The sequence below is a fragment of the Halomonas sp. ISL-56 genome, from assembly GCF_018612805.1.
Lineage (GTDB): Bacteria > Pseudomonadota > Gammaproteobacteria > Pseudomonadales > Halomonadaceae > Vreelandella.
The window spans coordinates 1-56,360 of the sequence record NZ_JAGGRO010000023.1 but is presented as its reverse complement, the minus strand read 5'-3'; the positions used below and the strand labels follow the sequence as shown (position 1 = coordinate 56,360).

Below are 56,360 nucleotides of genomic sequence, written 5' to 3'. Positions count from 1 at the left end.
CCATACTGATCAGTTTCAGCATTATTATTATTACCTTGCTGAGTAATTAATGAAGTACGCATATCGGCTCGATTAAATCCGTTCATCCCTGAGCGAATGCTTTCTTGGCTATTAAAAGTTGGGTTCGATCCTGCGTTAGCACTGTTGTTGATAGTAGAATCTTGGTAGTCGCGAGCTTGAGCTGAGAAGCTAAGAGCAAGAGCGATGGCGGCAGCGATAGTAGTGATTTGAGTTTTCATGGTGTTTACCCTTTTTTGGATCTACTTGCTTTGGTATTAACTGAGAAGCTGGATGCGACTCAGTAGGTATCGATAGCGACCGGTCGTGCATTGCCCGAGTAGTTTTGTTGTTCGACGCTAATGCTGCGTTGGCCACTGCCCGATTGTGAAATTGATATATCTCCGCTAATACCTAATTGGTGGATATCAGCTCTAAAGGAAGAATTGTTACCCTGTTGTGAAATATTGGCAGCGTTATCATTACCTACCTGCCAAATTACGCCAACATTGTTTCCATTGCTCTGTGTAATATTTGCTTGATTATTATTGCCACGTTGATTGATATGCGAAAAATTAGCGAATTGATAACGTGAAGAACGTGATTGGGTTACATTAGCTTGATTGTTATAACCTTGTTGTTGAATAATACTAACGTTTCCCTGTAATACCGAGTTATCGACTTGTGCTGCATATTGAGCAACTCGTGAACCTTCTTCTAAATTTGTTGAAAAGGAACCGTTAGCTTCGGCTGTCGTTGTTGCTATCATCATAAAAACGACTGCCACAATAGAATAGTGCCAGTTTTTATTTTCTTTACACTTTGTAATTTTGTAGCCGAGTGAAGTTTGCATCTCTTGTCCCTTTGAAACTAATTGTATCTTTTTGTTTCATTGGTTGAGTTTGGACTAATTAGAAATATTTTCTATCGTATTTTTTCTTAATAATTAGTTTATATATTTAATGATTAATGCTTCATAGCTGATTATTTTTTTGATTTCTTATTAACTATATTTTTAATACTATTATTTATTATGAATAAAAAAGCTGCTCATTGAGCAGCTTTAATTAATGTTGCTAATACTTTTAATTTTTTTATAAAAGTAAATTTAAAGCATTGGTATCGAGGCGTTAAGGTATTCGCTTAAAATAGTATCTTGAATGTTTGCATCTGGTGCCAGATTCCACAGTTGGTTTTCAATACCTCTTGCAATGAGGTGAATTACAGAAGATTCAATCGCTGACATGACCGCTAACTGAACCGGTTCATTCGTGGTAAGTCCTACTTCAGCCTCTAGTAAGCGACGGAAGTCGATGAAACGATAGACTCCTGCTCGCATCTCTTTAGAGTAAATTGTTTTTGTAGTGGTTACGTTAGCTAATACCTCCCCGGTAGATATCTCAACCGCACGTAAATTGACGGTTACCTGATCAACCTGGTACTGACCTGAGGCGCCAATACCGAAATATTCAGCGCCAGCTCCCCCTGTGCGAACGTTGGATTCATAAGCGATTATGCCGCCTTCCAACATCACTGAGGCTGCACGAAGTGACGGCAGTGTATCGGGCTGGCCGAAGCGTTCGAACTCAGCGCGGATAATGCGTCTCTCGGTAAGCAGGTTTTGTAAACCCACACGCTCAAGGGGTATAAACCAGCCAGAATCTGCCAGTGCACCGGTCAGCATTGCTGCGGCACCTTGAGTGACAGCGGTCGAGAACGTGCTGGCGGGCGCCGGGCGATATTGGCCAGTTTGATCGCGGAAGTCATAAACTGAAACAAAAATGCGTCCAGCCGGTGGCGGTAAAGAGACGAGGTCTTGATAAGTTGCGCCCCTTGGAGTGAGCGTTGGTTGCGCACCTTCTAAGTTTTCAGACGTCGCGACCATTCCTGCACAGCCAGAGAGTATACTGGCTAGCATTATTGATATAATAATTTTCATGATGTTCCCCTGACAAAACAGGTTGTGTTTGCTTTTTTAAATTTCTTCTTTAACTAACTTTTAAGGGTTAAATAGGCCACCCACGCTGATCTCTGTAACGTCACCGGTTATCTTATCAACAACGCGTACGACTAGCTGGCCACTATTATCACTAACAACGACCCCGAACTCATCACTATCGAAACTTCCCTCACTAACCTCACCGCGACTAACGTCTGAAATCAGCTGGGAAATAAGCCTGCTCTCCAAGTTTTGTAATAAGCGTTCAGTTGAAGAAAGACTTTGAAAACTACGTGTATTAGGATCTTTATTTGTATCTTGAGCCTGCGCTTTGCCTAGTAAATAGCTACCCACAAAGGGATCGCCGCCGAAAGAAGGATTAAGGGGCTTGTAAATTAAATCCCCAGCTTGAGCTGTTGCGCAGAGCACCCAGGCCAACCCAATTACGACTAAGCCTTTTTTTATAGCTTTTTTCATTAGAATAACTCCTCTTTCCCCAAGTCTTTATCGGAAGACACCGCTGCGGATAGTTGTTGTTCAATCAGGGCTCTTTCGACGGTTTGCACGGCTTCCCCGGCGGCACGATCTGCTTCATTGATCTTTGGGGAAAGCTGCGTACGGAAATACATACGGTTTCCTTCCATCACCCATACTTGGCTTCCCCATCGTGCATCAGGGCGCTCATTAATGGTGATAGTGGCATTGCCGATAATCAGGTTATCCATTGCTCGCTGACTAAAGGCGCGATAGAAAGTTTTACCGGCCATGGTGATCGTGCGATCAACCATGATGCCGGTTAGCTCGCTTCCCCCGTTAGCGTTGCCGCGCATTTCAGGACCATCAGGGCTAGAAAGCTGATTAATAGCGTTAATTGCTTCTTGTTCGTTGGCAGGCAATGCATCTGCAGCGTCGGCCGGCTCATTGGCCAACGCTGAAGACGATATGATCCATACAGCCACGATGAAAAAGCCGATGGTTAAGCGGTTAATTGATGACATGACAGCGACCCTTGCGCTTTAACGTTACCGGTGGCGTTGCAGGCTGCGTGCGGTTTCAATATTGGGCAGAATTGGCCCCAGGTTCTGATGAATCCAATTAAGCGCCTGAATACGGTTGTGAACGTTAATTTTGCGAAAAATATTGTAAAGGTGAGACTTAACGGTGTGCTCACTAACAAATAGCTTTTCGGCAATTTGTTGATTAGAAGAGCCTGCACTGAGTAGAGAAATAATCTCCATCTCCCGGTTTGTTAGTCCACAGGCGGGACGGAAAGCATTACTTTGGTATTTGCGATAAAACAGGATTAAACGCGCCATTAAATCTCTTGACATCCATAGCTCTCCTTCGAGCAGCGAGTGGATACCTTTACAAATCACCTCAAGGCTTTCATTGCGATAAAACACGCCTTTTAACTGAGCGCACGAGAGCGCTTCAAGGGCGTGATCCATATCGTGAATGTTGAAGGCGGCTAAGGGCGTTTTAGTTAGCGCATCGGGTAACTTATCTTGCCACTCTGGTAGTGCATCAATGCCAATATGATCGCTGTCAATGAGAATTAGCAAGTTGCCTGAGGCGGAAACAGGCAACGCTGCATGGGGAGGATGGATACTTATTTGGCAGCCGGTGTGCTTATTCAAGTACTCAGCAAACAGCTGTACTTGGGGACTTTTTTCGGTAACCACATACACCGTACCGATAGACTTTTCCTGCGACATTGGGTGGCCCTCGTGGAAAGAAAGAGTGAGCAGCTGACCATTGAAGTGTTGACCATAAGATACGTTTCGTAAAGTTTTGTTATTAAATATTTGGTAAAAATATTTCCACTGCCGTTGATTCCTCTGTTTTTAATTTTTTATTTATATATTTAACAAATGCTTATTGTTAGTTAAGCAATAAATTAATTATCAGAGCGCGAGATACGTTATGTAACATTTTGATGGCTTTTGATACCACCAGTGAGCGCGTAAACTGAAGCTCTACTGTTTGGAGTGCGTATCATGGCCGCCGTCAATACCCTTGTTCTTGCCAGTGGCAATGCAGGAAAACTAAGAGAATTCAACCAATTACTTTCGCCTTTAGGGTTCGATGTGCGTCCTCAGGCAGATTTTGGTGTCACTGATGTTGAAGAGACGGGGCTAACCTTCGTCGAAAATGCTCTACTTAAAGCGCGTGAAGCGAGTCTTGTCAGTGGATTACCGGCATTAGCTGACGATTCCGGACTTGAAGTGGACGCGCTGAATGGGGCGCCCGGTATCTATTCCGCTCGGTATGGTGGTGAGCCCAAAAGCGATGAGAAAAACAATCAGACGTTGTTAGCCGCACTAAGCGACTGTGCTGAGGGGCAACGTAGTGGCCGTTACTGGTGCGTGCTGGTCTATTTGCGCCACCCGAAAGATCCGGTACCGGTCATTGTGCAACGCAGTTGGGAAGGCGAGATTCTGGCTCATCCCAGAGGAGAGGGAGGATTTGGCTATGATCCGCTGTTCTGGTTACCTGATCAGGGTATGAGCGTGGCTGAGCTACCCAGCGAAAGTAAAAATCGCCTTAGCCATCGTGGTCGTGCGCTGCAAGGCTTGGTGGAGTTATTGAAGGTGGCGCATGGCTGATACGCTGCCGCCGCTCTCTCTCTACATCCACACACCTTGGTGTGTCCGTAAATGCCCGTACTGTGATTTTAATTCTCATGAGCCAGGGACGCACGGTTTCACGCCCCGGGACTTACCTGAAGCCGCTTATCTTGAGGCTCTGTTACAAGACCTGGACGGAGACCTTGCCTTAGCAGCCGGGCGAAAAATTCAGACCATTTTTATCGGTGGGGGCACTCCTAGCCTGCTGTCTCCCGCGTTTTATGATCGCTTACTGGAAGCGATTGAAGCCCGTTTACCCTTTGCGACGGATATAGAAATTACCTTAGAGGCGAATCCAGGTACCACTGAGCAAGAGCGTTTCATTGGTTACCGTGCTGCCGGCATTAACCGGCTCTCGCTGGGGATTCAAAGTTTTCAGCCCCATCAACTGCATGCATTGGGGCGAATTCATAGCGGTGACGAAGCGATCACTGCGGTCGCACAGGCAAGACGGGCGGGCTTTACCAACATTAATATTGATCTTATGCACGGTTTGCCCGACCAAACGCCTCAATTGGCGATGGATGATATTGCCCAAGCGCTGGCATTGACGCCTGAACATCTCTCTTGGTACCAGTTGACTCTTGAGCCTAATACCGCTTTCCACTCCCAGCCTCCGGTGTTGCCAGAGGAAGAAGCGCTTTGGGATATTCAAGACAATGGACATCAGCTCTTAGAGCAGGCGGGTTTTAGACGCTACGAGATTTCTGCTTACGCTAGGGTTGACTATCAGAGTCGCCATAACCTTAACTACTGGCAATTTGGTGATTACCTTGGAATTGGCGCTGGTGCCCACGCCAAGCTTAGCCATATTGACGAAAACGGGCAATGGCGCATCGAGCGGCGCTGGAAAACCCGGCAGCCGGACGCTTATTTAAAGCGAGCGGGTGATTTGCGTGGTTTTATAGCCGGTAAGCAGCTTATAAAAGCGGATGAGTTACCTTTGGAGTTTGCCATGAATGCGCTACGGCTTACTGATGGGGTGGCGCTTGAGACATGGAGCGCTTATACCGGGCTCCCCACTGCTATGTTACTGACGCGTTTACAAACTGCCGAGAAAAAAGGACTTTTGATGCAAATGCCTGAAAAACTCCGTGCATCACCTCAAGGTCTATTATTCTTGAATGAGTTGCTGGCATCAATCTGTGACGATAGCGCTTAGGTGAGAGACCAGCGATGAATAAAAAGATGTCCCGAACACAAACAAGGAGTGAGCAATGCGTATTTCTCGACTACTGACACCGCTAGCGGCCGCTATTCTACTGGCTGGTTGTGCCACATCGGATCCTTACGGTGGCCAAACGCAGCGCTCTAGTACCGCGATGGGGACAGGGATTGGTGCCGCCGTTGGCGCCGCTGCTGGTGCCCTTTCTGGCGATGGCAGCACCAGCCGCCGCGATCGGGCGTTAATTGGCGCAGCCGTCGGTGCGGCGGCGGGCGCTGGTATTGGTGTCTACATGGATCGCCAAGAGCAGCAGCTGCGTGAAAACTTGCAAGGCTCGCGCATTGAAATTGATCGCCGTGGCGATGATATCGTGCTGAATATGCCTAGTGGCGTGACCTTTGGTTTTGACTCTGCAGATCTTACCAGTGAAGCGCGTAGCTCTCTTAACGAAGTCGCTAATGTACTCACCCAGTACCAAGACACCCGCGTCAATATTGCAGGCCACACCGATAGCACCGGTGACGCGAGCTACAACCAGCGCCTGTCTGAGCGTCGCGCCCAAGCCGTGGGTAGTTACTTAAGCCAGAACGGTGTTTCTTCCATGCGTCTTAACACCTCGGGTTATGGCGCGACTCAGCCAATTGCCAGTAATGACAACGAACAGGGTCGCGCTCAGAACCGTCGGGTAGAAATTACCCTAACACCCACCGGCGATGGCCAACGTTAATCCGCTAGTGAGTTAATCTGGCTATTGCCGCCCCAAGCCCGCTATGCTCACATAGCGGGCTTTTTTCATTCACTTGCCGATGAGCCTCCATGCTGTCTTATCAACATGCCTACCATGCCGGTAATTTCGCGGATGTACATAAACATCTAACGCTTTATGCGGTGATTGATTATTTATTACGTAAAGAATCAGCTATTACATATGTCGATACTCACGCGGGTCGAGGGCTCTATCCTCTCAACGCCCAAGAGACCCAGCGCTTGCAAGAGTATCGCGAGGGTATATGGCCAGTGTGGCAAGCCCGCGAAGGGTTTAGCGATGAGCTACTAAGCACGTGGCAAGTCGCGCTAGCAAATGCTCAGCCCATGGCAGAGACGCTGACTCACTATCCAGGCTCTCCTTGGTGGCTGAGCCATTCGTTGCGTGAACAGGATCATCTGCGATTGTTTGAACTACATCCTGGCGAGCATGAGCAGCTCAGCGGCCAAGGGTTATCGCCACACGCACAGCGCGTGTTCGGCGATGGAATAGCTGGATTAACGGCCATGCTGCCGGTCAAATCGCCACGGCTATGTGTTCTGATTGACCCCAGCTATGAGCGTAAAACCGAGTACCAGGAAGTCGCCGAGACAGTGGCCTATACGCTAGATAAAGCGCGCCATGGAGTGGTATTGATTTGGTATCCGCTGCTGCCAGCAGGCCATCATCACACCCTATTGACGAGTCTCAAAGAGAGCGGAATACGCAAAGTATGGCGCAGCGAGCTGCTGCTGCGCGAACCTGGAGAGCAGGCTCACGGCATGTTCGGTAGTGGTATGCTGGTGATTAATCCGCCTTGGGGATTGGACAAACGCCTGTCAGCCGCGATGTCGCAAATTACCCCGCTGCTAGGTACTAACTGCCACTATCAGGCGGACTGGTGGGTGGGTGAGTAGTCGTTGTAAGGAAGTCGCTCTATTTGCCGATACAAAAACTGCCGAAAATTTCGCCGAGTAAGTCATCGGCGCTGAATTCGCCGGTGATCTCGCCTAAGGCCTGTTGGGCATCGCGCAAATCCTCCGCCAGCAGTTCGCCTGCGCCATAGCCATCAAGCTGTGCACGGCCGGTATCAAGGGCTGCCATGGCGCGATCTAGCGCGTCCAGATGCCGTCGGCGGGCGGAGAAGCGACCCTCAGTGGTGGCGGCAAAGCCCATCACATCCTTCAGATGAGCCTTTAAGTTATCCACACCCGTACCGGTTTTTGCCGAGAGCCTGACGGTAGGCGTGGTTGTGGATAAATCAATACCCGCCGGTTCGGCACTGGTATCTATTTTATTACGCACCAGAGTTAAACGCGCCTGGTCAGGCAAGCGAGCAACGAACTCTGGCCAGATGGCCATAGGGTCAGTCGATTCGGTGGTGCTGGCATCAACCAGTAGCAGCACCCGGTCGGCTTTCTCTATCTCGGCCCAAGCACGAGCGACACCAATTTTCTCAACCGCATCGGGGGTATCGCGTAGACCAGCGGTATCGATGATATGCAGCGGCATTCCGTCAATATGGATATGCTCGCGGAGTACGTCCCGGGTGGTGCCCGCAATATCCGTCACAATGGCGGTATCCTGCTCCGTGAGGGCATTCAGCAAGCTCGACTTACCCGCATTGGGACGCCCGGCGATGACGACGCTCATCCCTTCGCGCAGCAGTGCTCCTTGGCCTGCCGCTTGGCGTACGTCACTCAGCGCCTGCTGGACGCTGCTTAAATGCTGGGCAACATGGCCGTCGGCTAGAAAGTCGATCTCCTCTTCGGGGAAATCGATAGCCGCTTCCACGTAGACGCGTAGCTCTATAAGCCGAGTGACCAAGGCAGATATGTGCTTTGAGAACTCGCCCTGTAGCGAGCGCACAGCGTTTTCTGCCGCCGAACGAGAAGTGGCATCGATGAGATCTGCAATAGCTTCTGCCTGGGCCAGGTCGAGCTTATCGTTCAAAAACGCCCGCTCAGAAAACTCCCCCGGCCGCGCTAAGCGGGCACCCAAGGCCACACAGCGCTCCAACAGCATATCCATGATAATCGGGCCACCGTGCCCCTGGAATTCCAGGACGTCCTCACCGGTAAATGAGTGAGGGCCATTAAAGAACAGCGCGATACCTTCATCGATGCTGCCCTCAGCGCCTTGGAAGGGGCCGTAGTGAGCGAATCGTGGAGTAGGGCAATGCCCAACCATGGCTTCAGCGATCTCGCGGCAGGCGGGGCCTGAAACGCGGATAATACCCACGCCACCGCGCCCAGGGGGGGTCGCCAGTGCCGCAATGGTGTCAGGTGTATAGAGGCGTTCGGCCATGGTGAATCTCTTTTTGAATTGGCAGGTAACGAAACTGATCGACCTAGTGTGAATTTTTCGGCCTTAAAACGCCAGACCCCCGCTCGAGGCGGGGGTCTGAAGGCGCTAATTAAAACGGCGGGCTATTTTGTTTTCATGCCCTTGCCGATACTTGGGTCATTTTCGATTTTGCGCGTAATGTAATATTGCTGCGCCACCGAAATGATGTTGTTGACCACCCAGTAGATAACCAGACCGGCCGGGAACCACAGGAAGAAGAAGGTAAAGATGATAGGTAACATCTTCATAATCTTCGCCTGCATCGGGTCTGGCGGAGTCGGGTTTAACATCTGCTGAACGAACATCGAAATGCCCATCAGAATTGGCAGAATGAAGTACGGATCCTTCACCGACAAATCCTGAATCCAGAAGATAAACGGAGCGTGGCGTAGTTCAACCGACTCCAGCAACATCCAGTAGAGCGCGATGAAAACGGGCATTTGGATCACAATGGGAAGACAGCCCCCCAGCGGATTAATTTTCTCCTTCTGGTAGAACTTCATCATCTCTTGCGACATTTTTTGCCGGTCGTCGCCATACATCTCTTTCAGGCGCTGCATTTCCGGGCCAAGTTTACGCATCCGACCCATGGACTTGTACGCTTTGGCGGAAAGCGGGAAAAGCACCGTCTTAACCAGTACGGTTAATAGAACAATCGACCAACCCCAGTTGCCGACGATTTCGTGGATATGATCCAGTAGCCAGAACAGCGGGTTAGCAATAAACCATAGCCAGCCGTAATCAACGGTTAAGCGCAGATTGGGAGCAACCTGCTCTAGGTAATCTTGAACCTTTGGCCCCATATAAAGGGTAGCGCCCAGTGTCGCTTCACTATCGGCGGCAACGGTGCTGGTAGGGCCCGCAAAGGCAACGACGTTACGGTCACTGGAGTCTGTGGTGACGTAGTAAAGATTCTGTTGATCCTGTTGAGGTGCCCATGCCGATACAAAGTAATGCTGAATAATCGCTATCCAGCCACCCTGGGCTTCACGGTTTTCAAAGTTACGGCTTTGAATATCGTCAAAGTCGATCTTCTCGTAGCGTGCATCCGGCGTTGAATAAGCGGCGCCCAAATAGGAGTTCATACCCATAGAGACACCGCTAGACGGGTCAGGGCTATTGTCGCGGGCCAACTGGCCAATAAAGCGCGCACTAACGGGTGCATCGGTATTATTGGCAAGGTAGTAATTGACGTTGACCGCGTAGCTGCCACGTTCAAAGGTAAGCCGTTTAATGACCTCAACGCCGTTAACGTCGGCGGTTAGATTAACGCTTAGCTCGTCATCGTTATCACCTAAACGATACTCAGAGTTTTCAGGCGTGAACGCGATACGGCTCGCTTGTCCATCAAGTTGGAGACCTGATCGAGCCACGTAGCTACGGCTGCTGTTATCGGATAACAGGACATAGTTACGGTCTGAATCAAGGGATAGTTTGTGCTGCGGTAACGCGGCATAAACTATATCGCCACCATGTGGATCAATACGCACATCGAGGACATCGGTGGTCACGGCAATGAAATCGCGGCTTGATGTCTCGCTTTCGGTATCAGGGATACCTTCACCTACCGCGCTTTGCTGCTGCGTAGATGTGCTGGGAACCGCTAAGCCACCTTCGCCATCTTCAACATTGCTGGGAGGCGGCGCATTGCTGCGTTGAGTTGTTTCAGGCACTGAATCATAATTCGGCTGCCCGTAATCCTGATTCCACTGGACGACTAGCAAATACGCCAGTACGGCTAGTGGAATCAGTAATAAAAGTCGTTTTACGTCCATGAGGGTTCTGCCCGCTGGGTGGTGAACATGCTAATGGCGCAGTGTTATTTACTCGACTCTTGACACACGAAAGCCTGCCAGTTGGCAGGCCGAGGTCGAGCGGCGAGGGGTGCACCAAAGGTCACGTGTCACGCTTAGGCGTTGGTACTGCGATCATCGCCTGTGCGTCACGCTGAAGTCGCTTCCACATGCCGTGTAACTGGCGATGCAAGGTTTCGTTATCGATATCCTGAACACCACGTCGTGCAAGCACCACTATATCCACAGAGGGGAGGTGATCTTGACGAAGGCGAACGGATTCTCTAACCAGACGCTTGAAACGGTTGCGATCTACGGCGCGTTTAACATTCTTTTTGCTGACCACCAGTCCAAGGCGGGGATGTCCCCGAGTACTCAAGCGGACTAACGCCATCATACCTTTGCCATGTACTTTCAGGTCGGCTTGCTCAAACACGTGACTAAAATCCCCAGCATTTAGTAACCGTAATTGCCGGGGAAAGCCTTGCTGCGGCACACGCAATCTGAGATCAGGCGCTCAGACGCTTGCGGCCCTTGGCACGGCGACGTGCGAGGACGGCGCGACCGTTTTTGGTTGCCATACGAGCACGGAAGCCATGCGCGCGCTTGCGCTTGAGAACGCTAGGTTGAAAAGTGCGTTTCATAACTCGTTATTCCCACGTGGTTTAGGACGGAAAGTGAATTCCAAAAAGCCCGGTCCAGTGAGGAACTAGCCGGGGAGATTCAATTCAAGACCGGAAATTGTAGAGACTTCCTCTGCTGGGTGCAATTTTTCCTTGCATAAAAGCGTTATCACGCCTCAGCCAGCGTGCTTGATGCGGTGAGAGTAGCCATTAATAATGTCACTATTATTACTAATAGGTAATTCTAAACCTGTTGTTATTAATAGTGGGGATACTATTTGTGGATAAGCGTTTATTATTCTTATCTTTCAATAACCTATAATAATAAAAAATCTGTGTGTAAGTCCCGTATAAGCAGTCCACAAGGTGTTGGCTAGATGTGACTAACCATTGCATAAGGCGCATTTTTAACGGTTGTCCCCACCGATCCACAAGGTTTTCCCATAGGCTCATTGCAAGTTGTCCACAGGTCAATATTGAAGGCTAAACCCGTGTGGATAACCGAGGCTTTGGGCGCTACAATGGTCGGCCGTTTTCAACCGATGGTGAGATGAGTGTCACTGACGCTTTGGCAACAGTGCCTGGACAACCTGCAGGATGAGCTGAATTCACAACAGTTCAATACCTGGATACGCCCGCTGCAGGCAGAAGAAGGAGAGTCCAACGAGCTGCGCTTATTGGCGCCGAATCGCTTTGTGCGCGATTGGGTGAGCGATAAGTATGCCAAGCGGATTAGTGAGCTGATGCGTGAACTCGCACCGGCCAAACCGCCAAAAGTAAGCCTGACGGTAGGTAGTCGCCGCTTGGCAACTCAGGCCCCTCAGCATCGTGATTTAGGTAACCCTGTATCCGCTTCACCGTCTCGACCGGCGTCACCTGCTGTACACACGCCGCCACGCGGCGATATTGCCGATGAGCGTGAAATTGATAGGCTGCGTGATGAAGCACCGAGCCGGCGAAATAATGAGCGTCAGGTACAGGTAGAGGGCAGCCTGAAACATGGCAGCGGCCTTAATCCTAATTTTACTTTTGATACGTTCGTAGAAGGTAAATCGAACCAATTAGCTCGCGCGGCCTCCCGCCAGGTGTCTGAAAATCCTGGTGGCGCTTATAACCCCTTGTTTTTATACGGCGGCGTAGGTTTGGGTAAAACCCACTTAATGCATGCTGTGGGGAACGCATTGGCAACCCGGCGTGAAAATGCCCGAGTTGTATACCTACACTCAGAGCGGTTTGTGGCCGATATGGTCAAGGCGCTTCAGCTTAATGCGATTAATGATTTTAAACGCTTTTACCGCAGTGTTGATGCGTTACTTATTGATGATATTCAGTTTTTTGCTGGAAAAGAGCGCTCGCAAGAAGAATTTTTTCATACCTTCAACGCACTTTTGGAAGGTGGGCAGCAAATGATCCTCACTTCTGATCGCTATCCTAAAGAGATCAGTGGTGTAGAGGAGCGCCTAAAATCACGCTTTGGTTGGGGGCTCACGGTAGCGATTGAACCACCGGAGCTTGAAACCCGCGTGGCTATCTTGATGAAAAAGGCTGACCAAGCTAAGGTCGATTTGCCTCATGATGCGGCTTTCTTTATTGCGCAAAAAATCCGCTCCAACGTGCGCGAATTGGAAGGGGCATTGAAAAAAGTCATCGCTGATTCTCACTTCATGGGTAAAACGATTACTCAGGACTTTATACGAGAGTCTCTGAAAGATCTTCTAGCGCTTCAAGACAAACAGGTAGGGGTAGATAATATTCAGCGTACAGTTGCTGAATATTACAAGATTAAGGTGGCGGATCTGCTTTCTAAACGGCGTTCACGTTCAGTGGCCCGCCCTCGTCAGGTGGCGATGGCGCTTGCTAAGGAGCTAACCAATCACAGCTTGCCTGAGATTGGCGATGCCTTTGGCGGCCGTGACCACACAACGGTGTTGCACGCTTGCCGGAAAGTGAAATCATTGCAGGAAGAGAGCGCGGATATTCGTGAGGATTACAAGAATCTATTGCGCCTGTTAACCAGTTAATCATCCCATGGGTCGGGCCTGTCATACGCAGGTCTTTCAGGATATAGAACCGGAGTATTGATGAAATTTTCGATTTCCCGAGAGGCGCTGCTACGTCCGCTGACTCTGGTCGCTGGTGTCGTTGAGCGTCGCCAAACGTTGCCAGTGCTTTCTAATGTGCTGATTCAAGTAGAGGGTGACCAAGTGTCGCTCACTGGCACTGACTTAGAAGTCGAGCTCGTTGGTCGTACCGTGGCCAGTCAAGTCGACCAGGCGGGTTCCGCGACAGTGCCTGCACGTAAGCTGATGGATATTTGTAAATCATTACCCGATCAGTCTGACATTCAACTAGCCGTTGAAGAGGGCCGCGCGGTACTTCGTAGTGGTCGTTCACGATTTACTCTGTCGACTCTCCCTGTTGCTGAATTTCCCAATATCGAAGATGCAGACGGTAGCCAGGAGATTAGCGTACCCCGCGGTACGCTAAAGCATTTGATTGAAGCCACCTCGTTTGCCATGGCGCAGCAGGATGTTCGTTATTACCTCAATGGTATGCTGCTGGAAATTCAAAGCAACCTGTTGCGCACAGTAGCAACGGATGGCCACCGCTTGGCGATGTGCTCACGCCCAATTGAGGTCACCGTCAGCCAAGCTCAAAAGCTGATTGTGCCGCGTAAGGGTATTTTAGAGCTGTCGCGCCTGTTAGACGATAGCGATGAGCCTGTCAGCCTAACGCTCGGCTCCAGCCATGTGCGCGCCCATACAGGGGATTTTACCTTCACCTCTAAGTTAATCGACGGTAAATTTCCCGACTATGAGCGTGTTGTGCCCCGCAATGGCGATAAAGTATTGCTTGCTGAGCGCGCAGCACTGCGCCAAGTGCTTTCACGTACTGCCATCCTCTCCAACGAAAAGTACCGCGGTGTGCGCCTCTATCTTGAGGAGAACAACCTTAAAGTGATGGCTAACAACCCCGAGCAAGAAGAAGCCGAGGAAAATATCGCCGTTGAGTACAACGGGGGGGCAATGGAGGTCGGTTTTAACGTAGGCTACTTGGTGGATGTTCTGACAGTGCTTAATGAAGAACGTGTGCAGATTACCCTAGCCGACCCTAATAGTAGTGCACTGCTTGAAGAGCCAGGCAGTGGTGATGCACTCTATGTCGTTATGCCAATGCGCCTGTAAACGTTTATGCCTGCGGCATAGCAAATATATAAACAGCTAGGTTAAGCGGCGCTTCTGGTAGCAGAAGCGCCGCAACACGTTTGGAATACTCCCTTTTCGAGGATTTTTTAAGTGGTGATAATCGGATGAGCCTGACACTGCTTAATTTCCACGCTTTACGCAATCTTCAGCCTGTTGAGATGATCCCTTCTTCCCGCATCAATGTGATTAGCGGTGCTAATGGCAGTGGAAAAACCAGTCTGTTGGAAGGAGTACATATTCTAGGCATGGGGCGCTCTTTCCGAACGCGCCAACTTAAGAACGCGATTCAGACGGATGAGCCCCATATGACGCTTTACGGGCGTTTAAGCGGTGAGCCTGAGGTTACCCTGGGTGTGCGCCGGTTACGTGCTCAGCGGGAGCTGGAGCTTCGTTTAAAGGGTGATAAAAATGCTCGTCTGGCGGAGTTAGTAGAGGCGATGCCGCTACAGTTAATTAATCCAGATGCTTTCCGATTGCTCGAAGGATCTCCAGCTGGTCGCCGTGAGTTTCTCGACTGGGGGGTGTTTCACGTGAAACATGACTTTTTAGTCATCTGGAAACGCTCCCGACGTGCGTTGAAACATCGGAATGCACTGCTCAGGCGTGGTAGAATACAACCTCAAGAAATGGCGGTGTGGGAGCAGGAGCTCGCCACTTGGGGCGAACAGATTGATACATTGCGTCGCGCTTGGTTTAGTGACTTTCTGCCCGTGTTTGAAGAGACGCTTAAAGTGTTACTGCCTTTACCGGGTTTGTCGCTGAATTACGCCAGAGGCTGGGATAAAGAGCGATCGCTTGCGTCGGTGTTACATGATAACCGGCTAACGGATCAACAGATGGGTTTCACTCAGCAAGGCCCACAGCGCGCTGATTTACGTATTAGGATAAACAAGCAGCCTGCGGTAGAAGTACTTTCCAGAGGCCAGCAAAAGTTAGTGGTGAGTGCTTTAAAGCTCGCCCAAGGCCGGTTTCTGGAAAGAACAGCACAGCGGCACTGTATTTACCTTATCGATGATTTGCCGGCGGAGCTTGACGAGCATAATCGTCACCAGTTTTGTGGTTTACTCGAAGATATGCAGTGCCAAGCATTTATTACCAGTGTCGAACCTTCCGCGTTGAGGAGTACTTGGCGGTCTGAGACTTCAGTTAAGATGTTTCACGTGAAACATACCGAACAGGGTCTCAGCCATCTAGAGCCAACTAACTAGAGCTGATTAGTTAAAATGACATCAGCTCTAGCCGGTTAAATTAGCGCAGGAAGGATAGACGATACGGGATGAGACAGACTTCACGACGGAGTGGTCAATGAGCGAGCAGGCTTACGATTCATCAAGCATTAAGGTGCTCAAGGGACTGGACGCGGTGCGTAAGCGACCAGGTATGTATATTGGTGACACCGACGACGGTACTGGGCTGCACCACATGGTCTTCGAATTGGTGGATAACTCCATCGACGAGGCATTGGCGGGGCATTGCAGCGAAATTCGCGTTGTCATCCACCCAGATGAGTCAGTCACCGTGAGCGATAACGGCCGTGGCGTACCCACCGAGCTTCATGAAGGGGAGGGGGTTTCCGCTGCTGAAGTTATCATGACGGTTCTGCACGCAGGCGGTAAATTCGACGATAACTCCTACAAAGTTTCCGGTGGCTTGCATGGTGTTGGTGTTTCTGTTGTCAATGCGCTTTCCGCTGAACTGCGCTTAACGATTTGGCGCCAGGGTGAAGTGTTTGAACAAATGTATCGCCACGGTGTTCCCCAGGCACCACTGGGTGTTGTGGGCAAAACCGAAAAAAGCGGTACCCGCGTTCACTTCCGTCCTTCTCCGGAAACCTTTGGCAATATTGAATTCCATTTTGATATCTTAGCCAAGCGGCTGCGAGAACTCTCCTTTTTGAATTCTGGCGTGGCCATTCGATTGCTGGATGAACGCAGTGGAAAAGAGGAGCTGTTCCACTATGAAGGCGGTTTGCGCGCCTTTGTTGACCACCTGAATACTAATAAGAGTGTGATTAACCCCGTATTCCACTTTAACGCTGTGCGTGACGATGGCGTTGAAGTAGAGGTGGCTATGCAGTGGAGCGAAGCCTTCACTGAAAATATTTTTTGTTACACCAATAATATTCCGCAGCGAGATGGTGGCGCTCACTTGGCTGGTTTTCGTGCCGGGCTGACCCGCACGCTCAATAATTATATTGAAGCTGAAAACCTGCTCAAAAAAGCCAAGGTCAATACGACGGGTGATGATGCCCGCGAAGGCCTGACGGCGATTATTTCAGTCAAGGTGCCGGATCCTAAGTTTTCGTCTCAAACCAAGGACAAGCTGGTCTCCAGTGAAGTGAAAACCGCGGTTGAGCAGGAAATGAGCCGCTTGTTTTCCGAATATCTTGTTGAAAAGCCAAACGAAGCTAAAGCAATCGTTAATAAGATGTTGGATGCTGCGCGTGCCCGTGAGGCCGCTCGTAAAGCGCGCGATATGACCCGCCGCAAAGGCGCGTTGGATATTGCCGGTCTGCCCGGCAAACTCGCGGACTGTCAGGAAAAAGACCCAAGCCGATCTGAATTATACCTGGTGGAGGGTGACTCCGCGGGTGGCAGTGCCAAACAGGGGCGTGACCGTCGCACTCAGGCTATTTTACCGCTCAAAGGTAAAATCCTGAACGTCGAAAAAGCGCGCTTCGATAAGATGCTCTCCTCTGCAGAGGTGGGCACGCTAATCACAGCCTTAGGCTGCGGTATTGGTCGTGAAGAGTTTAACCCTGATAAATTGCGTTATCACTCGGTTATTATCATGACCGATGCGGATGTCGACGGCTCGCATATTCGTACGTTGCTGCTGACGTTCTTCTTCCGTCAAATGCCGGAACTGATTGAGCGTGGCCATATCTTCATCGCTCAGCCGCCGTTGTATAAAATCAAACGCGGTAAGCAGGAGCTCTATCTGAAAGACGAGCAGGCGATGGTCGATTACTTAACCACGACTGCTCTAGATGGTGCGGGTCTACACGTGAATGCTAATGCACCGGGTATTTCTGGCTCACAGCTCGAAACGTTGGTGAATCAGTACCGCAACGTGATGAAGCGGATTGATCGTCTGTCGCGGGTTTATCCCAATGAAGTACTTAAACAAATCATTCATGCCTCTGCGCTCAAAGGCGAGGAGAGCTTGAAAGATCGCGTTACCATGGAGAACTGGATAGCTGAGCTGCAGAAGATTATGGACGATATGGTGGCTTATGAAGGCGGGCCGCGCTATCACTTCCATCTTCAAGAAGATACTGAGCGTGGTCTGTTCTTACCTACTGTGTCGCTGGTTGCTCACGGTGTAACGACTGAGTACACGTGGGGACTCGACTTCTTTGAAAGTGCCGACTATCGGGGCATTGCCGAGCTGGGTGAAACCCTGGATGGTTTCCTGGAGGAGGGCGCCTTTATTGCCCGTGGCGAGCGTCAGAAGCCTGTATCGCACTTCTCGGAAGTGCTTGCATGGCTAATGCAAGAAGGCCAACGAGGGCTGTCCGTGCAGCGCTATAAAGGTCTGGGGGAAATGAACCCGGATCAGCTTTGGGACACCACCATGGATCCCGATAGCCGCCGCATGCTACGAGTGACTATCGAAGATGCCGTGGGTGCCGATATGATGTTCAACACCTTGATGGGTGACGACGTTGAACCCCGCCGTGAGTTTATTGAAACCAATGCGCTGGTGGCGAATTTAGACGTGTAGGTTGATGGCCTTCGTTAACATGTTTCACGTGAAACATGTTAACGAGCCATGCCTCAAGATGATTTAGTGTCACTTATAAAAGCGTCGCTGTGGATGGATTCCATAGCGACGCTTTTTCAATGCTAGATAAATAGTATGAAGAGTCGTTGTGGCAGGGAAGTTTTTCTCAGCCGACCATTCTCGAACAAAGTAGAGCGATCTGAGACTCTGTTTAATACCGCTTAGCCTCCCATTTCGCTTATCAATTCACTTCTCAATTAGCTATTCAATTAGCCAGTCAACAAAGTGTGCGAGATCATCGAAGATCTTGGTCTTCTCAAGACCCACGCCTTTTTGTTGCGTTTTTGCCCCTTTTCCGGTTCTAACCAAAACAGTATTGCATCCCATTACTTCGCCTGCCTCTAGATCTCGTAGGCTATCACCGACCATCCAACTCCCCGCTAAACCCCCTAGCATCAGAATCTGTTTGATCTGTCGCAGCATACCCGGTAATGGTTTACGGCATTGGCACCCATCATTTGGCCCATGGGGGCAGTAAGCGATATGTTCAATATGCCCGCCTTCCGCTTCTACCAATGCTATTAAGTGTTCATGCATGGCATGGAGCGTTGCTTCATCATAATAGCCACGCGCAATACCCGATTGATTCGTTGCGATGGCAATGGAGTATCCTGCGTGTGTGAGTCGGGCAATCGCCGTGATTGAGGAAGGGTAGGGCACCCACTCATCGAGGGATTTGATGTAATCATCGGAGTCATGGTTGATGACACCGTCTCGATCAAGAATGATAAGTTTCTCGGCACTTAGCATAGAGTTCCTATTGTTACGGTTGTTGGCGATGCATACTGCCCCTTAGTTTTACGACTATCTTATACTCGATCTAGCAAAAAGATGTTTCACGTGAAACATATGCTCCTAGCAACACGTGCTCCGCTCCCAAACAAAAAAGCCCAACCGATTAGGGCTGGGCTTGGGTTACAAACAATTATTCGACGATTACTGAGGGAGCAGTGATATATCGGCGACTTCTAAAAACAGCGCTTGAAGGCTTGCAAGAAGCGCCAAACGATTATGCTGAATAGCCGGGTCGTCTGCCATCACCATCACTCGGTCAAAAAAGGCATCCACGGGATCGCGAAGTGTTGCAAGTACGTCGAGTGCCTGCTGATAGTCACCTGCAGCAAATAGCGGTGACACCTTCGTCTGGCAATCTGTTACAGCATCCAAAAGAGCCCGTTCGGCATCTTCCTGCAGCAAGCCTTGGTCGACAGGTGTGCTGCTGTCATGCGCCTGCTTGCTTAGAATATTTGAAACGCGCTTGTTAGCCGCTGCCAGCGCTGCGGCTTCGTCACGCTGTGCAAAGGCTTTCACTGCGCGCAGGCGGCGAGCGAAGTCGAGCGGGTTAGTCACCGGGCGTGCTCGCACGGCAAGGTACATTTCAGCGCTGATGCCTTCATCCTGGCCCCAGGCGCGGAAACGATCAAGCATATAGGTCAGCACATCCTCAACCAGCCCATCGGCATTAGGTAGGCCCTTATGCTGTTCTGCGGCAACTGTGAGCAGCTCACGCAGGTCCAGATTCAATTCGCCCTTAACCAAGATGTTAAGCACACCAATCGAGGCTCGACGAAGAGCAAAAGGATCTTTTGCGCCGGTAGGGCGCTGGCCAATCCCGAAAATTCCGACCAGCGTATCCAGGCGATCAGCCAGGGCCAATGCCTTGCCTGTGGCGCTTTGGGGAATAGCATCGGTAGCAAAGCGCGGTAGGTACTGCTCTTCAAGCGCTTGGGCAACTTCTGCTGGTTCGCCATCCTGCTCTGCGTAGTAGCGTCCCATAATGCCCTGTAGCTCAGGGAATTCGAGAACCATCTCCGTTACAAGGTCACATTTGGCAAGCGCTACGGCGCGCTGGGCATGGGCCACATCGCCGTTGATCTGCTCAGCAATAAAGGTCGCAATCACCGTGCTACGGCGTGCTTTATCAGCCAGGGTGCCCAATTGCTGTTGGAACACAACGCTTTCTAACTGAGGAATTCGCGATGCCAATGTGCGCTTGCGGTCGGTGTCGTAGAAAAACGCTGCATCGGCCAAGCGTGGACGAATGACTTTTTCATTCCCGGCAATGACTTGGTCAGGGTCAGCGCTGTCGATATTGGCGATGGTGATAAACAGCGGTTTCAGCTTGCCTGCGTCGTCCAGCAGGTGAAAATATTTCTGGTTAGCCTTCATTGAGGAGATCAAACACTCGGCGGGCACTTCCAGAAAGCGCTCATCAAAGCTACCGGTCAGGGCGACCGGCCATTCAACCAAGCCGCTCACTTCTACCAGAAGGGCCTCGTCGATGACTGCATTGGCCTCCTGGACTTCAGCCTCTGCTAAGACCTGTTCACGGATGCGTTCGCGCCGTTGCTCCCGATCCACCAACACATAGGCATTTTCAAGGGCAGCCACATACTCGTCGGCGTGGGCCAGCTGGATAGCATCAGGGGCGTGGAATCGGTGACCGTAGGTGGTGCAGCTGGCCTCTAAACCAAGGGCCTCAGCGGCTACTACATCGCTACCGTAAAGTGCCACCAACCAGTGAACCGGACGTGAAAACTCAACCCGGGAAGCGCCCCAGCGCATGTTTTTGGGCACAGGGAGGGTGCTGATAGATTTGCGGATGATCTCGGGCAGCAATGCTTGAATAGACTCCCCTTGCTGCTGTTCACGAAAACCTAGCCAGGTGCCTTTATCGGTTTCTAAATGAATTAGCTCGTCGACGCTCACCCCGCAGGAGCGGGCAAAGCCTTCCGCCGCTTTAGTGGCCACACCTTCTTTAAAGGCGGCTGCGAGCGCTGGCCCCCGGCGTTCAACATCCCGGTCGGGCTGTTTGTCGGCAAGCTCGCTGACTTGCACTGCTAACCGTCGTGGGGTTGCAAAAGCACTAACGCTGGCGAAGGGCACGTCGGCGTCTCGCAGGCCTTTTTCGATGCCTGCTGCGAACGCATCGGAAAGCGCATCGAGGGCCGTGGGTGGCAGCTCTTCAGCACCCAGTTCTAGTAAAAGCGTATTAACAGCCATTAGTCGTCTCCCTGATCGGCGAGTAGCTCTTGTAACAGTTCTCGGCGAAGCGTTTCTGGCGCCATGGGGAATCCTTCGGCCTTACGCGAATCAAAGTAAGCAGTCGCCACATCTCGCGCCATGGTGCGAACGCGTAAAATAAAACGCTGACGCTCGGTGACCGAAATAGCGTGGCGGGCGTCTAACAAGTTGAAGGTGTGGGAAGCCTTCAGAACTTGCTCGTAGGCTGGCAGCGGCAGGCTGGCGGCAAGCAGTTTGCCGCACTCTTGTTCCTGATGGTCAAAGTTAGCAAACAGCTGGTCGACATCGGCGTGCTCAAAATTGTAGGCGGACTGTTCGCGCTCGTTTTGCAGGTAAACATCGCCGTAAGTCACTTTGCTACCGTCGGGGGCAATGGCCCAAACGAGGTCATAAACGCTGTCGACGTCCTGCAGGTACATGGCAATACGCTCAAGCCCATAGGTCAGTTCGCCGGTGACTGGGTAGCATTCGATGCCACCTGCCTGCTGGAAGTAGGTAAACTGGGTGACTTCCATGCCGTTTAACCAGATTTCCCAGCCCAGGCCCCAAGCGCCTAGGGTAGGGGATTCCCAGTTATCTTCGACAAAGCGGACATCGTGAACCAGCGGATCAAGACCAAGACGCTTGAGCGAGCCCAGATAGAGATCCTGTAGGTTGCTCGGCGACGGCTTCATAACTACCTGGAACTGGTAGTAGTGCTGAAGGCGGTTAGGGTTTTCGCCATAGCGGCCGTCAGTAGGACGGCGGGAAGGCTGTACATAGGCAGCATTCCAGGTTTCGGGGCCAATCGCCCGCAGGAAAGTAGCGGGGTGGAAAGTGCCCGCGCCGACTTCCATATCGAGCGGCTGAAGGATGACACAGCCCTGTTCTGCCCAGTACTGCTGCAGAGCAAGGATCAAGCCTTGAAAGGTCGACACATCGGGTGTCGATTGGTTTGTCGAGACACTCATCGCGGAAAGCACCGTTGGCCATGAATTCATAAGGCGTCAAGTATACAATCCTAGGCAGATGGGTTATAGGCAAGTATGCCAACAAGCCGCTTTAGGTAAGGAGAACAGTATGATTGTGGTAACAGGCGGTGCCGGTTTTATCGGCGCCAACTTAGTTAAAGCACTAAACGCCCGTGGACGAAACGATGTGATGGTGGTCGACGATTTACGCGATGGCACCAAGTTCGTCAATTTGGCTGACTGCACGCTGGCGGACTATCTCGACAAGGACGATTTCCTCGTTAGAGTAAAAGCTGCCCTGGCAGGCGAGAGCGTTGACCTACCCAAGATAGACGCGATTTTCCACGAGGGCGCCTGTTCGGATACCACCGAGTGGGATGGCCACTACATGATGGAAAATAACTTTGAGTACTCCAAAGTGCTGCTTAATTACTGCGAGCAGCAGGGTATTCCTTTCTTTTATGCCTCGTCAGCCGCCACCTATGGCGGCAGCGAGGTGTTTAAAGAGGTGCCCGAGTGTGAAAAACCGCTTAACGTATACGGCTACTCAAAACTGCTGTTTGATCAACACGTACGCGCACGGTGGAGTGAGTTAACCACGCAGGTGGTGGGGTTTCGCTACTTTAATGTCTATGGTCCGCGCGAACAGCACAAGGGCAAGATGGCTAGCGTGGCCTATCACAATCATCTGCAAATACGTAACGGCGAAACGCTCAAGCTGTTTGGCGCCTACGACGGCTTTGAAGCCGGTATGCAGAGCCGCGACTTTGTGTATGTCGGCGATGTGGTCGATGTGAACCTATGGTTTTTGGATCATCCCGATCAATCCGGTATTTTTAACTTGGGCACCGGCCGGGCGGAACCCTTTAAAGCGATTGGTGAGGCCGTTATCGACTTTTACGGTAAAGGTGAAATTGACTACATTGTCTTCCCAGAAGAATTGAAAGGGCGCTATCAGAGCTATACCCGTGCTGACATTAGCAACCTGCGTGAGAGTGGCTGCGATGTGGAGTTTAAAACTGTGGCTCAAGGGGTGAAGGCCTACTTGGGGTGGTTAAATGGCTAACTCAGCACAGCGTTTGCTGGTGATTGGCCCTTCCTGGGTGGGTGATATGGTCATGGCGCAAAGCCTGTTTATGACCTTAAAAGCCCGCCAGCCAGACGCGACGATTGGCGTGGTTGCGCCAAAGTGGTCACAGCCTATTTTAGAGCGCATGCCTGAAGTAGATGAAGTGCTGCCGTTAGCAGTGGGCCACGGCGAATTTGGCCTGGCCAGTCGCCGGGAGCTCGCCAACCGTCTGCGCGGCCGTTTTGACCGCGCTATTGTTTTACCCCGTTCTTGGAAGGCTGCACTAGTGCCCTTTATGGCGCGCATTCCTGAACGCATAGGCTTTTTAGGCGAACACCGCTACGGGCTTCTTAAGGAGCGTCGCAAACTCGATAAGCAGGTGCTGGATCAAACGGTAAAGCGCTTCGTTTCGCTAGGCCTACCCCTGGAAGAAGCCGCTAGCGGTGACTTTGCGCTGCCCAAACCGAGACTACAGATTGACCGCGATAATTTAGTCAATCTACGGCTAACACACTCGCTGTCGTCGCGCACGGCAATTGGCTTGATGCCGGGTGCTGAGTACGGCCCTGCCAAACAGTGGCCGGTTAGTTACTTTCACAGCTTAGCCAAACGGCTGGTGGAAGAGGGTTTTGAAGTACGCGTACTTGGTGGGGCAAAGGATCATCCGGCGGGAGAGGAGATCACTCAGGGTCTTTCCCATGCCCACAATCTGTGCGGTAAAACCCAGTTAGCCGATGCGGTTGATCTGCTTGCGGATTGTCGTCAGGTCGTTACAAATGACTCGGGATTAATGCATGTGGCCGCTGCGGTAGGCGTGCGTATCCATGCGCTATACGGCTCTTCGTCGCCCGCTTATACGCCGCCGTTGACCGACAACGCTGTCATCCACTATCTAGCCCTTTCCTGCTCTCCCTGCTTTCAGCGTACCTGTCCGTTGAAGCATACCAACTGTCTTAATCAGCTCAGCGTTGATCAGGTCTATCAACAAATTCACGCATCTCATCACTGGGAAGGCGTGATTGCTAATGAATGAGGTCAACTTCATCCGCTACATCAGCGGGCGTCTCAACGGTTTGTTCTTGAGAGGAGGGGGAAGACTCAACAGGCTCACGCCGCTGAGGGGAGATACCTTCCCAAAGGCGGTGCTGAAGCGCCGTCTCTTCACGCAAGCGCTCATTCAGCACTTCGATGCCACGCGCCTCTACTAGCGTTCGGTTATTGCTGAAAAGTGACGTACCCAATCCGGCGCGGTCACGTTCCAAACGAAAGCCCAGCGCATCTAACAGTGTGGGAAAAACATCTAGCATGGTAGCGTCGCGACGAATACGCTGGGGCTCAATCCCGTTACCCAGCATAATCAGTGTGTTGTCACGGTCTAAGGCGGTCAGTTGATCCCACACTGAAACCCGCATTGTTAGATGATCGCTAAGGATGACCACCAACGTATTGTCGAGGAGGCCCTCGGTCTCTAAACGCTCAATCAAATCTCGGGCAAGCCATGCTGCACACTCCACCGAGTAGAGAATATCCTGTCCATCAAATTCGCCCTGCTTTTCGATGCATGACTGAGAGGGGTAGCCATTGGGCGCATGGCCTGCCAAGTTCAGGCTAACCACGCCCCAGGGGCCGCTATCTTGGCTAGCTAAGCGCCTGATTTCATCAGTAGTGATGTCGTACAGCGTGTCGTCGTACAGCCCCCAACTATTCACATACTCAGGATCCTCTAGCAGGGGCTCTAACTCTTCTCGTCCTTTTACGGTATCGAATTGGTGACCACGGTAGAACAGGCCTTTACCCGCGAACTGCGTGCTGGCACCACCTAAAAAGCTTAGCTGGTAGCCCTGTGCAGCAAGGATGTCACCCAGGCAGTCGACGCCAGGAACGACCTTGGATAAGGGGGCAAACTGACTGTCGTGAAGGAGGCCTGCGGGCATTAATGGCACCCCGCACTGGCTGGCGATCATGCCGGCCATCGTCCAGCCCGTGTTATCCATTTGGCGTATGCCTTCAAAGACAGCACCTTTTTCACCCAATGCAGTGAGATCGGCGTAGACATCGCCAAATAGCTCGTTGGCGTAGGTGCGCTCAATGCTTTCCAAATACAGGACGAGTAAGTTAGGGGCATCCCTTAGCTCCTCCGTGGGGGGCGGCTTGTAGCGGCGGTCTAGCCAAGCACCGTCATCGGTAACTATTGACGCGCTGCGTTGACCTAGGCCATAAAGCAACGGGTTACTCGCTAGCAACAAAATAGCAAAAAAGCGCTCGGCTAACCGCCAGCGCTGATCGTGGCGTGTTAGCCATGTCACGGCAGCCAGTATGCCGATCATTATCAGCGTATACAGCACCGCGATAACCATTTTTCCTGCGCCACCATGCTCGGCCATGCCTGCCTGGAGGTGAAAAAACACCGCCCCTAGATCGACAATGCCAAAGCTATCCGCAAGGTAAACGTAAATGCCCCATAGGCTTAGTGGTAACAGCGACCAAGGCCACATTTTTCGATAACGAGCGTTGGCAGGCCGACCCCAGCGTAGCTTAAGCCCCACGCCAATCCATGCAGCGGCGACAAAAAATAGCGTCCACCAGGGCAATCGGGTCATTACCGTGACGGTATAACCCAGGCAGAGGCCGATGAGTGTCAATGCAATGGTGGCCAACCTAGCGGTACCCAATGCAGTCAAAGAGCGAAAACTTATAATGATATTTACCTAATATAAATAGTTAAAAAGAACCACTAAGAAAAAAGATCACTTTGATGATAGCGGGTACCAAGGGAGAAGTTGATAGGTGCGCTCGAAATATTTCTGCATAACCAGAAGACCAATCAAGCGCTCGCGATCGGTATGCATAAATTGCGCAAAGTAACGGTTCGCATTAGCAATAATTTTTTTGGCCTCAGCGGGATTGTCTCGGTAAAAGATGACTTTCTCCTCAAGATCTGAGTAATCATCCTTGAGCTGCACATAGTGATAGTCGGGTAACAACGTGCCTTCCATAAACCATGTTTCAAAGCGCGGACGTCGCATAAAACAGAGTGAATTTGAGGCCATTATCCACTTAAGATTTGTGGCCACATCTTTGCCTTCTATACTGAGCACGAATTTATATTTCAGTTGCTCTGGCACCGACATAAAATGGCGATGCCAGGGTTGTCCGTGGGCATTTTTGTGCGTATCGCCCACGTTGCATAGCGGGTGATCATAAAAGTCTCGAATGAATTGACGCCGATGCTCTTGATGACAAAAACCTCGCCATACCACAAGGTCGAGCTTGTCATCATAGCGGTGAGAATCCTTCACCGTGTAGTAGTGACGAACACGGTTTAATTTAAGTAAAATTGAGTTTTGGTTGTAATCATTAATCGGCCGGCTTTTCACTAAGGTAGGCACGTCGGGCACAGTGGTTACATCACCAAAACGGTGGCAGAAGCGCTGGTCAGGCGGGAAATAGCGCAACACGCTGAGTAAATCCAAGTAATAAGTGCCACTTTTCTCGCGTTTGAAATTAGCTAAACTGACTGCCTGCTCGGGCAGTTCAACGTCTTCCTCTAACTGATTACAGTAATTGACTCTGAACAGTATTTGCCGCTGCTCGTCTTCAGGCAGTGCCTTGAATGAGCGCAGCAAGTTGATTCTTTGTCGGTGCAGAAGAGCACTGGGAAGCAGACGATGAACCGCATGTTGTGCATAAAAGCCTAGCTTATGGAGATTTTTATGCGCTTTCGCAGATGCAGCAAGCATAACTATTAACTCAATATTGTTTGGTAGAGATGCCAATACGATGCAGCCATTGACTGAGGACTATAATGATCTAAACGCTCTGTTGCGCCTTTAACCAACCGCTGCCGTAGGGGGACTTCCTGCCTTAATCGCAGAATGCCGTTAGCCAGCGCATCGGCATCGCCGGACGGGATCAATAACCCCGTCTGTTCATGCTTGACGATATCCGGTATACCGCCCACATCGGTGGCGATGACGGGGACGCCGAGCTGCATGACATCCAGCACGACGGAGCCCAAGCCTTCATTACGCGAGGGAAAAGCAAACACGTCCAGGCCCGCCAGATAATCGGCAATATTGTTTTTAAACCCCAACCAGGAGACATTGCTAAGCGATGACGACTCATTTTTTAATGCCTCTGCGTCTTTGCCATCGCCCAACAAAATAAACTGTATATCCGGCGCTTGTTGCTCGAGTTTCCGCGCAGCCTGCAGTAGCACTCGCTGTCCTTTGTGACGATCAACCACGGCGCCGGCGTGGCCGACTAAAAATTTATTGGCAAAACCGTCGCGAAAACGCTGGGTCGCATCAGATGAGGGCGCCAAACGAGCATAGGCGCTGGGTACTAAGGTAACGTCGCCCCACTGGTTGTCTTCCAAAAGACGCTTTATAACCTGGGAAAGGGCTACCCTGGCGGATGCATGCGAGTAACTTTGCTGGTTAAACCACTTACGTTTGACGGGCGAATCGACACGGCGAGTAATTAAGTAGGGCGTACCTGTTAAACGGTAGTGTAAGTAGGCCCAATGAACGCCTTTGGCATCGTGGGCATGTACCAAATGAGTCTTGCCGAAATGAAAATGTCCCGCTAACTGATGATTGGCTGACTGAAAATTGAGTTGCGCAACGCCTTGCAGGTGTTGGCGCATGGGGGAGTCGCTACGGCAAACCAGCGTCTGTGTAATCTCGTTTGATGACCGCTCTGCTAACGTCTTAATTAATAACTCAGTTTGGCGCTCACCGCCGCGAAAACCACGCGCCAAATTGACATGAGTAATATGCATCAATCACCAAACCTTATTAAAGTCTTCTGCTTCAAGCACTCTTGGATCACGCTGATATTCGAGTAGTTTGGCATACTTCAAGTAGCTATTGAGCCCTGCGCTGATCGCCACCGTCATGCCATCTACCCCGCCCATAAAACCCCGCTGGAATATATATTTACGTATAAAGGCATTCAGCCCATGTGCAAACGGTGAAAAGGCGTTGGCCCGCTTGCCTTTCTGAAACATAATCTTGGCCGCACGGCCGCTGAAATTGCGGCCCGGCTTTGCAAACAACTGACCAAGGTTCTCAAAAGAGTGGTGGATCATATCCGCGTTGAGTCGCTTGGGATTGGCAGCGATAACTCTGGCGTGCTGCTTAACGTCGGCAAAGCGAGCATGGTGGTGGTTGTAGAGTCGAATACAATAATCTGGATACCAGCCACAGACCCGAATCCAGCGTGAGCCAATCATATTGCGACGGCGAAAGGCAAAAGCGTCATGTTCAGTTTCAGCAAGGTCGAGCTGTCTAATCGCTTCGACCATCTCTGGCGTTAGGCGTTCATCGGCGTCTAAGCTGAGCACCCAGTCATATGCAACATGCGCTAGCGCGATATTTTTTTGAATGCCGTCGCCTAAATAGGTTTGTTGCACCACCTTGGCGCCTAACTCACGCGCGATATCCGTGGTTCGATCCTGGCTGCCAGAATCCACCACGACGATGTCATCACATACTTGCCGAGCAGACGCAATACAGTCCGCAATATTGGCTTCTTCGTTAAAGGTAATAATATTAGCCGATATCATCAAACAGGCATCTCTTGCAAAAAGGCGGAAGTAATGTGTGCTGGAGAGAAGCGCTCCAGCCAACGTTCATCAATAGCGTAGCCGTCAGCATCAAGAATGGCATCGACACGGGCTGCTAATGCCTCCGGCGTCATCTCGCAAAGGTAAGCTTCCAGCTCATCGGCCATGATATCACGCACCCCGCCTGGGCAATCGACCGAGACAATAGGGGTTTGGCAGGCCAGTGCTTCTAGCAGTACGATGCCAAGACCTTCGTGGGCGGAACTCAGTATGAATAGGCGCGCATGATGCATCCAAGGGTAAGGGTTTAATTGGCGGCCCGCAAAAGTAACGTTCTCCGCAATATTGAGTTCAATGGCTAGTGCCTCCAACTCTTTGCGCAGAGGCCCCTCGCCAACAATGACCAGGGGAAGGTTTGTCTGCATCTTGGCATACGCCCGCAGCAGGAGGTGATGATTCTTCTGCGGTACCAAGCGAGCTACGTTAAGTAAATAGGGCGAATTGGGCCGCTCGGGGAAGTCTTCAAGCATTGTTTTTCGGATGGCCGCTAAAGGGCATGGATTGGTGATGGTTCTTAGCGATAATGGCTGTACCTCTAGTGTCTGCATGGCCGTCGCAATCTGTTGTTCGACGCCGTGAGATACAGTAATTAGATGTTTATTATGAAACAGACAGCGTGCCTTTAATCGCTCTAACCAGTGAGCATGGCCTGAGGTAGGTTTGACGATATTTTCTAGTACATAACAGGCGCGAGGATCCTGGAAAGACCATACCGTTTCAAAAGTACCAATGCCGCGGAAAATAATCCGGTCAAAATGCCCGTGTTGTCGCTCAAGGCGACGTACTTCGCGACGAAAAAGTTTTCCGCCCCACCAGCCGGACAATAAAAAATAGCTTTTCCGAAACGCGCTATTGAGCAGACGAGCTGCCACCTCAATAATACCGCCCACACCCGATCTCCACATGGCACGAGAAAGTGCGAAATGGTGAACATTGACCTGCACATTGCTCGGTGCTAACTGAGGAGGACGCGGCTTAAAGTACATCAAATGGCTTTCATGGCCCTGTTCAGCAAAAGCATCAGCAAGGTTCACTGCTACCCGTTCCATGCCACCAATTTTTAACGTACGCACGACAATCAATACCTTCATGTAGTCGAGTCCTTTGGGTGTAAGGGAAGTTGTAGCACCGGCTTGCACTGCAACTGCTGACGCCGCCGCTGAGTCTTAAACCACGCCAGCATTTGTTTGAATCGCTGTTGCAGGGGCGGGGGGGGAACGCTAACGGACGGCTGCCAAGGGGTTAATGAAAGATAATGCTGATATAAATAGGTAAGTGGGTGGCGGCTGTTGGCATGCCATGGTTTTCGTGCGCCTATAAAATGGACGATCGCGGGTTCACGAATTGCGTGTTCAAGTTCCTTTTGCCAATTGGCATAGTGAGCTACTTTTTTTTCCACTGCAGGATAAGCGTATGGCTGCATATTCCAGCGCATGGGTAGTCGATACCAGTCTTGGAAAATAAGATTTAAAGCGTCCTGGTCGGGGTAATTTAAGGCGTAATCGTGCTGCTTTAAGATTCGATCTACTTGGTCTAGCACATTGCGTGCTTTCCATCCTTCAAGATCCACCACAAGAACGCCGGAATTAAAATAGTCCTGAAAGCCCAGACCCATTCGGCTCTGTTCGGTTCCCTGTAGATTAGCCACACTGGCTATGGGAGCGCCCTCCATGTCGAATGACGATACGTTGGCGATATCATCTAGCACCACCAGGTCGCAGTCTAAATAAATAACTTTCTGGCAGCTTGATGGCAACCAATTATGCATGCCTAGGCGTAACATGGCAGCGGGGCCAAAACGACCCAATGCTGATTCAGGCCAGCTGCTGCTTTCCGCCTCAATGACCGTTAGCGATGCAGGCAGTGTCGTAAACCAGTTGTGCAGCCGTTGATGAGTATGGGTAGATAACTGGTAGCCTAATAAATAGAAATGCAGTGCTTCAGGTGTCTGGCTGTGGCAAATAGTGGATGCCATGACGGCTGCTGCCTTGTCGACATACCCTTCATCGGCGCACAGGACAATAGTAATCATGGGAGATCCTTTTCGATATGAGTAATGGCTTTTGAGCGGTTAGCCCGCAATTCGGGTTTCCATATATGAGTGAGGCAGCCCGCCATAACAACATTAAAAAGAAAGACGCCTGTCCAAAATATCAAATAGGACTCAAAAAGATTAATAACACTCCAAAAGCATAAAAAAGCATAGAAAAATAGCAGAACATCACCTGGCATATCGCCACGCTTCCACGCAAGCCAGGCACTTTTTGTAAACCATATTAATAAATAGAAGTAAGCGACTAGACCCAGTAATCCATACTGTAACGTGATTTCAAGATAGAGGTTATGTAAGTGACCAAAGTTTAAAGCTTGATAATGTGCATGATTATATTGGATGTTGTTAAATAAATAATCAACGCCCTGATCACCCCAGCCAAGTAAGGGGCGCTGTGCAATCATATCGATCGCGGCACGCCAGCTATACAGGCGCTCTCCTACACTAGAGCGTACTTCGCTAGTCGATAGGGGGACAGAGCTCCAGTCACCTCTCAGTAGTGCCTGAATGGTATCCAACTCTGCAGTGGCTCTTTCAATGACTAAAGAACTGTTGCTAATGATAAGAATAGCCAGACACGTTGATAGAAAAAAAATTAACAGTAGCTGTTTGTTTGAAAAACGTTTTCGGTGCTCGATAAACAATAATAAAAATACCGTTAGCATAGCTGCAGCCACACCGAGCCAGGTAGCGCGAGTTTGCGAAATGATAACGCCGGCCAAGATGATAAGGAAAGCCACTACCCAGAGGATTAGTTTGCCATAGTGCTGTAGAGGGGCTCTTAATAGCCTAGGAATGAAAATTAGTAACCCAAGCAACACAGTGCCGAAAAACATTGCTGAATGCTGAACGTTACGAATGCCAAAGCCAATGCGTTCGCCGTGAAAGCCTCGCTGAAAATCAGCAAGGCCATCGCCAGCAATCCATGGCGCCAATATGACGGCTGCGCTGGCAATACTCCAGAAAATCAGCGTGTTTCGTGTACTGCCCGCAAGCCACCACGCAAAAATAATAAATACAAATAGTCGGGCAATGTGATCCAGCTTAGGGTAATCACCTGCTAGGTGTGAAAGTGTCAGCGTTAAATAAAACCAGTGACACACAGCCAAGAGTAAAGCCCACCACAGCATATGAAACACTGGGTGCTTCCATATAGGTGTGGCATAAATCTTAATACTAATTAGGCCAGAGAGAGATAATAGTAATTTGTTGAAGTCGCTAAAATCGCCAAAGTGCGGCTTTGAAAAAACGTAGAATAACGTAGCTAATACACCTATCGCTATTAAAGGTAGGGGCGTTTTTCCTAAATAATGTGTTTCCCATAAGCTCGAAGGGATCTTTCTTTGCATATACTCAATTTCTCAGTTGTGTGCTGCATCTATAACAAATGAATGTTCGTTGGAGGTGACAAGTATTTCAAAAAAGCTATCTTGAGTAAGTGGCATGATACGTTTAGCCAAAGTAACCTTGTCGAATGCTGCCCATTACGCCTGAGCTATGCGGAGCAGCAGAAAATTTCCCAAGCGAGCGTCCTAAGCGAGCTAAATTATTTTTCTGCCATTTTCCCGGTTCACGAAGGCGGCAGCGATCCAGGTCAATCAACCAAGGCGCACCACGGGGATCGATCAAAATATTGCGCGCGTTCAGATCAACGTGGTCTAGCCCAGCTTGATGAAAGCGTCGGATCATAACGCCGACCCGCTGCAACAGTGCTTCATTGGCTAGATCGTCAATTAGTAGCTCGGCCAATGCTTTGGCGCCGCCAATGCGTACAGTGATCAACGCGGCTTCATAAGTAAGCCCATAGCGGGTAACACAGCTTGCTACGGGCCGGGGCACCGGCAGCCCTTGTTCAAATAGCGCAGCGGTCAAGCGCAGCTCACGAAATGCTCGGGTTCGCTCAGCGCCAGTCCATAAGTAGCGCTTTTCACTAAGTTTGGCCGCCATGCCGCCGCGACGATAGGGCCTTAGCACCCACTGCTCGGTCGGCGTTGCCTGCAAAAACAGGCTGCTGCCCCGGCCAGGCGCTTCGCCCACAATTAATCTGCGTTCACGCCAGTAATCGCTAGTGAATAGGTCAGGATCAATTTGGTGTGTTCCCGGCGCGTCACATAAACTGTCTACATCATGTAAAATCAGCCAATTTTTCTGCCGGAGTGCCGCTAAGCGCATGAAGCCCTCTCTGCCTGTTCAGCCTAACCATATTGCCATTTTGCGCCTCTCCGCCTTAGGAGACGTGTGCAATCTCGTGCCCACAGTGCGGGCGTTGCAGCGCCAGTGGCCCGATGCGCGCATTACCTGGATTATCGGTAAGGGGGAGCACAGTCTACTGGCGGGGCTTTCCGGGGTCGAGTTCGTTGTTTACGACAAGTCGACAGGTATTGCTGGTATGCGCGCGTTATGGCGGCAGCTTGCCGACACGCGTTTCGATGTGCTGCTGCATATGCAGCAGGCTATTCGTGCCAGTGTGCTGTCACTAGGGTTAAAGGCTAAGGTGCGCGTGGGTTATGACAAAGCACGCGCTAAAGATGCTCAGCACTGGTTCACCCAGCATCAACTCGCGCCGCACCCCAATGCCCATGTGCTGGAGTCCTTTATGGACTTTGCCCGAGTGCTTGGGGTAGAGGATGATCACTTGACGTGGGACTTGCCGGTGCCTGACACGGCTCGTAACGAAGCACGGGTTATCAGCGGTGACGCCCCGTATCTGGTCATTAATCCATGCAGCAACGTACGCCTGCGTAATTTTCGCAACTGGTCGGTAGAGGGCTACGCGAGCGTGATTGAGCACGCCTGGGTACAGCACGGCCTTAAAAGCGTGTTGACTGGCGGTGGCAGTGCCTTGGAGCGGGAAATTGGCGATCAAATTGAAGCGCTTTGCCAGCCGGGGAGCGTGATTAACGCCATTGGCGGCACCTCGCTAAAAGGGGTTTTAGCGCTGATCGATCAAGCCCAAGCGGTGATAGCGCCGGATACCGGCCCTATCCATATGGCCAATGCGATGGGAACGCCCGCTCTGGGGCTTTATGCGTCCACCAATCCCCAGCGTGCCGCGCCCTATTTGTGGCGTGATTTTGCGGTTAACGCATACCCCGAAGCGGTGCGTACCTATCTGCATAAGTCGGTAGACGAGGTGAGTTGGGGCCAGCGGGTGCGTCACCCCAGTGCCATGATGCTGATTAAAGCAGACGACGTTATCGCCAAACTGGACACTCTGCTGGCGCATACTGTCTCCGCCGCCAGCGCAGGGAGCAACGATGAAGATTGATTTAACCGCCTTAGAGCATGCCCGAGTGCTAGTGGTCGGCGATGTGATGCTAGATCGCTACTGGCATGGCGGTACCTCGCGTATTTCCCCCGAAGCGCCGGTGCCGGTGGTGCGGGTGGAAGATGTCGAAGATCGCCCAGGCGGGGCGGCCAACGTGGCATTGAACATTACTTCCTTAGGCGGCCATGCAGTACTGGCGGGCGTGATTGGAGACGACGACAATGCGCAAATTCTACAAGCCAGTTTGAATGCCTCAGGTGTAAGTACTTACTTTCAGCGTAGCACTGAGATACCCACGATCACTAAGCTGCGTGTAATGAGCCGTAACCAACAGCTGCTACGTCTGGATTTCGAGCAGCGATTGGACAGTGTCGATACCAGCCAGCTAGTGAGGCATGTAGAACAGGCGCTAGCCGGCTGCGACGTCGTGATTCTTTCCGACTATGGCAAAGGCACCTTGAATCAGGTGGAAAACCTGATTGCCAACGCAAGGGCTCAGGGCAAGCGGGTGCTGATCGATCCGAAAGGCCAGGATTTCAGCAAGTACCGTGGGGCAAGTTTAATCACCCCCAATCTCACCGAGTTTGAAGCGGTGGTAGGCCACTGTGCGACAGATGCCGAGCTATCGAGTCGTGGTGAAGCACTGCGCGCTGAGCTTGAGCTAGAAGCGCTACTGATTACCCGCAGCGAAAAGGGCATGACGCTGATCCGCGAAGGCCACGTGCCGCTGCATTTACCTACCCGCGCTCAGGAAGTCTTCGATGTCACAGGGGCGGGGGATACCGTTATTGGTTTGATGGGGCTTGCGCTGGCAGCGGGCCACGCCTTTCCCGAAGCGATGATGCTGGCTAACTTGGGGGCCGGATTGGTAGTCGCCAAACCGGGTACGGCGACGCTCTCAATCGCTGAGCTCTATACCGCGCTACACGGCGATAAACTGGCCGAGTTCGGTGTCATTGAGGCAGGCCTGTTGACAGAGGCTGTAAGGGCTGCCCAGTTGCGGGGTGAGCGAGTGGTCATGACTAATGGCTGCTTCGATATCCTGCACGCAGGCCATGTCGCTTATCTGGAGCAGGCCAAACGCTTGGGAGACCGTTTAATCGTCGCGGTTAACGACGATGCCTCCATTGGTCGCCTAAAAGGGCCAAAGCGTCCGATTAACCCCTTACATCGGCGTATGCAGGTATTGGCAGGATTAGGCGCCGTCGATTGGGTCGTGCCGTTTAGCGATGATACTCCCCAGACGCTAATCGAAGCGGTATTGCCGGATATTTTAGTCAAAGGCGGCGACTATCGGCCAGAAGATATCGCCGGGGGGGCGGCGGTGATTGCCAATGGTGGCGAGGTGAAAGTGCTGGGCTTTGAGGACGGTGTGTCTACCTCGGCGATGATTAGCTCCATTATTGATCGCGAGCGCTAAGAAACCTCTGATGACTTCACCTACTTGGCCTCGGCTTGCCTACTCAGCGGCGCTGTATGCACTCTCACCGCTTATTGGCTGGCGCATCTGGCGTGAGCAAGTGCCCACTTACTCACGCTTTCAGCGGCTGGGGTTACGCCTTGAGACGCTTCCTCCCGCGCCGCGTATTTGGCTGCACTGCGCCTCGGTGGGTGAAGTGCGCGCAGCACGGCCGCTGATTGAGCAGCTATTAGCGCGCTATCCAACCCATAGCCTTCTGCTCACCACCATGACCGCCACCGGTGCCCAGCAGTCCCAAGCGCTGATGTGCGAGCAGCCGCTAGCCGATCAAGCCAGGCTGGCCCATCGTTTCTTGCCGTTGGACTTTCCTGGTGCGGCTAAACGCTTTGTGCGCCGAGTTAAACCCGAGCTTGCCCTTCTGTTTGAAACTGAGCTGTGGCCTAACCTGATCCACGCCTGTCGCCAGCAAAGGGTACCCGTGGCGGTGGTCAATGGGCGCTTATCACCCCGAGCCTTTAAGCGCTACCAACGGCTGCACCCATTAATTGCCAGCACGCTCGCCGAGATTAGCTGGCTAGCGGCAAAATCACCGGCAGACGCCAAACGCTTTAATGCCCTAGGCTGCAGTTCGGCTATCACTCACATAGTCGGCTCGTTAAAATTTGAACTAGTCAGTCAAGTAAAAGCGATAAAAGAGGGTGAGCACTTACTTCGAGGATGGGGCGAGCGTCCAGTGTGGGTAGCGGGCTCCACGCGAGAAGGCGAAGAAGCGCTACTGCTCAAGGCTCATAAGCAACTGCTGCAGGGCTATCCTGATGCGTTGCTCGTGCTGGTACCCCGTCACCCACAGCGTTTTGATGAAGTGGCTAAGCTTTGCCAAGCAGAGGGTTGGACGTTAAGTCGCCGCAGCCAGCAGCAACTCGTCGCAAAGCAAACCCAGGTTTACCTGGGGGATACGCTGGGTGAACTGGCGATGCTTTACACAGCGGGCAGTGTGGCCTTTGTCGGGGGCAGTCTAGTGCCGCTGGGCGGGCACAACGTGCTTGAACCAGCGGCTTTGGGCCGCCCGGTGCTTAGTGGTGCTTCGATTGAAAATTTTGCCGATGTGGCTGAACCGCTGCAAGCAGCAGGGGCGCTCACCTTGGTCGACACCCCTGACGGCTTGGCAGAGGCGGTGGCGGGCTACTTTGCTGCCCCTGAGCTTGCCCAGCAGGCCGGGCTTGCAGGGCTTGCAGCGATTGAGGCACACAAAGGCGCTCTGGCCCGTACCCTGGCTGGGCTGGAGGCGCTGCTGCCCCAGTAACGCAGCAGCGCTATTTAAGCACCTTAGTTAAGTGCGATCCTTTCTACGCCATCTTCTTTGCCTAGCAGCAGCACATCCGCGCCGCGGGTAGCAAACAGCCCATTGGTCACCACGCCGACGATAGCGTTGATGCGCGCTTCCATGGCCACCGGATCTGCGATCATAAATTCATAGCAGTCGATAATTTGGTTGCCATTGTCGGTGACTACTCCCTGGCGATAGACCGGCTCGGCGCCAAGCGCGACAAGCTCGCGGGCGACATAGGAGCGTGCCATAGGGATGACTTCCACCGGTAGCGGAAAATTACCTAACTGAGGCACGTATTTCGAGCCATCGGCGATGCAGATAAAGCGTTTGGCGCAGGCAGCCACGATTTTCTCGCGGGTAAGCGCAGCGCCACCGCCTTTAATCATATGTAGGTGAGCATTCACTTCGTCTGCGCCGTCTATGTAAAAGGGAACTGTGCCAACGCTATTAAGCTCAAATACCTCAATGCCCAGTTTTTCAAGACGCTCGGCACTCGCCTGAGAACTCGCTACCGCGCCTTTAAAGCGGTCACGCAACGGCCCTAGGCGATCGATAAACAGGTTCGCCGTGGAGCCGGTGCCAATCCCTAAGATGGTATCCTTTTCCAGCTGAGCTTTAATTTCTTCAATTGCTGCGTCCGCTACGGCGGCCTTCAGTTCATCCTGGTTCATAATCAGCCTAGTGGGTCAAAGTGTGGTTAGTTACAAGAGAGCTAGTTGCAAGAGAGTTAGTCAGAGAAGTGCTCGTGGCGCTAGTATAGCGGTCTAAACGCCGCCTGCCGATGGCAACCCGGCTAGACGACGCTAGGCGAAATCTGCTACCAATAAACGCTTTGTCCGTTCACGTTCTTCCCTTGGGATACCCGCATGCTAGAAGCAACCGTCAAAAAGATCCTCCAAGCCCGCGTTTATGAAGCCGCTTGTGAGACGCCTATTTCGCCTGCCCCCTTTTTGTCGCGTCGTTTCAACAACCAGATTTTGATTAAGCGCGAAGATTTGCAGCCGGTGTTTTCGTTTAAGATCCGCGGTGCTTACAACAAAATGGCGCAATTAACGGAAGAGCAGAAAGCCAACGGTGTAATAGCAGCCTCCGCTGGCAACCATGCCCAAGGGCTGGCGATGGCCGCTAAACTAATGGGCGTAAAAGCCGTCATTGTGATGCCGCGCATCACGCCGGACATTAAAGTGCAGGCGGTGCGCGCCCGGGGCGCCAAGGTCATCCTCAAAGGGGACGCCTTCGCTGCTGCTGCCGAGCATGCGCAGGAACTGATTAAAGAACACGGCTACACCTATATTCCACCGTTTGACGATATCGATGTGGTGGCCGGTCAAGGCACTATCGGCGTGGAAATTCTGCGCCAACACGCCGGGCGCTTAGACGCCATCTTCGTGCCGGTTGGCGGCGGGGGATTAATTGCTGGTGTTGCCGCGTACGTTAAATATCTGCGCCCGGATATCAAAGTCATTGGCGTCGAAGCCGAAGACAGCGCCTGCCTTAAAGCCGCTTTAGAGGCGGGGGAGCGCGTGGTGCTCGATCAAGTAGGCGTATTTGCCGAGGGCGTCGCGGTCGCGCAAATCGGCGAAGTGCCGTTTTCGCTGGTCAAAGACCTGATCGATGGCGTTATTACCGTTAACACCGATGAAATGTGCGCCGCGGTGAAAGATATTTTTGAAGATACGCGCGCGGTGGCGGAAACCTCCGGCGCGCTATCGCTGGCGGGGCTAAAAAAATATATCCAGCAGACCGGTGCCGAAGGCGAAACGCTGATATGCATCAATTCCGGGGCCAATACCAACTTTGATCGTTTGCAGCACATCGCCGAGCGCACGGAGTTAGGCGAGCAGCGCGAAGCGATCCTGGCGGTGACCATTGCCGAGAAGCCCGGCAGCTTTAAAAAGTTTTGCCGCACGCTAGGCAAGCGCATGGTGACCGAGTTCAGCTATCGCTATGCCGATAGCAATGAAGCGCATATTTATGTGGGCGTCCAGGTGAAACCCGGTGGCGAAGACCGCCAGGCAGTCATCGACAAGCTGCGTGAAGGTGGCTACCAAGTGGAAGATCTCACCGATAACGAGTTGGCGAAGCTGCATATTCGCCACTTGAGCGGTGGTCGCCCCAGCGAACGCTTTGAAGAGGAAGTTTATCGCTTCGAGTTTCCCGAGCGCCCCGGCGCGTTGATGAACTTTTTGACCCAGCTGCCCCACGACTGGAATATCTCGCTGTTTCATTATCGCAACCATGGTGCGGCCTATGGTCGGGTCTTGGTGGGGATGCAAGTGCCTAACGGTGATCGCATCCATGTGGCGGAGTACTTAGACGCCATCGGCTACCGCTATTGGCGCGAAAGCGATAACCCAGCCTATCGACTGTTTATGGCTTAATCATGCATTACTGTATGTAAGTGCTTGCTTACCTTAAGCGTCAGAGCTGCTAGCGCCGTAACGTAACTTAATCCTTAGAAATGAAGCTAAAGAATGTCGTTAAAGCAGTTGTCACCGATGGCCCTATAGCCCTATAGTCGTGAGTGAAATTAAGCAAATTCGCCATACTCCAGAAAACAACAAAAAGAAAACAGCAAAGAGCGGCGGGTTTGGCACATTCGGCAACGGCAAAGGTGTTGGAGAAGCGGCATGCGGCGGAAGAAGCCTGATATGGTAATGGCGTTGATGGTTGTGTTTGCATTAGGGGTGCTGGCTACCGGCTATGCACAGGCGCTGTCGGGAAGCTAATCCCTTTAAGCTAATCCCTATAGACTTGCACCTACAACGACAGCAACAACGCTGTTAACCTGCAAGGCGACAGATATCAGACGAGAGGGGCTAATCCTTTATTGGGTCGGCCCTTTTTTTATGGGATGAGGGGACGGCGGCTTATTGGCGACGTACGCAGCCTTGGTCACTAACCACCGCCTGTAAGGGTACATCCCATGGCTCTACAGGCAGCGAAGCCACCTGCTGGCAAGCATGGGCGACACCAATCAAGGTAGGCGCCGGGCCGGGGCGATGCATGAATGCCAAACTGCGGTCATAAAAACCGCCCCCCATGCCCATGCGGTTAGCATTAGCATCAAACCCCACTAATGGCACGATTAGCGTATCCAGCGCCCAGGCTGGCAGCCGATTACGCCGCTGTGCGCTGTAGCGTACGTCAGGTTGCCAAATGCCAAAACGGTTTTTTACCATCGGAGTGTCAGGGCGGTAGGCAACAAACCATAGGCGATTAGCGCTAAACGGGCGTAAAACCGGCAGGTAAATAGCGACGTTACGCTGGCGCAGCCAGGGAAGTAGCGGGGTAGGGTCAATTTCGCCGTTAACAGGCAGATAGAGACTTAAGCGTCTTGCGCGGCGGATTTCAGGCAGGGTTTTCAATTGCTGGCATAAGCGCTGGGCTGCAAGGCGCTGCTCATGCTGAGAAAGGGCTCGGCGTTGATGACGTAAAAAGCGCCGTAGCGCGCGCTTATCGCCGTCCTGGTGGAGGCTTTCCATGCAGATATACTCTTATGTCCTATGTTCTCAAATAATCGGTGCTTTGTAAGACATAGGTGTTCTCCAGAGTGCCGCTGTCATTCTGGCCCTGAACCTACTGGTTCAGGTGGGTGGCCGCAGCCAGACCGTCAGGCTTTCCGACGCACGGACATGCACACGGGCCTGGCTAGCATTTGGCCCCCTGGGTATTACGCATAGGCTCGAGGGACTATAACGACTGGCGTACACCCCAGAGAACTCCGCCATCCTAACAGAGCGACGGCTAATGCCAAAGTGCTGGGTTAAACGTTCGCAGAGCTTTCAGGTAACGCGCTAGGGCTGGCGTGTTTTGGCCAACGCCCTTTCAAGACGGTCATTTAGCCGGTTCAGATTCTCTTCACCGGCTCGGTGCTCATCCATGGCTTCAAGCAGCTCGTGGGTAATATTGAGCGCTGCCATAATGGCCACTCGTTCGCTGCCAAGAACGCTGCTTTGGGCATTGATACCCTGCATGGCACGGTCTAAATAGCGTGCTGCGCGGTCGAGTTTGGCTTCTTCGCCTGTGTCGCAGGCAATGATATAGCCGCGCCCTAACAGGGTTATTTCTTTGGTTGGCCGCTTGGCGTTGCTCATCAAAGACTCCAGCACGGGCCAGCAAGGGGCCCAATGCGTTAACATCACAGCATAGGAAGATAGGTCTCGCTCACTATAAGAGAGGCGCTTATGCGCGGTCAACGCGCAGAGACATCCTTTACTAATATCCGAGATACCCTACACACCCAGTGAATACGAGGTTATTAACGACTATGTCATTGATCGATGAGCGTCAGGATTTCTCTGACGTGGCGGATGTTTTTCTCCTCCATGGCAGCATGCAGTCGCCGGCTTTTTTGGATGGCCGTTTATGTGCCTTGCTGGCGCTACGCGATGTGAGTGCCGAGGCTTGGTTGGACGAAGTCTGCCAGAGTTTAGGCGTTGAGCAGCCCCGCGATCAGGCAAGTGCCGAGCGGCTGCTAGGCTGGCGGAGGCAAACCGTAGAGGCGCTTAGCGCCAGTGACCTGGACTATACGCCGCTGTTGCCCGATGAGTTGTTCTCCTTGGGAGAACAAGCGCAGGGCCTTAAAGAGTGGACGCTGGGTTTTAGCGAAGTGATTGATGAAGTGGCCGACAACGAGCTGCGTGAGCGCTGGTCACAAGCACTGCGTGAAGCGATTGAAGACTTGGAAGCGCTGGGCCGGATAGATACTGATATCGACGACAGCCCCGAAAACGAGAACGACCTGTTTGCGCTGACCGAGCATGCCCGTATGGCCGCTATGCTGCTGTATACCGAGCAGCACCCAGGGATGCCGCAAGTCGAGCAAACCGACGCGCCCGTTCATTAATTGCCTCTGTCTGAACCTTTATGCTAGGAGCCTCTATGCGGCCCGAAATGTTACCTCGCCCCCCTGCGATCAGCGTGGCCGAGTATCGCCAGCGCCGTGACGCCTTAATGGCCCAGCTGCCGGATAACGCTGCGGTGGTACTTCCCGGCGCCGGGCTAATGACCCGTTCACGGGACAGCGAATTTGCCTTTCGCCAAAACAGCGATTTTTACTACCTGACCGGCATACGCGAACCGGGTGCGCTACTGGTGCTGCTTCCAGGGCGCGCTGAGGGTGAAAGCGTGGTGTTCTGTCAGGATCGTGACCCCACCATGGAAGCATGGACAGGACGACGTTTGGGCGCCGCGGGTGTCATGGCAGAGCATGGTATTGAACAGGCATTCGAAAACGCCGACCGCGACGAGCAGTTACTCACGCTGTTGGCGGGGCGCGAACTACTCTACTTGCCATTGGATAACCCCGAAGCAGTGAGCGTGGCTGAAGACGCTTTAAGTGATGCCCAGGCAGGGCTGAGACGCGGGCGGCCACCGCTAAAAGGTTGGCTGGATATCAGCCCGTTGATTCACTCTATGCGGTTGATCAAAAGCGATGCTGAAATTGCTCTGCTCAAGCATGCGGCGCTGATATCTGCCCAAGCACACCGGCGCGCTATGCAGGTCGCTCGCCCAGGCCTGAGTGAATTTCAGCTCCAGGCCGAATTAGAGCATGAGTTTGTCTGGCAAGGCGCCAGTGGGCCCGCCTACAGCACGATCGTGGGTAGCGGTGCCAACGCCTGCGTACTGCACTATATTGAAAACAGCGCACCGCTATGCGAAGACGGCCTGGTGCTGATCGATGCGGGCGCCGAATTTGAGCTGTATGCCGGTGATATCACTCGCACATTTCCGGTAGCCGGACGGTTCAATGACGCCCAGCGGGCGCTCTACCAAGTGGTGCTCAATGCCCAAGAGCGCGCCGTGAGCGCGATTCAGCCAGGGGCGACCCTAGTGGATATCCACCAGGGGGTAGTGCGCGACTTAACCGCCGGGTTGATTGAGCTTGGCCTGTTGGAGGGCGACGTACAAGCGCGCATTGATGACGAGAGCTATCGGCGCTTTTACCTGCACTCGACGTCACACTGGTTGGGATTGGACGTCCACGATGTCGGCACTTATAAGCTAGATGAGCAAACGCCTCGACCCCTGGTGGCAGGCATGGTGCTTACTGTAGAGCCGGGCCTATATATTCCGAGTGATGACGATATTCCTGACGCTTATCAGGGCATTGGGATTCGTATTGAAGACAATGTGGTCGTCACTCACGGAGGTCATGCAGTACTGACCGCCGATGTGCCCAAGCAGATGGCTGAAATTGAAGCGCTAATGGCTAAAAAGTAACCAGTCATAAATGTTTTCAATAGCCTTTATGTAAATTACGTTACGAAATTATTATTGCCTCTATGAAGCGGCGTCGTGGTCGGGAGAAGCTAATGCAGCAGTCTAATCAGGCGGTGAAGGGAGCGCTGACCCATGACATCGTGATTGTGGGCGGTGGGCTGGTAGGCGCCAGCTTAGGTTGCGCCCTGGCGCCACTGATTGAGCGCTACGGCTGGCGCGTGGCGATCATTGAATCGGCGCCTATGGCCGTTCAGCCGCAGGAAAATGCCTGGCAGCCGAGTTTTGATGCCCGGGCCAGTGCCATTGCAGAAGGCTCGGCACAGCGTTTTCTACAGCTAGGTGTGTGGGAAGCGATGCGCGAGGAGGCCACGCCGATTAAACGCATTCATATTAGCGAGCGTGGGCGTTTAGGCGCGACGCGGCTGAGTGCTGACGAACTGGGTGTCGCGGCGCTGGGCCATGTCATTCCCAATGCGTGGATGGGGCGTGTGCTTCATCAACGGCTTGCTCAACTACCGCTGGAGTGGCACTGCCCGGCAAAAGTCGAACAGCTCACGCCTGTGGCCGGAGGGCACCACCTGCAGCTTTCGGATGGTAGCCAGCTAACCGCAGGGCTAACGGTATTGGCGGACGGAGGGCGCTCGGGGCTCAAAGAGCAGCTAGGCATAGGCAGTCGCCGTGAGTCTTACCAGCAGACAGCGCTGATTGCGCATGTCGGCGTCAGCCAGCCCCATGAAGGCATCGCTTATGAGCGCTTTACCTCGCAAGGGCCAATGGCTTTATTGCCCCTGCCGGGCCAAGCTATGGAGCTGATCTGGACGCATCCCAGCGGCAGTGAGAAAGCACGCATGGCGCTAACCGAGCGCGAATTTCTGCTGCAACTTCAGCATGCGTTTGGCGATCGGGTGGGGCGTTTTACTCGGGTAGGCGCTCGCCATACTTATCCGCTTTCACTGGTCACTGCTGAAGAACCGGTGCGACCAGGGCTGGCGGTATTAGGTAACGCTGCCCACGCGTTGCATCCAGTCGCGGGGCAAGGTTTTAATTTAGCCCTGCGTGGGGTAATGGATCTGGTCGAAGCGCTGGAGCAGGGCGAACAGGCTAATCGTCCGCTGGGCGATATGGTCACGCTGCAAGCCTTTGAGAAACAACGCTCCCGAGATCGTGCCAACGTGATTCGCTTTAGCGATGGTCTAGTGCGACTGTTCGGGCTCTCCTTCCCGCTGCTGCCCCACGCCCGCGCGGCAGGCTTAATTGGCCTGAATCTGATTGGGCCGTTACGCCGAGGGCTGGCCCGTCGCGCTATGGGCTTAGAGCGTTAAGTTTATTAATCCTAGGCCACGAAAAGGGAATGCTATGCATACGGACTCATCGATTGCGAAACCGCCGGTGGAAAGCTTTGAAGTAATCATTGTGGGTGGTGGCATCGTCGGTACCGCACTCTGTGCGCTGCTGGCCCAGGCGGGGATGCAGGTGGCGCTGGTTGAGGCAACGCCTGCACCGCTACACATTAAACAGGCCGCTAGCAAGCTGCCAGCCCCCCGAGTCAGTGCGTTAACGCCGGTCTCCCAGCGCTTGCTCACCCATTTGGGGGCTTGGCACGGCATGCAGAGTACCCGGGTAACGGCCTACCAGGGCATGCAGGTATGGGATGCCGAAGGCAGTGGTGAAATTGCCTTTTCCGCCGACGAAGCGGGGGTAGCCGTACTGGGCCATATTGTTGAGAACGCGGTCACGCTGGCCGCGCTCAATAGTCAGGTAATTGATCACCCCAATGTCACCCCATTTTTTGGTGCTCGCCTACAGGCGCTGCAGCGTGCCAGTGGCAATACATCAAAGCGTGTATCAAGTGGCGATTGGCTAGTACTTGCTGATGGTCGCCAACTATATGCACCGTTAATCGTTGCCGCCGATGGCGCTCAGTCAACACTGCGCGAAATGGCCGGTATTGAGGTGGTCAGCGACGATATGCAGCAGGAGGCTGTGGTGACCACCGTTAAGTGCGCCAAGCCCCATGGTGGTGCGGCGCGGCAAGCGTTTATTGACGGCCGGCCGCTGGCATTTCTGCCTTTAACCGTGGAAGGTAATGATCATTACTGCTCCATCGTATGGTCGACCACCCCTGAGCACGCCGCTGAACTGAGTGAGTTGTCTCGCGAAGCGCTTGGAGAGGCACTGGGGAAAGCGTTTGGTCACCGCCTAGGCGAGGTATCGGTCTGCGATAAAGCCCATCGTTTTCCGTTGGTGCAGCGCCATGCCCGCCACTATGTACAGCCGCATTTCGCACTGGTAGGGGACGCTGCCCATAGTATTCATCCGCTGGCGGGCCAAGGTGTTAATTTAGGACTTATGGATGCGGCAGTGTTGGCAGAAGAGGTGGTGCATGCCTGGCAGCGCGGTGCACCCTGGGGTGAACTAAGCACTTTGAGGCGCTATGAGCGTCGTAGGCGCTTTGATAACAGCGCCATGCTGGGCTTAATGAAGGGGTTCAAAGTGCTGTTTGGCAGTCACGACCCGGCATTGACGTTGGCGCGGAATTTAGGAATGAGTGGTATGAACCAGTTGGTTCCATTGAAGCGGATAGTGATGCTGCAGGCGACCGGGGAGCGCGGCCGCCTGCCGCTCAGTTGTCGATAAACAAGGTTGTCGATAAACCAGGTTGTCGTTAAGTAAGGTTGCCATTAAACCAAGCGGCCGTTAACGCCGCCGACGGTCGACTACATTGAGTGCTTTAAGTAGATTAAGCGCCTCGCTGAGTTGGTAATCATTGAGCAGTCGCTCAGCCATTTCCTGGCGATCCCGAGGCGCCTGCTGAGCGCTTAGGTGCCCCTCAAGGTCGGCTTCGCGAATTTCGCGGCGGCTCTCGGCGACTTCCAAACGACCACGTACGACGTCCACGTCGGGCTCAATACCCTGGGCCTGAATAGAGCGTCCGTTGGGGGTGTAGTAGAGCGCGGTGGTGAGCTTGAGCCCTTCGCCATTGCCTAGCGGCATAATCTGTTGCACTGATCCCTTGCCAAAACTGTCGGTGCCCATAATCACGCCGCGGCGTTGATCCTGCAGCGCACCGGCGACAATTTCTGCGGCTGAGGCACTGCCGCCATTGATCAGTACCACCAACGGTACATCGCGAGCAGGTGTGGTCGTGGAGGCGGAGAACGACATTTCCGTATCCGAGAGGCGCCCTTCGGTATACACAATCAAGCCTTCATCCAGGAACAGATCGGCAATGCCGACGGCGGCTTGTAGGACACCACCGGGGTTGTTACGTAAATCGAGTATTAACCCTTCTAGAGGCTGCTCACGCGCCATGCGCTCAAGCGCTTCGCGGGCCTGTTCTGGGGTGCGCGATTGGAACTGGCTGATGCGCAGGTAGCCGTAACCGGGCTCGAGCAGCTCGTGCTTAACGCTTTCACTACGAATCACTTCGCGGGTCAGGTTGAACTCCCGCGGCGAATCCTCGCCTGAACGCAGTATGCTGATACGCAGTTCGGTGTCCGGCTCGCCGCGCATTAGGGTCACCGCTTCTTGTAGCGACATGCTATCAGTGGGGGTGCCGTCGATGGCGACGATAACATCGCGAGAAAGCAGCCCTGCGCGGGAAGCAGGGGTGTCATCAATAGGCGTAATCACCATGAGCTGACCATTTTCGGTGCCTACCTCGATACCGATACCGCCAAATTCGCCCTGAGTCGACTCGCGTAGGCTTTGGTACTCCTCCTCATCCAAATAGGCGGAGTGTGGATCCAGCTCACTCAGCATACCGCGCATAGCGTTACGTAGCAGCGTACTGTCATCGACCTCCTCGACGTAGGCACGCTTAATGCGTTCAAACACCTCGGCGAAGGTCTGAATATCTTCCAGGGGTAGCTGGTCGTAGGGTGGCTCACCCGCCGCACTGCTACCGGCTGGTTGAGCAAGCAGCGTTAGCGGGGCCGACAATAAGGCAATCGGCAGCAGGGTAGCCAAGAAGCGCTTGGCGGGGGTTGATACCCCGGTAACAGATAGCGTCATGCAGACTCCGCAAGGCGTTAGGTGACACTACAGCGTGCCACCTCGTAGTTGAAAATAGATAGTTAAAAATAGATAGCTAGAAATAGATAGTTAAAAATGGGTAGTTAAACGTGTGTATTTGAAAACATGTTGTAGAACATTAAGGCATCAATCGTCATGCAGCTTATCCCGTCAGCGGCGCGCAATCCAACGCTGCGGATTAATGGGTTCACCGCCACGGCGAACTTCGAAATAGAGCGCTGCGCGGGTTTGACCACCACTATCGCCAACACGACCAATCTCATCGCCGCGGCTGACTTGCTGGCCAGGCCTGACGCTGAACTGCTGCAGGTGGGCGTGTAGCGTCATAATCTGGTCGCCGTGGTCGATAATTAGCAAATTACCAAACCCTCGCATCCAGTCGGCGAATACCACGCGACCGGTGTGTACCGCGGTGACTGGCGTGCCTGCGCTGGCCTGAATCACTATACCGTTGTAATGCACACCGTCACGATGATGGAAATTACTACTGATTGAACCCTGTACTGGCCAAGGTAAGTCGCCTTGAGTACTGACAATATGCGTAGTGGGCGTGGGTTCGGCAAGTCTTGCCATCTCCGCTTGGATGTTGCGCAGTACACGTTCGGCCTCTTCACGGCTCTGATTGAGGTCGGCCAACCGCTCCTCCTCACTGCCGTAGCGGTCATCCAGGTTGGAAACCACGCCGCGTCGTTCAGTGGTACGTTGAGCTAGCAGCGCGCTTTGTTCTTCCAGCTCATCGGCTAATGTATCAAGGCGCGTTTGGCGCTCGCTCAGCTCCTTCTGGGTATCAGCCAGTGCGGTGTCCAAGCGCGCTATATCGCTTAAGCGGCGATTACGTGCTTCGGTCAGCCGATTCATATAGGCCTGCATACGATCAAGCTCGGCAGGGTCGCCTTGGTTAAGCAGTAGTTTGAGCTGCGGCGTAGGGCCAAGTCGGTAAAGTGCTGAGAGCTGTTGGCCCAGCGCTGCGTACTGATTGGCTCGTTCGCCCTCTAGGCGGTCACGGTGCTGGCGCAGTTGGGTCGTTTCATCATTCAACTGGCGACGTTCAGCTTGCAGCGTATCCAGGCGCTGATGTGTTTCGGCAAGCTTGGTTTCGACTTCTTTTAGCTCACGTTGGGCGCTATCGCGTGCTTCACCAGTGGCGCTGAGGCGTTGGGCAACAGACTCAATCTCCTGACCAATCGAATCCAATTGCTGGCGCGCTGCGCCTTCATCTTGCTGAGTAAAGCCTGCTGGCGCATAACTGAACGCCAGCACGAGTGTCAGGGCTAAAGATGGCCGCATGGGCACTATTTATAATGAATCAGTGGTTGACCGGTCATTGCCTCAGGCTGTTCCTGATCCATCATGGTCAGCAGCGTAGGCGCCAAGTCGCATAATTTGCCTTCATCAAGCGTGGCAGCGCGTTCGCCGACATAGATGAGTGGCACTACAAAGGTGGTGTGGGCCGTTTGCGGTGCGCCTGTTTCGGGATGAACCATCTGCTCGGCATTACCGTGGTCGGCGGTAATTAAGCAGGCGCCGCCAGCACGCTCGATGGCTTCAACGACTCGACCCACGCAGGTATCGACGGTCTCAATGGCTTTTACCGCAGCGTTGAAGTCACCGGTGTGGCCGACCATATCACCGTTGGCGTAGTTGCAAACAATCAGATCAAAGCTGCCGCCATCAATGGCGTCGACAAGCTTGTCGGTAATCTCAAACGCGCTCATCTCGGGCTTTTCGTCGTAGGTGCGCACATCGCGTGGAGAGGGCACTAAGATGCGCTCCTCGCCGTCATATTCGGCTTCATTGCCGCCTGAAAAGAAGAAGGTGACGTGGGGGTACTTTTCGGTTTCGGCGATACGCAACTGTTTCAAGCCGCGCTTAGCCACCACTTCGCCCAAGGTGTCATTTAGATCCGATGGCGGGAAGGCGGCAGGCGCAGCAATGTCAGCGGCGTACTGGGTCATCATTACCAGCCCTTTATCTGCAAGCTTGGGGCATGCTCGCCGATCAAAGCCTTTGAAATCCGGCTCAGTAAAAGCGCGGGTTAACTCACGGGCGCGGTCAGAACGGAAGTTAAGGAAAATAGCCGCATCGCCATCGTCCAAGGTAATCGGCTTGTCATTGAGGGGTATGCTACTGGCGGCAACGAATTCGTCGGTTTCGCCACGCTGATAGGCGTCGCGAAGTGCCGTTTCGGCACTGGAGGCGTAGTACTCCGCGTGGCCATCGGTGAGTAGCCGGTAGGCTTGCTCAACGCGCTCCCAGCGGTTGTCGCGATCCATGGCGTAGAAGCGACCAATAATCGAGGCAACAAAGCCATTATCAGCACCTACCAGCTCAGCCAGGCGAGCGTTGGCGCGCTCTATCGAGGCCAAGGCGCTCTGCGGCGGCATATCGCGGCCATCCAGAAAAGCATGAATAAAAATGCGTTGGGCACCGCGGCGGGCGGCCAGTTCGGCCATGGCAATAAAATGCTCTTCATGGCTGTGCACGCCGCCGGGGGAGAGCAGGCCAATTAAGTGTACCGGGCGACCGTTGGCGACGGCTTCATCAATCGGCTGGGTAAGGTTGGCATTAACATCCAGGTCACCGTCTTCAATCGCTTTGCTAATACGCGTGAAATCCTGATAAACGATACGACCGGCACCAATATTCATATGCCCGACTTCAGAGTTACCCATCTGGCCGTCGGGGAGCCCCACGTTAAGGCCATCGGTGTGAACGAAGGCATGAGGACGGCTTTCCCAAAGTTTATCCATCGTCGGCGTGTGGGCAGCGGCCACTGCATTATGGGCGCTATCGGGGTTGTGGCCGTAGCCGTCGAGAATAATCAGCGCCACTGGGCGCGGGGTGCGAGAAGTATCCATATAAACCTCGTTAAGATTGGCAAGCCGGGCGAGTCGATAATTCGGGGTCGCGACAGGCGCACGCTTGGGGCATCATAACGCAGGCTACGGTCAGGCGTCATGATCTAGGCCTGCGCGGGAAGCTATCTGACGTGTATACTTGTCGCGTTTTAACGGTGGCAACGCCGCTTTTTTCCGTATTTACCAAGAGATTGTGTTCGCGATGATCGATCAGGTGTTCGAATTCGTACAGAACCACCCCCTACTGGTTGGGGCATTTTTGCTGGTGCTAGTCGCGTGGATTATTTATGAAACGCGCAGCGCCTCTACTAATGCACTGACCGCCACAGAGGCCACTCAGCTTATCAACCGCGAAGACGCGGTGGTGCTGGATATCCGTGAAAATAAAGACTTCAAAGCCGGGCATATCGCGGGGGCGCGCAACATTCCGCAAAGCAACCTCGATAGCCGCATGACCGAACTGGATAAAGTGAAAGCCCAGCCGATCATCGTGGTATGCAAGCACGGCCAGAGTTCGGGTGCTGCCCAGGCCAAGCTCGCCAAAGCAGGCTTTGAGCGAGCTTACAAGTTGAAGGGCGGTATGGCGCAGTGGCAAGGTGACGGCCTTCCGGTGGTTAAAAAGTAACCAACGATAGCTTTATTTAATCAACAATCAGGAGTTTTCTCATGGCGGAAGATAACAATTCCCCGCAGGCGGGTGCCGCGGTAGACGAAAAACCGCAGCTTAAATTTTCGCTGCAGCGCATTTATGTGAAAGATATTTCGTTTGAAGCGCCCAACTCACCTTCGGTGTTCAAGCAGGCGTTCAAACCTAAGGTGAACCTGGATCTGAATACCACCAGCACTAAAATTGCTGATGACCAGTATGAAGTGGTGGTTAAGGTGACTGCCCAGGTGAACGATAATGAAACCGGTACCACCTCTTTCCTGGCTGAAGTTGAGCAGGCGGGTCTGTTCCGTATCGCGGGTATTGAAGGGGCGCAGCTGGATCAAACCCTGGGCGCTTTTTGCCCCAACCTGCTATTCCCTTACGCCCGTGAGTGCGTGGACAACTTGGTCAACCGTGGTGGTTTCCCACCGCTGATGCTGGCGCCGGTAAACTTCGAAGCCATGTATGCCCAGCGTAAACAGCGCGAAGCCAAGCAAGCAGAAGAAAACACTCACTAAGCTATGTCGTCAGAAACGCAAGCCGCTGATTGGTACGCCCAGCATGGCAAAATGCCGCGTCTCTATGTGCCTGCTACTTTCGTGGCAGGCTGTGACGTCGCATTGCCTGACGGCCCCGCGCGCCACATCACTCGCGTGCTTCGCATGGTTGAAGGCGCGCCGCTGGTGCTGTTTGACGGTAACGGCCAGGAAGCGGGCGTCCGCTTGGTGGAGGTAAGCCGCAAGCAGACGCTGGCGAGGGTCGAGGCGATATGGCCGGGTAGCGGTGAGTCGCCGCTATCTGTTCACTTGGGTCAAGCCATCTCCAAAGGCGACCGAATGGATTACGCTATTCAGAAAGCCGTCGAGCTGGGCGTTGCGGCGATTACCCCGCTGTATACCGAGCGGGGTGATGTGCGTTTGAAAGGCGACCGTGAAGGTAAAAAGCTAGCCCACTGGCAGGCGGTTGCTGCCAGTGCCTGCGAGCAGAGCGGCCGTGCGGTAGTGCCTCAAGTGCACTCACCGATGCCGTTATCAGCATGGCTTGAAGAGCGCCAGGAGCCGCTGCGCTTGATGCTGCATCTAGCGACCGGCAATGCGTTTGATCGCCAAGATCGACCGGCGTCGGTGGCGCTGCTCATTGGCCCAGAAGGCGGCTTGAGCGATAGTGATATTGCCGCTGCCCAAAGCGCTAACTTTACGCCGCTGACACTCGGCCCTCGGGTGCTGCGTACCGAGACGGCACCTGTGGTGGCACTGTCACTGCTGCAGCACTACTTTGGAGATTTGTAAGTATTTGCGTAAGTGCTTGCGTAAGTACTTACTCCTGATAAGAGCCTTTTATTAATTACGGCAGCCAATTTTTTCACTCCCGTCCTACCATACTTTGCCTGATCTCTCTTAGGCACCATAATGTTTATCTATTTTTCTTGAAGGACGACACCCATGGTGCGTGAGTCTCACTCCTCCCCGCGTTCCGCTAGCGATGCGACTGCCCAGTTGGGTGAAGTGGCGTACCTGACGGTCACAGCGGTTAATAATATCGGCGCGTTTTTGCAATGGGGGCAGCCGAAAGATGTGTTGCTGCCGTTTAGCGAGCAGCATTTTCGTCCTGATGCTGGAAAGCGTGTATTGGTGATGCTGTATAGCGATGACCAGGGGCGGCCGGTGGCGTCGATGAAGCTGGATCGCTTTTTGACCGATGACGCCTGGGCGTTAGAAAAAGGCGACGAAGTTGCCGTGGTGGTGGCAGATCGCACGGATCTAGGCATGAAGGTGGTGGTCAATCACCGCTACTGGGGGCTTATTTACCAGGATGACGTTACCCAACCATTGCGCCGAGGCCAATCCGTTAAGGGCTATGTTAAGCAGCGCCGTGAAGATGGCCGTTTAAACATATCGCTGCTACCGCCCGGCGCCGCTCGCTTAGATGTGGTGGGCGACAAGATCATGCAAGCCCTGCGTGAAAGCGGTGGCTATCTCGCTCTGGGCGATAAAAGTCCTGCTCACGAAGTTAAAGCCCGCTTAGGGGTGAGTAAAAGTGCCTATAAACAAGCCATTGGGCGGCTTTATAAGCAACAGTTGATCACCTTAGAACCTGATGCTATCCGCTTAGTGCCCGGCGCGCTTAGCGAGTAGTTAGCGGGGGCAGTTGGAGCCGGGCGAGCAGTGCGGCATACTGAGCATCAATTGTTCATGTTTGGATAGTGCCCCCGATGAGTCAATCAAATCTGCACCTTGGCGTTGTGATGGATCCCATCAGCGACATCGCTTACAAGAAAGACACCACCATGGCTATGCTATGGGCTGCCCAGGAGCGTGGTTATACCCTGCACTATATGGAGCAGGAAGACCTTTTTTTGAACGCGGGGCAAGCCTACGCGCGTATGCGGCCGCTAAAAGTGCATCGTGATCCAAATCACTGGTACGACCTAGGCGAACCTTCCGCGCGTCCGCTAGTAGAGCTGGATGTGGTGCTGATGCGCAAAGACCCGCCTGTCGATGCTGAGTTTACTAACGCAGTGCACTTGCTGGGCTTTGCTGAGCGGGAAGGCGTACTGATCGTTAATCCGACGGCAGCGCTTTTGCAGTGTAATGAAAAGCTGTTTGCCCAGCAGTTTCCCCAGTGCTGCGCGCCTACGATCGTCGCTAGTCGTGATGATGTGTTGCGCGCCTTCCATGTGGAACACGGCGATGTGATCTTTAAGCCGCTGGATGGTATGGGGGGCACCGGTATTTTTCATATTGGCCCAGAGGGTCGCAATATTGGCGCGGTGATTGAGCAGCTTTCGCTGCGTGGCCAGCGACAAATCATGGCGCAGCGTTACCTGCCGGAGATTAAAGATGGCGACACGCGCATTCTGCTAGTGGATGGTGAGCCCGTTCCCTTTGGACTGGCGCGGATACCCTCGGCGGGCGAGACCCGGGGCAACTTAGCTGCTGGTGGGAAGGGCGTTAGCCGTGAGCTCACCGAGCGCGATCACTGGCTTATTCAGCAAGTGCAGCCAATGATTCGTGAGAAAGGCCTAATGTTCGTGGGTCTGGATGTAATCGGTGACTATATTACGGAAATCAATGTCACCAGTCCCACCTGCGTACGTGAAATTGATGATCAGCGGGGCACCAATATTGCCGGTTTACTGCTCGATGCCATCGAGCGCCGCTTAGCCTAAGCACGGCTTCATTCTTATAATTACACTCATTACGCTATGCCTGCTGGGATGCCAGCAGGCAGTGGGAGACGCATGCAAAGTTTGAAACATCACTTTCTAATGGCCATGCCGCATTTAGAAGACCCTAATTTTGCCGGTAGCCTGATCTATCTTTGCGATCATGATAACAACGGCTGCATGGGGGTAATTACTAATCGACCGTTAGAAATAACCCTCGAAGCGCTATTTGATCAACTGGAGCTGGGCGGCGAAGCAAGTCCGCACCGCAATGCGCCGGTTTATTACGGCGGGCCGATGCATAAAGACCGTGGCTTCATTCTGCATATGGGCGATAGCCAGGAGTGGGACTCCAGTATCCAGGTGGAGGATGGCATGGCGCTGACGACTTCGCTGGATATTCTCCAGGCTTTTGCTGCTGGCGAAGGGCCTGAGCACTTTTTGGTCTGCCTGGGTTGCGCGGGATGGGAAGTGGGGCAGCTGGAAGAAGAGCTTAAAGAGAACAGTTGGCTAACGGTAGAAGCCCAGAGCAGCGTGCTCTTCAATACCCCGCCTATCGAGCGGTTAACCGCGGCGGCAGGATTACTCGGTATCGACCTTAACCTAATGACCCGAGATGCGGGGCACGCTTAATGGCCGAAGCGGGACAGCGTTTAATCCTGGCCTTTGATTACGGCACCCGGCGTATCGGTGTGGCAGTGGGCAATGAGCTGCTTCACAGCGCTCGGGAGCTGACTCCCTTGACGGCACGTGATGGAATTCCCGACTGGAATGTCGTGTCACGGCTTCTCAGCGAGTGGCAACCGGATATGTTAGTGGTGGGGCTGCCACTGAATATGGATGGCAGCGAATCAGAGATGAGCACTCGCGCTCGCAAGTTTGGTAATCGTCTGCATGGCCGTTTTGGCAAGCCATGTGCAATGGTCGATGAGCGCGGCACCACTCGGGAGGCGAAAATGATCGCTCGCGAGGCGGGCCATAAAGGTAACTATCGTCAGGATAGTGTCGATGGCATTGCGGCGATTCTTATTCTTGAAGGCTGGTTTGCCCACCAGGAAGGCTTACCTGGCGGGCGTCTGTCTCTTTAGCCCTTATCCTGCATCTCTAAGCCCTCTAACTTTAAACCTTCTCTTCTAGCCTTAACGATCCAAGGTGCCAGTTTGACTGGGTACATACCAGCGAACAGGGCGTAGATCTTGCTCGATTAGTTTATCGACGTTGAGCAGCGTTGCAAAAATCGCCATTCGCATGGGAATCCCGTTATCGGTTTGGCGGAAGATCGCCAAGCGCGGGTCGCCGTTCAGGTCGACGTTTAAATCATTCGCACCGGGGCGGCTATCCCTGGGCAGTGGGTGCATCACAATCGTGCTTTGACTGCAGCGGTGATCGAGAAAATCACGATTGACCATAAAGTCATCAGAGAGTCCCTGAAAGCTCTCATTCATCTCGTCGGTAAAACGTTCCTTCTGAATGCGCGTGGTGTACACCACATCTAAATCTGCAAAATCACTCGCCAGTGAGTCGCGCTGCTCAATGCGATGCCCGCGAGATGTGACTAAGTCAATCAGCTTGGAGGGCATTTCAAGCCCCGGGGGAGATACCAGGGTAATACGCAGCGGGTCATAGAGTGACAGGAGCTTAATCAGTGAATGGACAGTACGGCCGTACTTCAAGTCACCGGTAAGCAAGATATGTGCACCGGCCAACGATTTACCCAGGCGGTGAAATTCTTTATCAATCGTATAAAGGTCAAGTAGTGCTTGGCTGGGGTGCTCACCTGGGCCGTCGCCCCCATTGATCACGGGTACATTGGTTGCTGCTGCAAACTCAGCCACTGATCCCTGGTCGGGGTGGCGCATTACAATCGCGTCGCAGTAACCGCTCATTACACGGCTGGTATCGTACAGCGACTCCCCCTTCGCCATAGACGAGAAGGTAAAGCCGGTGGTGTCACATACGCTGCCACCCAAGCGGCAGAAAGCGGCATTGAAACTCACCCGTGTCCGGGTACTGGCCTCAAAAAACAAATTCCCGAGTACTGCTCCTTCTAAAACGCGAGTAACCTGGCGACGCTGGGCAATGGGTTCCATGCGTGCAGCGACACGCAGTAAATGGTCTACACTTTCACGGCTTAATGAGTCGACAGTTAGCAGATGGTGGCTCATGACAGACCTCGGCAAGGTGATGGATGAGCCTAGTGTAACCGCCAAAGAGGGCGGCACCGAAGGGGTTTAATCCACTAAGGGCGACTAATCTGTAATTTTTCTACAAAACCACTTGCCAACCCGGCGCTGAATCCGTAAAGTACGCATCCGCTGCCGGGGACGCCAAGCGTTACCAGCGGTGCATAAGGTGTAAAAGCCTTGGTTTGTCAGTAGGTTAGAGCAGGCTGTATCGCTCGCTTCACTCGCTAAAGAAAACAGCGATTGACAAACACCAGGAAATGCGTAGAATACG

At 52.9% G+C, this 56,360-nt stretch carries 53 protein-coding genes and 1 other RNA gene (1 of these 54 running past the window's edge); 25 read left to right on the top strand and 29 right to left on the bottom strand.

Annotated features, from left to right (window positions below):
- The 6 genes from J7J49_RS19435 to J7J49_RS19410 form a co-directional block, all read right to left on the bottom strand.
- Window positions 1-239, bottom strand: the start of a protein-coding gene (locus J7J49_RS19435; RefSeq protein WP_215095011.1) for a hypothetical protein. Its footprint begins 523 nt before the window's first position; 239 of the gene's 762 nt are visible here — the first part of the coding sequence; the start codon lies at window positions 237-239; its stop codon lies beyond the left edge, outside the window.
- A 59-nt stretch (window positions 240-298) separates the two neighbouring features.
- Complete coding sequence (locus J7J49_RS19430) at window positions 299-850, bottom strand: hypothetical protein (protein WP_215095009.1); 552 nt, start codon at window positions 848-850, stop codon at window positions 299-301.
- 255 nt (window positions 851-1,105) lie between these two features.
- Entirely contained in the window at window positions 1,106-1,936 is an 831-nt protein-coding gene (locus J7J49_RS19425) for a CsgG/HfaB family protein (RefSeq protein WP_064232412.1), read from the bottom strand.
- Window positions 1,937-1,996: 60 nt separating this feature from the next.
- Window positions 1,997-2,413: a curli assembly protein CsgF gene (locus J7J49_RS19420; RefSeq protein WP_064232413.1), complete on the bottom strand. Its 417-nt coding sequence runs from the start codon at window positions 2,411-2,413 to the stop codon at window positions 1,997-1,999.
- On the bottom strand, window positions 2,413-2,934 hold the full coding sequence (locus J7J49_RS19415; RefSeq protein ID WP_215095007.1) for a CsgE family curli-type amyloid fiber assembly protein: 522 nt from the start codon (window positions 2,932-2,934) through the stop codon (window positions 2,413-2,415). The genes J7J49_RS19420 and J7J49_RS19415 overlap by 1 nt, the downstream gene beginning before the upstream one ends.
- A 24-nt stretch (window positions 2,935-2,958) precedes the next feature.
- The gene (locus J7J49_RS19410) at window positions 2,959-3,651 is read right to left on the bottom strand and encodes a response regulator transcription factor (protein ID WP_064232415.1); all 693 of its coding nucleotides are present in this window, start codon (window positions 3,649-3,651) and stop codon (window positions 2,959-2,961) included.
- 282 nt (window positions 3,652-3,933) lie between these two features.
- On the opposite strand from J7J49_RS19410, the gene rdgB reads away from it, so the two are divergent.
- The 4 genes from rdgB (at window position 3,934) to J7J49_RS19390 (ending at window position 7,390) form a co-directional block, all read left to right on the top strand.
- On the top strand, window positions 3,934-4,542 hold the full coding sequence (gene rdgB, locus J7J49_RS19405; protein WP_064232416.1) for an RdgB/HAM1 family non-canonical purine NTP pyrophosphatase: 609 nt from the start codon (window positions 3,934-3,936) through the stop codon (window positions 4,540-4,542).
- On the top strand, window positions 4,535-5,725 hold the full coding sequence (hemW, locus tag J7J49_RS19400) for a radical SAM family heme chaperone HemW (RefSeq protein ID WP_215095005.1): 1,191 nt from the start codon (window positions 4,535-4,537) through the stop codon (window positions 5,723-5,725). Before rdgB ends, hemW begins: the two co-directional genes overlap by 8 nt.
- A 55-nt stretch (window positions 5,726-5,780) precedes the next feature.
- Window positions 5,781-6,455 (top strand): YiaD family glycine zipper/OmpA-like lipoprotein, encoded by a 675-nt coding sequence (locus tag J7J49_RS19395; RefSeq protein ID WP_064232418.1) that lies wholly within the window; start codon window positions 5,781-5,783, stop codon window positions 6,453-6,455.
- A gap of 89 nt (window positions 6,456-6,544) precedes the next feature.
- Window positions 6,545-7,390, top strand: a complete 846-nt coding sequence (locus J7J49_RS19390) for a 23S rRNA (adenine(2030)-N(6))-methyltransferase RlmJ (RefSeq protein WP_215095003.1) — start codon at window positions 6,545-6,547, stop codon at window positions 7,388-7,390.
- A 19-nt stretch (window positions 7,391-7,409) separates the two neighbouring features.
- Here J7J49_RS19390 and mnmE read toward each other — a convergent pair whose 3' ends face one another.
- The 4 genes from mnmE to rpmH all read right to left on the bottom strand — a co-directional run bounded on the left by mnmE (window position 7,410) and on the right by rpmH (window position 11,256).
- Window positions 7,410-8,780, bottom strand: a complete 1,371-nt coding sequence (gene mnmE / locus J7J49_RS19385) for a tRNA uridine-5-carboxymethylaminomethyl(34) synthesis GTPase MnmE (protein ID WP_215095001.1) — start codon at window positions 8,778-8,780, stop codon at window positions 7,410-7,412.
- Window positions 8,781-8,902: 122 nt separating this feature from the next.
- A complete protein-coding gene (gene yidC / locus J7J49_RS19380) occupies window positions 8,903-10,594 on the bottom strand; it encodes a membrane protein insertase YidC (protein WP_064232421.1) in 1,692 nt (563 codons plus the stop codon).
- A gap of 121 nt (window positions 10,595-10,715) precedes the next feature.
- The gene (rnpA, locus tag J7J49_RS19375) at window positions 10,716-11,108 is read right to left on the bottom strand and encodes a ribonuclease P protein component (RefSeq protein WP_082906530.1); all 393 of its coding nucleotides are present in this window, start codon (window positions 11,106-11,108) and stop codon (window positions 10,716-10,718) included.
- A gap of 13 nt (window positions 11,109-11,121) precedes the next feature.
- Window positions 11,122-11,256, bottom strand: coding sequence for a 50S ribosomal protein L34 (rpmH, locus tag J7J49_RS19370; protein ID WP_008959105.1), 135 nt, complete (start codon window positions 11,254-11,256; stop codon window positions 11,122-11,124).
- 533 nt (window positions 11,257-11,789) lie between these two features.
- On the opposite strand from rpmH, the gene dnaA reads away from it, so the two are divergent.
- From dnaA to gyrB, 4 genes are all read left to right on the top strand, one after another.
- Entirely contained in the window at window positions 11,790-13,256 is a 1,467-nt protein-coding gene (dnaA, locus tag J7J49_RS19365; RefSeq protein WP_035582418.1) for a chromosomal replication initiator protein DnaA, read from the top strand.
- Between the two features lie 60 nt (window positions 13,257-13,316).
- Window positions 13,317-14,420: a DNA polymerase III subunit beta gene (gene dnaN, locus J7J49_RS19360; protein ID WP_064232422.1), complete on the top strand. Its 1,104-nt coding sequence runs from the start codon at window positions 13,317-13,319 to the stop codon at window positions 14,418-14,420.
- Between the two features lie 125 nt (window positions 14,421-14,545).
- Entirely contained in the window at window positions 14,546-15,649 is a 1,104-nt protein-coding gene (gene recF, locus J7J49_RS19355; RefSeq protein ID WP_215094999.1) for a DNA replication/repair protein RecF, read from the top strand.
- 97 nt (window positions 15,650-15,746) lie between these two features.
- Complete coding sequence (gene gyrB / locus J7J49_RS19350) at window positions 15,747-18,167, top strand: DNA topoisomerase (ATP-hydrolyzing) subunit B (RefSeq protein ID WP_215094997.1); 2,421 nt, start codon at window positions 15,747-15,749, stop codon at window positions 18,165-18,167.
- Window positions 18,168-18,428: 261 nt separating this feature from the next.
- On the opposite strand, the gene gmhB is transcribed toward gyrB, so the two are convergent.
- The 3 genes from gmhB to glyQ all read right to left on the bottom strand — a co-directional run bounded on the left by gmhB (window position 18,429) and on the right by glyQ (window position 22,201).
- The gene (gmhB, locus tag J7J49_RS19345; RefSeq protein WP_215094995.1) at window positions 18,429-18,977 is read right to left on the bottom strand and encodes a D-glycero-beta-D-manno-heptose 1,7-bisphosphate 7-phosphatase; all 549 of its coding nucleotides are present in this window, start codon (window positions 18,975-18,977) and stop codon (window positions 18,429-18,431) included.
- A gap of 186 nt (window positions 18,978-19,163) precedes the next feature.
- The gene (gene glyS, locus J7J49_RS19340; RefSeq protein ID WP_215094993.1) at window positions 19,164-21,230 is read right to left on the bottom strand and encodes a glycine--tRNA ligase subunit beta; all 2,067 of its coding nucleotides are present in this window, start codon (window positions 21,228-21,230) and stop codon (window positions 19,164-19,166) included.
- Window positions 21,230-22,201 (bottom strand): glycine--tRNA ligase subunit alpha, encoded by a 972-nt coding sequence (glyQ, locus tag J7J49_RS19335; RefSeq protein ID WP_064232427.1) that lies wholly within the window; start codon window positions 22,199-22,201, stop codon window positions 21,230-21,232. Before glyQ ends, glyS begins: the two co-directional genes overlap by 1 nt.
- A gap of 109 nt (window positions 22,202-22,310) precedes the next feature.
- Between glyQ and rfaD the strand changes: the two genes are divergently transcribed.
- Both rfaD and waaF read left to right on the top strand, forming a co-directional pair.
- Window positions 22,311-23,267 carry an ADP-glyceromanno-heptose 6-epimerase gene (gene rfaD, locus J7J49_RS19330; RefSeq protein ID WP_215094991.1) on the top strand — a complete coding sequence of 319 codons (957 nt, stop codon included), beginning with the start codon at window positions 22,311-22,313 and terminating at the stop codon, window positions 23,265-23,267.
- Entirely contained in the window at window positions 23,260-24,303 is a 1,044-nt protein-coding gene (waaF, locus tag J7J49_RS19325; protein ID WP_215094989.1) for a lipopolysaccharide heptosyltransferase II, read from the top strand. The genes rfaD and waaF overlap by 8 nt, the downstream gene beginning before the upstream one ends.
- On the opposite strand, the gene J7J49_RS19320 is transcribed toward waaF, so the two are convergent.
- The 8 genes from J7J49_RS19320 to J7J49_RS19285 form a co-directional block, all read right to left on the bottom strand.
- Window positions 24,293-25,870, bottom strand: coding sequence for a sulfatase-like hydrolase/transferase (locus tag J7J49_RS19320; protein WP_251048413.1), 1,578 nt, complete (start codon window positions 25,868-25,870; stop codon window positions 24,293-24,295). The genes waaF and J7J49_RS19320 overlap by 11 nt on opposite strands.
- Before the next feature lie 147 nt (window positions 25,871-26,017).
- Window positions 26,018-27,010: a glycosyl transferase family 90 gene (locus tag J7J49_RS19315; protein WP_251048411.1), complete on the bottom strand. Its 993-nt coding sequence runs from the start codon at window positions 27,008-27,010 to the stop codon at window positions 26,018-26,020.
- Between the two features lie 5 nt (window positions 27,011-27,015).
- A complete protein-coding gene (locus tag J7J49_RS19310; RefSeq protein ID WP_251048410.1) occupies window positions 27,016-28,053 on the bottom strand; it encodes a glycosyltransferase family 4 protein in 1,038 nt (345 codons plus the stop codon).
- A gap of 3 nt (window positions 28,054-28,056) precedes the next feature.
- A complete protein-coding gene (locus tag J7J49_RS19305) occupies window positions 28,057-28,839 on the bottom strand; it encodes a glycosyltransferase family 2 protein (RefSeq protein ID WP_251048409.1) in 783 nt (260 codons plus the stop codon).
- Window positions 28,839-29,990, bottom strand: coding sequence for a glycosyltransferase (locus tag J7J49_RS19300; RefSeq protein WP_215094983.1), 1,152 nt, complete (start codon window positions 29,988-29,990; stop codon window positions 28,839-28,841). The genes J7J49_RS19305 and J7J49_RS19300 overlap by 1 nt, the downstream gene beginning before the upstream one ends.
- Window positions 29,987-30,931 (bottom strand): glycosyltransferase family 8 protein, encoded by a 945-nt coding sequence (locus J7J49_RS19295; RefSeq protein WP_215094981.1) that lies wholly within the window; start codon window positions 30,929-30,931, stop codon window positions 29,987-29,989. Before J7J49_RS19295 ends, J7J49_RS19300 begins: the two co-directional genes overlap by 4 nt.
- A complete protein-coding gene (locus J7J49_RS19290) occupies window positions 30,928-32,301 on the bottom strand; it encodes an O-antigen ligase family protein (protein ID WP_215094979.1) in 1,374 nt (457 codons plus the stop codon). The genes J7J49_RS19295 and J7J49_RS19290 overlap by 4 nt, the downstream gene beginning before the upstream one ends.
- 103 nt (window positions 32,302-32,404) lie before the next feature.
- Entirely contained in the window at window positions 32,405-33,124 is a 720-nt protein-coding gene (locus J7J49_RS19285; protein WP_064232436.1) for a 3-deoxy-D-manno-octulosonic acid kinase, read from the bottom strand.
- On the opposite strand from J7J49_RS19285, the gene J7J49_RS19280 reads away from it, so the two are divergent.
- Genes J7J49_RS19280 through waaA form a run of 3 tightly spaced genes read left to right on the top strand, consistent with a single transcriptional unit; the run spans window position 33,123 to window position 36,943 of the window.
- Window positions 33,123-34,220, top strand: a complete 1,098-nt coding sequence (locus J7J49_RS19280) for a glycosyltransferase family 9 protein (RefSeq protein ID WP_215094978.1) — start codon at window positions 33,123-33,125, stop codon at window positions 34,218-34,220. The two genes, J7J49_RS19285 and J7J49_RS19280, sit on opposite strands and share 2 nt — an antisense overlap.
- Window positions 34,210-35,640 carry a bifunctional D-glycero-beta-D-manno-heptose-7-phosphate kinase/D-glycero-beta-D-manno-heptose 1-phosphate adenylyltransferase HldE gene (gene hldE, locus J7J49_RS19275; protein ID WP_215094976.1) on the top strand — a complete coding sequence of 477 codons (1,431 nt, stop codon included), beginning with the start codon at window positions 34,210-34,212 and terminating at the stop codon, window positions 35,638-35,640. The genes J7J49_RS19280 and hldE overlap by 11 nt, the downstream gene beginning before the upstream one ends.
- A gap of 10 nt (window positions 35,641-35,650) precedes the next feature.
- A complete protein-coding gene (gene waaA / locus J7J49_RS19270) occupies window positions 35,651-36,943 on the top strand; it encodes a lipid IV(A) 3-deoxy-D-manno-octulosonic acid transferase (protein WP_215094974.1) in 1,293 nt (430 codons plus the stop codon).
- Between the two features lie 23 nt (window positions 36,944-36,966).
- Here the strand turns inward: waaA and rpiA are convergent, their stop codons facing one another.
- The gene (gene rpiA, locus J7J49_RS19265; protein WP_064232440.1) at window positions 36,967-37,641 is read right to left on the bottom strand and encodes a ribose-5-phosphate isomerase RpiA; all 675 of its coding nucleotides are present in this window, start codon (window positions 37,639-37,641) and stop codon (window positions 36,967-36,969) included.
- 195 nt (window positions 37,642-37,836) lie between these two features.
- On the opposite strand from rpiA, the gene ilvA reads away from it, so the two are divergent.
- Entirely contained in the window at window positions 37,837-39,351 is a 1,515-nt protein-coding gene (gene ilvA / locus J7J49_RS19260; RefSeq protein ID WP_064232441.1) for a threonine ammonia-lyase, biosynthetic, read from the top strand.
- A 489-nt stretch (window positions 39,352-39,840) separates the two neighbouring features.
- On the opposite strand, the gene J7J49_RS19255 is transcribed toward ilvA, so the two are convergent.
- The 3 genes from J7J49_RS19255 to J7J49_RS19245 all read right to left on the bottom strand — a co-directional run bounded on the left by J7J49_RS19255 (window position 39,841) and on the right by J7J49_RS19245 (window position 41,067).
- Window positions 39,841-40,455, bottom strand: coding sequence for a 5-formyltetrahydrofolate cyclo-ligase (locus tag J7J49_RS19255; RefSeq protein WP_215094972.1), 615 nt, complete (start codon window positions 40,453-40,455; stop codon window positions 39,841-39,843).
- A gap of 56 nt (window positions 40,456-40,511) precedes the next feature.
- A non-coding RNA gene (gene ssrS / locus J7J49_RS19250) (6S RNA) lies at window positions 40,512-40,694 on the bottom strand.
- A gap of 73 nt (window positions 40,695-40,767) precedes the next feature.
- Window positions 40,768-41,067 (bottom strand): cell division protein ZapA, encoded by a 300-nt coding sequence (locus J7J49_RS19245; RefSeq protein WP_064232443.1) that lies wholly within the window; start codon window positions 41,065-41,067, stop codon window positions 40,768-40,770.
- 173 nt (window positions 41,068-41,240) lie between these two features.
- Here J7J49_RS19245 and J7J49_RS19240 point away from each other — a divergent pair, with 173 nt between their 5' ends.
- The 4 genes from J7J49_RS19240 to J7J49_RS19225 all read left to right on the top strand — a co-directional run bounded on the left by J7J49_RS19240 (window position 41,241) and on the right by J7J49_RS19225 (window position 45,832).
- Window positions 41,241-41,819, top strand: a complete 579-nt coding sequence (locus J7J49_RS19240) for a UPF0149 family protein (protein WP_064232444.1) — start codon at window positions 41,241-41,243, stop codon at window positions 41,817-41,819.
- A 35-nt stretch (window positions 41,820-41,854) separates the two neighbouring features.
- Window positions 41,855-43,195 (top strand): Xaa-Pro aminopeptidase, encoded by a 1,341-nt coding sequence (gene pepP, locus J7J49_RS19235; protein ID WP_215094970.1) that lies wholly within the window; start codon window positions 41,855-41,857, stop codon window positions 43,193-43,195.
- Between the two features lie 92 nt (window positions 43,196-43,287).
- Complete coding sequence (gene ubiH / locus J7J49_RS19230; RefSeq protein WP_215094968.1) at window positions 43,288-44,517, top strand: 2-octaprenyl-6-methoxyphenyl hydroxylase; 1,230 nt, start codon at window positions 43,288-43,290, stop codon at window positions 44,515-44,517.
- Between the two features lie 34 nt (window positions 44,518-44,551).
- Entirely contained in the window at window positions 44,552-45,832 is a 1,281-nt protein-coding gene (locus J7J49_RS19225; protein WP_215094966.1) for a UbiH/UbiF/VisC/COQ6 family ubiquinone biosynthesis hydroxylase, read from the top strand.
- A 60-nt stretch (window positions 45,833-45,892) separates the two neighbouring features.
- Here J7J49_RS19225 and J7J49_RS19220 read toward each other — a convergent pair whose 3' ends face one another.
- The 3 genes from J7J49_RS19220 to gpmI form a co-directional block, all read right to left on the bottom strand.
- A complete protein-coding gene (locus J7J49_RS19220; protein ID WP_064232448.1) occupies window positions 45,893-47,209 on the bottom strand; it encodes a S41 family peptidase in 1,317 nt (438 codons plus the stop codon).
- A 171-nt stretch (window positions 47,210-47,380) separates the two neighbouring features.
- On the bottom strand, window positions 47,381-48,517 hold the full coding sequence (locus J7J49_RS19215) for a murein hydrolase activator EnvC family protein (RefSeq protein WP_064232449.1): 1,137 nt from the start codon (window positions 48,515-48,517) through the stop codon (window positions 47,381-47,383).
- A gap of 5 nt (window positions 48,518-48,522) precedes the next feature.
- Complete coding sequence (gene gpmI, locus J7J49_RS19210; RefSeq protein ID WP_215094964.1) at window positions 48,523-50,088, bottom strand: 2,3-bisphosphoglycerate-independent phosphoglycerate mutase; 1,566 nt, start codon at window positions 50,086-50,088, stop codon at window positions 48,523-48,525.
- A 202-nt stretch (window positions 50,089-50,290) separates the two neighbouring features.
- On the opposite strand from gpmI, the gene J7J49_RS19205 reads away from it, so the two are divergent.
- From J7J49_RS19205 to ruvX, 7 genes are all read left to right on the top strand, one after another.
- A complete protein-coding gene (locus J7J49_RS19205; RefSeq protein WP_064232461.1) occupies window positions 50,291-50,713 on the top strand; it encodes a rhodanese-like domain-containing protein in 423 nt (140 codons plus the stop codon).
- Between the two features lie 41 nt (window positions 50,714-50,754).
- Window positions 50,755-51,255: a protein-export chaperone SecB gene (secB, locus tag J7J49_RS19200; RefSeq protein WP_215094962.1), complete on the top strand. Its 501-nt coding sequence runs from the start codon at window positions 50,755-50,757 to the stop codon at window positions 51,253-51,255.
- 3 nt (window positions 51,256-51,258) lie between these two features.
- Window positions 51,259-52,026, top strand: coding sequence for a 16S rRNA (uracil(1498)-N(3))-methyltransferase (locus tag J7J49_RS19195; protein WP_215094960.1), 768 nt, complete (start codon window positions 51,259-51,261; stop codon window positions 52,024-52,026).
- A 153-nt stretch (window positions 52,027-52,179) separates the two neighbouring features.
- Entirely contained in the window at window positions 52,180-52,872 is a 693-nt protein-coding gene (locus tag J7J49_RS19190; RefSeq protein WP_064232452.1) for a CvfB family protein, read from the top strand.
- A gap of 77 nt (window positions 52,873-52,949) precedes the next feature.
- On the top strand, window positions 52,950-53,906 hold the full coding sequence (gene gshB / locus J7J49_RS19185; protein ID WP_215094958.1) for a glutathione synthase: 957 nt from the start codon (window positions 52,950-52,952) through the stop codon (window positions 53,904-53,906).
- 72 nt (window positions 53,907-53,978) lie between these two features.
- Window positions 53,979-54,536 (top strand): YqgE/AlgH family protein, encoded by a 558-nt coding sequence (locus tag J7J49_RS19180; RefSeq protein ID WP_064232454.1) that lies wholly within the window; start codon window positions 53,979-53,981, stop codon window positions 54,534-54,536.
- Window positions 54,536-54,991, top strand: coding sequence for a Holliday junction resolvase RuvX (gene ruvX / locus J7J49_RS19175; protein WP_064232455.1), 456 nt, complete (start codon window positions 54,536-54,538; stop codon window positions 54,989-54,991). The genes J7J49_RS19180 and ruvX overlap by 1 nt, the downstream gene beginning before the upstream one ends.
- A 51-nt stretch (window positions 54,992-55,042) precedes the next feature.
- Here the strand turns inward: ruvX and J7J49_RS19170 are convergent, their stop codons facing one another.
- Window positions 55,043-56,068, bottom strand: coding sequence for an aspartate carbamoyltransferase (locus J7J49_RS19170; protein WP_064232456.1), 1,026 nt, complete (start codon window positions 56,066-56,068; stop codon window positions 55,043-55,045).
- Window positions 56,069-56,360 lie beyond the last annotated feature (292 nt).

Excerpts from the sequence above, each read along its gene's own strand:
- J7J49_RS19430 (WP_215095009.1), bottom strand. The coding sequence starts at position 850 with ATGCAAACTTCACTCGGCTACAAAATTACAAAGTGTAAAGAAAATAAA.
- J7J49_RS19425 (WP_064232412.1), bottom strand. The coding sequence starts at position 1,936 with ATGAAAATTATTATATCAATAATGCTAGCCAGTATACTCTCTGGCTGT.
- J7J49_RS19420 (WP_064232413.1), bottom strand. The coding sequence starts at position 2,413 with ATGAAAAAAGCTATAAAAAAAGGCTTAGTCGTAATTGGGTTGGCCTGG.
- J7J49_RS19415 (WP_215095007.1), bottom strand. The coding sequence starts at position 2,934 with ATGTCATCAATTAACCGCTTAACCATCGGCTTTTTCATCGTGGCTGTA.
- J7J49_RS19410 (WP_064232415.1), bottom strand. The coding sequence starts at position 3,651 with ATGTCGCAGGAAAAGTCTATCGGTACGGTGTATGTGGTTACCGAAAAA.
- rdgB (WP_064232416.1), top strand. The coding sequence starts at position 3,934 with ATGGCCGCCGTCAATACCCTTGTTCTTGCCAGTGGCAATGCAGGAAAA.
- hemW (WP_215095005.1), top strand. The coding sequence starts at position 4,535 with ATGGCTGATACGCTGCCGCCGCTCTCTCTCTACATCCACACACCTTGG.
- J7J49_RS19395 (WP_064232418.1), top strand. The coding sequence starts at position 5,781 with ATGCGTATTTCTCGACTACTGACACCGCTAGCGGCCGCTATTCTACTG.
- J7J49_RS19390 (WP_215095003.1), top strand. The coding sequence starts at position 6,545 with ATGCTGTCTTATCAACATGCCTACCATGCCGGTAATTTCGCGGATGTA.
- mnmE (WP_215095001.1), bottom strand. The coding sequence starts at position 8,780 with ATGGCCGAACGCCTCTATACACCTGACACCATTGCGGCACTGGCGACC.
- yidC (WP_064232421.1), bottom strand. The coding sequence starts at position 10,594 with ATGGACGTAAAACGACTTTTATTACTGATTCCACTAGCCGTACTGGCG.
- rpmH (WP_008959105.1), bottom strand. The coding sequence starts at position 11,256 with ATGAAACGCACTTTTCAACCTAGCGTTCTCAAGCGCAAGCGCGCGCAT.
- dnaN (WP_064232422.1), top strand. The coding sequence starts at position 13,317 with ATGAAATTTTCGATTTCCCGAGAGGCGCTGCTACGTCCGCTGACTCTG.
- recF (WP_215094999.1), top strand. The coding sequence starts at position 14,546 with ATGAGCCTGACACTGCTTAATTTCCACGCTTTACGCAATCTTCAGCCT.
- gyrB (WP_215094997.1), top strand. The coding sequence starts at position 15,747 with ATGAGCGAGCAGGCTTACGATTCATCAAGCATTAAGGTGCTCAAGGGA.
- gmhB (WP_215094995.1), bottom strand. The coding sequence starts at position 18,977 with ATGCTAAGTGCCGAGAAACTTATCATTCTTGATCGAGACGGTGTCATC.
- glyS (WP_215094993.1), bottom strand. The coding sequence starts at position 21,230 with ATGGCTGTTAATACGCTTTTACTAGAACTGGGTGCTGAAGAGCTGCCA.
- glyQ (WP_064232427.1), bottom strand. The coding sequence starts at position 22,201 with ATGAGTGTCTCGACAAACCAATCGACACCCGATGTGTCGACCTTTCAA.
- rfaD (WP_215094991.1), top strand. The coding sequence starts at position 22,311 with ATGATTGTGGTAACAGGCGGTGCCGGTTTTATCGGCGCCAACTTAGTT.
- waaF (WP_215094989.1), top strand. The coding sequence starts at position 23,260 with ATGGCTAACTCAGCACAGCGTTTGCTGGTGATTGGCCCTTCCTGGGTG.
- J7J49_RS19320 (WP_251048413.1), bottom strand. The coding sequence starts at position 25,870 with ATGACCCGATTGCCCTGGTGGACGCTATTTTTTGTCGCCGCTGCATGG.
- J7J49_RS19315 (WP_251048411.1), bottom strand. The coding sequence starts at position 27,010 with ATGCTTGCTGCATCTGCGAAAGCGCATAAAAATCTCCATAAGCTAGGC.
- J7J49_RS19310 (WP_251048410.1), bottom strand. The coding sequence starts at position 28,053 with ATGCATATTACTCATGTCAATTTGGCGCGTGGTTTTCGCGGCGGTGAG.
- J7J49_RS19305 (WP_251048409.1), bottom strand. The coding sequence starts at position 28,839 with ATGATATCGGCTAATATTATTACCTTTAACGAAGAAGCCAATATTGCG.
- J7J49_RS19300 (WP_215094983.1), bottom strand. The coding sequence starts at position 29,990 with ATGAAGGTATTGATTGTCGTGCGTACGTTAAAAATTGGTGGCATGGAA.
- J7J49_RS19295 (WP_215094981.1), bottom strand. The coding sequence starts at position 30,931 with ATGATTACTATTGTCCTGTGCGCCGATGAAGGGTATGTCGACAAGGCA.
- J7J49_RS19290 (WP_215094979.1), bottom strand. The coding sequence starts at position 32,301 with ATGCAAAGAAAGATCCCTTCGAGCTTATGGGAAACACATTATTTAGGA.
- J7J49_RS19280 (WP_215094978.1), top strand. The coding sequence starts at position 33,123 with ATGAAGCCCTCTCTGCCTGTTCAGCCTAACCATATTGCCATTTTGCGC.
- J7J49_RS19285 (WP_064232436.1), bottom strand. The coding sequence starts at position 33,124 with ATGCGCTTAGCGGCACTCCGGCAGAAAAATTGGCTGATTTTACATGAT.
- hldE (WP_215094976.1), top strand. The coding sequence starts at position 34,210 with ATGAAGATTGATTTAACCGCCTTAGAGCATGCCCGAGTGCTAGTGGTC.
- waaA (WP_215094974.1), top strand. The coding sequence starts at position 35,651 with ATGACTTCACCTACTTGGCCTCGGCTTGCCTACTCAGCGGCGCTGTAT.
- rpiA (WP_064232440.1), bottom strand. The coding sequence starts at position 37,641 with ATGAACCAGGATGAACTGAAGGCCGCCGTAGCGGACGCAGCAATTGAA.
- ilvA (WP_064232441.1), top strand. The coding sequence starts at position 37,837 with ATGCTAGAAGCAACCGTCAAAAAGATCCTCCAAGCCCGCGTTTATGAA.
- J7J49_RS19255 (WP_215094972.1), bottom strand. The coding sequence starts at position 40,455 with ATGGAAAGCCTCCACCAGGACGGCGATAAGCGCGCGCTACGGCGCTTT.
- J7J49_RS19245 (WP_064232443.1), bottom strand. The coding sequence starts at position 41,067 with ATGAGCAACGCCAAGCGGCCAACCAAAGAAATAACCCTGTTAGGGCGC.
- J7J49_RS19240 (WP_064232444.1), top strand. The coding sequence starts at position 41,241 with ATGTCATTGATCGATGAGCGTCAGGATTTCTCTGACGTGGCGGATGTT.
- pepP (WP_215094970.1), top strand. The coding sequence starts at position 41,855 with ATGCGGCCCGAAATGTTACCTCGCCCCCCTGCGATCAGCGTGGCCGAG.
- ubiH (WP_215094968.1), top strand. The coding sequence starts at position 43,288 with ATGCAGCAGTCTAATCAGGCGGTGAAGGGAGCGCTGACCCATGACATC.
- J7J49_RS19225 (WP_215094966.1), top strand. The coding sequence starts at position 44,552 with ATGCATACGGACTCATCGATTGCGAAACCGCCGGTGGAAAGCTTTGAA.
- J7J49_RS19220 (WP_064232448.1), bottom strand. The coding sequence starts at position 47,209 with ATGACGCTATCTGTTACCGGGGTATCAACCCCCGCCAAGCGCTTCTTG.
- J7J49_RS19215 (WP_064232449.1), bottom strand. The coding sequence starts at position 48,517 with ATGCGGCCATCTTTAGCCCTGACACTCGTGCTGGCGTTCAGTTATGCG.
- gpmI (WP_215094964.1), bottom strand. The coding sequence starts at position 50,088 with ATGGATACTTCTCGCACCCCGCGCCCAGTGGCGCTGATTATTCTCGAC.
- J7J49_RS19205 (WP_064232461.1), top strand. The coding sequence starts at position 50,291 with ATGATCGATCAGGTGTTCGAATTCGTACAGAACCACCCCCTACTGGTT.
- secB (WP_215094962.1), top strand. The coding sequence starts at position 50,755 with ATGGCGGAAGATAACAATTCCCCGCAGGCGGGTGCCGCGGTAGACGAA.
- J7J49_RS19195 (WP_215094960.1), top strand. The coding sequence starts at position 51,259 with ATGTCGTCAGAAACGCAAGCCGCTGATTGGTACGCCCAGCATGGCAAA.
- J7J49_RS19190 (WP_064232452.1), top strand. The coding sequence starts at position 52,180 with ATGGTGCGTGAGTCTCACTCCTCCCCGCGTTCCGCTAGCGATGCGACT.
- gshB (WP_215094958.1), top strand. The coding sequence starts at position 52,950 with ATGAGTCAATCAAATCTGCACCTTGGCGTTGTGATGGATCCCATCAGC.
- J7J49_RS19180 (WP_064232454.1), top strand. The coding sequence starts at position 53,979 with ATGCAAAGTTTGAAACATCACTTTCTAATGGCCATGCCGCATTTAGAA.
- ruvX (WP_064232455.1), top strand. The coding sequence starts at position 54,536 with ATGGCCGAAGCGGGACAGCGTTTAATCCTGGCCTTTGATTACGGCACC.
- J7J49_RS19170 (WP_064232456.1), bottom strand. The coding sequence starts at position 56,068 with ATGAGCCACCATCTGCTAACTGTCGACTCATTAAGCCGTGAAAGTGTA.